Genomic DNA, 57,671 nt, shown 5'->3' on the forward strand with positions numbered 1-57,671 from the left:
GGGCAAGAACAGATCTAGGCGAATTTTTAGATGTATATAAAATGAGTTATTTGATTGAATAGAAGAAATAGGAAAAGAGTGAGAAACTGTCATCCTTTTGAGAAGGCAGAAAAACACACGAAGGGACTATGACAAAATACGTGTCACAGTCCCTTTTTCTGAATAAACGGTGTTCAATCAGCTAACCTTCGGTATTAGCTCAAAAAACAGCAAAATATGAGGAACTATTTTGCCGTTTGTTTCTCTAATACTCAGATCAAAACGCTGATTTCACAACCTCTTGGTAAACGGTGTTCAAAAGCTTGCATCTGCGGTAATAAGTCCAACCAAATGAAAAATATCAGAAGCTATTTTTGTTTGGCTGTTCTTATTACTTGATGCAGAACAGCTTTTTCACAACCTCTTCCTTATACGGTGTTCTCCTGCCAGCTCCTCGGTCATCAGTCACAATATTTAATAAACATGAGGAGCTATTTTTTGAAATTGCTCCTTGTGACTCGGAGCGAAACGGCAGGCTCACGACCTCTTTGTGTGTTTCATAAGTATTCTTTTACTTTATAGTCACAAGTTTTTTCAATGGATCTGTCCCGAATTTTTTTTCTTGATAAAGCAGGATTTCCGCACATGCACGACTATCTTCCAATGCATCATGGTGATGATCTAATTGGATGTTCAAATTTTCGCACACAGTGTTCAATCGATGATTTGGAAATTCAGGAAACAAGCGACGGCTACTTTTCACTGTACATAAAGAAAGATAATTAGGCTGTTCAAGATGATAATAATCTAAGCATCCCGCTAAGACCTTTGTATCAAAAGCAGCATTATGTGCAACGACTAAACGATTTTTTTGAAAATATGGTTGGATAGTTTGCCAGACTTCTGGGAATTTCGGCGCATTGCGTACGTCTTCTTGATGGATTCCGTGAATTTGGACATTTCGCCAGAAAAAAGGAGTCTCAGGCTGTATCAATGTATAGAATTCATCAACGATCTGGCTGTTTTTTACCATGACTAGCGCAAGAGAACAAGCACTATAAGGCTGATGATTGGCAGTTTCAAAATCCATGGCAACAAAATTCATTTCTGTAAAACCTCCTTGGGAAATTACTGTAACATACTTTTGAAAAAAGCAAATAAATTTAACAAAAAACATAGAATTTTTTATGTAATATTTGTTGAAAAAAGCTAGTTTTTGAACTTATTCCTTGTGATTTGGAGTTAGATAGGGATCATGACTTCTCGGTATTAAGTCAAACTTATGCAAAGTTGTGAGGAACCATTTTCAAAAAAATTTCTTACGACTCGAAAGTAGGCGACTTTTTCGCAACCTCTCCACTAAACGGTGTTCAATCAGCTGACTCTCGGTATTAGCTCAAAAAACGGCAAAATATGAGGAACTATTTTTCCATTTGTTTCTCTAATACTCAGGTCAGAACGCTGATTTCACAACCTCTTAATAAAAGGTGTTCAAAAGCTTGCATCTGCGGCAATAAGCCTAACCAAACGAAAAATATGAAGAGCTATTTTTGTTTGGCTGTTCTTATTACTTGATGCAGGACAGCTTTTTCACAACCTCTCGATAAACGGTGTTCAAAAGCCAGTTTCTCGGTATTAAGCCAAATTTATGCAAAAATGTGGAAAGCCATTTTCACAAAATTTTTCTTAATACTCGAAACTAAACGACTTTTTCACAACCTCTTTATTTCACATCTAATTCTACTGGACAATGATCACTGCCCATAATGTCCGTATGGATCTTTGCATCAGCTAGTCTTGGCTCTAAATCTTTGCTCGTCAAAAAGTAATCGATCCGCCAACCAGCATTGTTTTTTCTTGAATTGAATCGGTAATTCCACCAAGAGTAGACACCTTCCTGGGTTGGATAAAAATAACGGAATGTATCGATAAACCCGTTATCCAACAGTCGAGAAAGAGCCGCTCTTTCTTCTGGAGTGAATCCAGCATTTTTTTGATTCGTTTTCCAGTTTTTCAAATCAATCTTTTGATGAGCGACATTTAGATCCCCACACACGATGACTGGTTTTTGTTTTTTTAGATTTTCCAAATAATTATAAAAGGCTTCTTCCCATTCTAATCGGTAATCTAAACGTTTTAATTCGCTTTGAGAATTTGGCGTGTAACAGGTTACAAGAAAGAAATCGGAATATTCCAAAGTAATCAGACGGCCTTCTGTATCATGGATATCGATACCCATTCCGTAAGTGGCATTCAATGCTGGTTTTTTAGCAAAAATCGCTGTGCCGGAATAGCCTTTTCGTTCCGCGTAATTCCAATATTGATAATAACCTGGAAGATCTAAATCAATTTGTCCTGCTTGGAGTTTCGTTTCCTGCAGACAGAAAAAATCGGCGTCTAACTCATGAAAAACTTCTAAAAAATTTTTATTTACGATGGCACGAAGCCCGTTTACGTTCCAAGAGATAAATTTCAATAAAAGCACACTCCTTCGAATTAATTTCCTTACCTTTGCGATACTATTGTACCTCATTTTAGTAAAAAATGGTGTAAGATGAAAGTAACTAAATGATCCAGGAGGAAAGTCGATGAAGATTGGTGTAATCGGTGTAGGGAATATCGCAGAAAAAGCATATTTACCAACTTATGCGAAAAAACAAGGAACACTTGATTTTTATTTTGCAACAAGAAATAAAGAAACAAAAGAAAGAATTCAAAAAGAGTACGGGTTCCAACATCTATATGAAACGATCGATGAGCTTTTAGAAGAAAAAATCGAAGCATGTATGATCCACGCAGCAACAAAAGTACATTATGAATTAGCCAAAAAATGTCTAGAAAATGGTATCCATGTTTATATTGACAAACCACTGAGTGTCCATCTAAATGAAGTTCGTGAATTGCAAGAATTAGCTGATAAGAACCAAAAAATTTTGATGATCGGTTTCAACCGGCGCTTTGCTCCTATGGTAGAAGAATTGAAACGTATCCCAGATAAGCGGTTGATCCACCTGCAAAAAAATCGAATAGCGGCAAAAGAAACGACAGAGTTCGTCCTTTATGATTTGTTTTTACATCTTATTGATACAGCTGTGTATTTATTGGATGAACCCATTTTGAGAACAAAATACCAGATAAGAGAAACAAAGGAATTTTTGGAATATGCCATTTTACAATTAGAAACACAAAATCAAACGGCTATTTTAACGATGGATTTAGTAAGTGGCGCCAATATAGAAAAATATCAAGTAACAAGTAAAAATGGTACTTATGAAGTAAACGATCTGACCCAGCTTGTCATTCAAGATGCTGATGGAAAAAAAGTGAAAGAATTTGGCGACTGGACAAACACGCTAGTCAAACGCGGGTTTGAGCCAATGGTAGAGGCCTTCTTTTCTCAGATCCGTTTAGGTAAATCGGAAACAGAAATGCTTAAACAAAAAGAAGTTGTAAGAAGTCATGAATTATGTGAGGAAGTGCTTAAAGATCACTACCGTCATCAACTTTGAACAAGACTGGCAAGATTGTATTAAGCGTGATAGAATAATGAGGACGTTTGAGAAAAGAAAGGAAAATCCTCAGTGAATAAAGAAGAAATAGTTGAAAGCTTAGCCACGATTACTTTATTGTTTGATGAACCATTGATGAACTATACGTTTACGAAAACAGGCGGACCAGCTGATGTCCTTGCATTCCCGAAAAAGCAAGACGAAGTAAAGCAAATCATCGATTATTGCCGAATCCATGATATACCTTGGATGGTATTAGGAAATGCAAGCAATCTGATCGTTCAAGATGGCGGGATTCGCGGTGTAGTCATCATGCTGACTGAAATGAAACAGATTCATGTCAAAGGAACGATGGTCATTGCGGAAGCAGGTGCCTCACTGATTGATACGACTTATGCAGCTTTGGCAGAATCATTGACTGGATTTGAATTTGCTTGCGGCATCCCGGGAAGTGTCGGTGGAGCGGTTTATATGAATGCAGGTGCGTATGGCGGAGAGATCAAAGATGTTTTTGCTGAAGTGGATCTTTTGCTTGAAGATGGAACATTGAAAACTTTGACAAAAGACGAAATGGTATTTTCTTATCGTCACAGTAAAGTCCAAGAATTACGTGCTATCGTATTGGAAGCTCGATTCAGTTTGCAAACAGGGGATTATGAAGCAATCAAAGCAAGAATGGATGAGTTGACCGAATTGCGTCAATCAAAACAGCCATTAGAATACCCTTCATGCGGAAGTGTCTTTAAGCGCCCAGTAGGACACTATACAGGTCAGCTGATCCAACAAGCAGGATTGCAAGGCCTGAAATGGGGCGGTGCACAAGTCTCTGAAAAACATGCTGGATTCATCGTCAATATCGATCATGCGACAGCGACAGATTATATTGAATTGATTGCGCACATCCAAGAAGTAATCAAAGAAAAATTTGATGTGTCTTTAGAAACAGAAGTGCGGATCATTGGAGAAAAACAAGCAATATCAGAAACAAGCAGAAGTTTAGCCAATTAATAAGTAATGGAACTTAAAATAAGTAAAAGAGCAGGACGGTGGCCGCCCTGCTCTTTTTTGTGGTTGTTTACGCAAATGGCGCAAATCTTGTACATTTTAACACAATAAAACAAAAAATATAGAATATTTCCTCATAAATTTTTCCATTTTTTGCAATATTCTCAAAAAAAAGATAAAAAATGAGAATAACTGATGAAAAAACAAGCATAATCCATCATAAAATCAGTATAGGTGAAAAGATGAACTTTCATCTGCATATCAAGTAATTGGTATGAGGCATTTTTTGAGGTGTAGGATATGAAGTTGGATTACCTTATAGAAGAGGAAGATAGAGAAAAACTGCTGCTAGCTAGATATTTAGAATTTGAGAAAAAGAATTATGTAGTGCTACCTAAGTTATATGAAACATTAGGTTTGTCTAAATTTAAAACAAGAAATTATATCATAGAATTAAATAAAGAATTTACTGAATTCAAAACAAAGCCAGAGATCCAAATTTCAGAAGAAGCAGAGATCCATGTCGAACGTCTGAATTTGACGGATATCAAAAATTTAAGAAGAATCTACTTTCAACGATCAAAAATTGCTCGACTGTTAACGGAGATCGTGGATTCAAAAGTAACGATCGAAAAATTTGCAGAGAATCATTTTTTAAGCATATCAAGAGCCTATGTAAAAAGAAGAGAATTAGTCTCTTTTCTTGAACAGCATCAAATAAAGTTAAAGAAAAACATATTAGTTGGGGAAGAAATAAACATACGGAACGTATTATTTGGGGTATATTTCGGGGTCTTTAATGGTTTTTCTATGCCATTTAGAGAAAGCGTCATGAATGAAGCAAAGAGTATCGTGCAATATTTTGAATATCTGTTCAATTTAAAACTGTCTGCAACAAAACGAATCAAATTCAATTTGCTAACCACTATTAGTTTGTTGAGGGCCTATGGGAATCAACCAATCGGAAAACGTTTCTTTTCAGATGAATACTTTAAGAGCTCAGAAGGAATGAAGATCATCAAGGATTTATCACATATTTCTTTTCTTCATATCCCTAAAGAGCAGATCATTGATGAGATTTCTTATATCATGTTGTTTTTGATCACGGAAGAAGAATTTGAATTAGATGGCGCATTTGGACTTGCGGAAGCTCATTTTCATGATATCCACATGATTAGTCAAAAAATGTCAGTGGAATTGATTGATCAATTACCATTTTCGATTGAAATCTCTGAAGAAGAAAGACTATATATACGAAAAGAACTTCGTATGGGTATGATGCATGTCAATCGAAAAAATTGGATATTCGACTTTGAGATGACTAGCTTTACGTCTAAAAAGCAGCTACAGTTTTTCTTCGAGACGTATCCAATATTCAGTACAGCAATCCAAAAGGTCATACAAGAGAATAAACGCTATTTCTTGGGAAAAGATGAACGTTTCATGATTCGCTTATTTTATGATTATCTCTTTTTATTGGTCGGTATTTGTCCGGTATCATATTTTGAAGCACCGATTCATGTCTGTATTGATTTTTCGCAAGGATCTGCTTATACCGATTACATTATTTCTCAAGTGAAAGGATTTAAAAATTACAATATTGTGATTGAGAGTCGAATCACTTCTCGTACGAATATTTATTTATCTGATTGTTTACTTGAAAAATTTAATAAAGAACAGATAATTTGGAAAAATCCACCGACTCCAGATGACTGGGAATATTTTGGAAATATCATCATCAGAGAAAAAAATAGACATTTAACTGAAAAAATCAGCTAGTATTTATGGATGGCAGCTTTGTCTCACATATTTATTAGCTGATTTATGTTTTTTTCAAAGAAAAGGTAACTAGATATAACTAGCCTGAATAATTCATACTTTTAATTAAAACCATGTGAAACTGCCTCACGGCAGCTTACAATTACTTTTTCATCTTCACCCGTTAAGTGATGAAAAAAGAACCCCTTTCTGCTATGGTTAAAGTGACTAAACCAACCAAAAGAAAGGAGTTCTTTTCATGACTAGCTTACACAAAAACCAAGTAAAATTCAATTCAAATATCACTATTTCTCATACAGGTGGTCAATTATCGAGTGATTCGGGTCTCGTCCTAGTGAAAGAGCTAATGAACATCTTTGGTTTTTCTGAACTAGCTAAGCAACACATTCACATTGAAGACGAACGAGCGTATTTTACTCATGACAACTTATCCATACTTGAGCAGTTCATTATGCAATTAATTGCTGGTTACTCAGCTGATTCTGCAGCTAATCTCCTGAGACAAGATCCTGTGTTTAAAGCTGTTTTAGATAGGAAAGAACTCGCTTCTCAATCTTCACTTTCCCGATTTTTAGATCGACTATCTGAGGAGAATATCCATGAACTTCAAGCTTTGAACCAAGAACTTATCGATAAAGCACGCCTCATCCGTAATGATACGGAGTTAATCATTGATTTAGATTCGACCCATTCAGATACATTTGGTCACCAAGAACAAACGGATTATAATACACACTACCAAACCTATGGTTACCATCCATTGGTAGCTTTTGACGGATTGACTGGTGACTTCTTAAAAGCTGAACTACGTTCAGGAAATCAATATACATCAAAAGGCGTAAAGGAGTTTTTCACACCTTTATTAGAGCACTATAATCACTCTCTACCAAACACTGACATCTTGGTTCGTGGAGACAGCGGGTTCGCTACACCTGGTGTGTATGATTCGTGTGAATCAAAAAAGAGTCATTATGTTATTCGACTGAAGAATAATCGTAGACTAGGTCAAATAGCTGAGAAATCAGTACTTTATGGCGATAATCAAAAGTGGGAAGAACGAGAAGTTCAGTACTTCTCGACCACTTATCAAGCACAATCCTGGTCACAAAGTCGTCGCGTGTGTATACGCTCAACACGTGAAGCGGGCGAACTACTCTTTCGACATGAATTTATCGTGACGAATCTATCAGAAAATGTTTCTCCTGATACCATCTTTTCTATCTATGCCAAACGTGGCACAATGGAGAACTTCATTAAAGAAGCGAAAGCTGGCTTTTACTTTGACAAAACAGACAGTCCTCGCTTTTTGGAGAATCATGTCCGAATGATGCTCAGCTTGATAGCTTACAACTTAGTCAACTTCTTAAGAACGATTGGCTTTGAAGAAGTCCAAAAGGGAATGACCATTCATTCTATTCGATTGAAGTTTCTGAAAGTTGCTGGGAAATTAGTCCAAACGGGTAGACGAGTCTATCTCAAATTATCTAGTTATCATGTGTATCAGAATGAATTCTACAGGGTCTTTGCTCGCCTGAGGCGAGCCAGTCAATGGATCTAATCCAACAATCTAACGATTTTTTTACTGGGAAGTTATCCAGGGAGAAGTATGCTCAAAATGCCTTACACCCAAAATTTATTCCTCAATATTTTTGAACAGTGAATGTTTGAAGTAACTTTTTAGTCAAAATCAGTTGATAGGGATATTAGTGATACATATTTCAATAAAATGTGCCAAAGAATTAAAGCTATGAATTATTCAGGACTAGATATATTACTTAACAAAATTAAAAATTACATAAGTTATTATTCCGATTTTCTTGAAACAATAAAAAATCAAAAAAAATACTCTCCTAATAGTCCATCTTCTTTTGATTTTATTTATATAATGAAATCATCTTATGAAAATTACTACTTCATGTTTAGACAAGAGTAGGGAGGACTAAGAATAAATGTGTTCAAAAAGACGTTCAAAACAACTAAATAAACACGCTTGTCGTTTAGATAAGGAACGGTCGTGTTCTGAAAAACACTACGTTAAGTTTATGATGCGCACGATGCTGATCAGTTTATCTGTAGGTGTCTATATGCATGTACCCGTTCAGGCAACGGCACAAACCATCAAGGTCGTACGTACCTCTGTTTCTGAGACCACTGATTCCCCTATCACTATTACTCATACTTTCACTGATGCAAATGGAAAACAGCTACTTCCTGCATTGACTTCCTATAATAAAGTCAGTTATCCTCCAACGATAAACCACTACTGGTTAATTCCTAACAAAACATTATGGACATCGGAAACCGGAAGCAGTGTGCCGCTTTCTATCTTTTCCGATATGACTGATCCTACAAAAGGTGATCAGTTAAAACAGATCACTGATATTTTGAATCATGCTTTGACAGATATAAAGAACGGTGGAAGCGCACAAGTTTCTTATGTATATGAAAAAGATTATTCACAGTTTGAAGGAAAGAAAATCGATGTTCTGGCAGGGACAAAAGTTTCGATATCTGATCTGGTAGAAAGGCTGAAGAACGCAGATGGAACACAAGGAGATATGTCCAAAGTAATTTCAAACAATGGGAATATCGTGGATACGACTAATACAGGAACATCTACTATTTCCTTGTCCTATTTTGATCCAATTGCTTTAAAAACAATGACTGCATCTGCTGTGATCCATGTTCGTGCTGATCAAACAGCTATCAAAGGAAAAGATCTTCACTTAAGAACAGGAGAGAGTTACGCCCCTAAAGATCTTGTTGAATATGTAACAAAAAGCGATGGAACTTCAGGAAATAAAGAAGAAATCAAAATGAACGGGACAGTAGATACTACAACTCCGGGAGAATATCCCGTTGTATTAACTTATATAGACTCGAAAACATCAAATGTGGCAGAAACAACAGCTGTAGTTTATGTAGAAGCATCTGCTGCTTCATCGACTGTCATCACTCATTTTATAGATAGTCAAACAAATAAAGAACTTCAAGCAGAAACACATATGAGTAGTGTAAATCGTATTCCTGATTTGCGCCTACCTGCTGAATTTTCTGATCGAGTGCCAAATATAGATTTATCGACTTATGAACAAGACGGAAAAGTCACTTCTATTTCTGATTGGATGCAAGCAAACGGATTAGACAGAAAAAGTCACTGGTCGGAGATCCTTGAAGTACTTCACTCAGAACTGATGAATAACAGGAAGCAATCAGGAGGGGAAATTACCTTTACTTATATTTATATACCAGACAATCGTTCATTAGAAGGCCATGATCTTATTGTTCATCCAAACGAAAAAATAAACAAAGAAGAGTTGATCCAATCAGCAACAAATTCCTTAGATAAACCCGTACCGTTAAAGGATGTATCGGTTACAATCAATGAAGTACCATTGGAGGATGGTTATTTGACCAAACAAACAGGTGATTTTACGATTATGTATAGTTATCATGACCCGTATTCACTCCAAGAACTCCATGCTCAGTCGCTTTTACACGTTTTACCATTAAAAAAACAGATAAGACAAAAAGAACAAAAAAAACAAGAAGAAAACTTGTCAGAAAAAAAACAACAAATGGCTCATGCAGTTTCTCCAACAGGGGAAGCAAAGCAAACAAGAAATTTACAGCCAGCAAGAATATCTAGAAAAATCTCAGAATCTAATAAAACGATAAGGCAAGAAGCTCATTTGGCCCCACAAGTTTCTGGATTGGAAAATGAAATTTTAGAGCCTAAAATAAAACAACAATCAGAAAAAGAATTTGTTGCTAAACAGTCGGCAGATCAGAATGAATCAGATGACCAGAAGGAAACGAAGAAAAAACGCTTGTCAACTATTGATTCCACCGATGAGCATCTGCAGCCGCAAGTACCACTTCCTAGTCCGGGAACACCCGCACCTGGTGGAGGTATTCCTTCTTCTGCTTTAGGAGATTTCATGCGAGGTATGGCAGGAACATGGGTATACGCTAATCGAAATGAATTTGGCGCAGATGACTGGTTCTGATTTATATCTCTATCTGCTATAGTCAAATAAGTAGCTGAGTCATATGTTATTTGGCATAATGGAGACGAGGAGGGATAGAAAAATGTTAGATAAAACGTTACCTTACGCAGAAATCTGGATGACAAGACCACTTCAACAAAATGTTCCAATCACGCCTTTAGCGGAAGGTTTTGAATTTCGATTTTATCAAAAAGAAGATGAATCTGCTTGGGCGGAGATTGAGACTTCCGTTGGGGAATTTCAAACGACAGATGAAGCACTTGAGTATTTTCAACAAAACTTTGCTCCTTATCCTGAAGAACTTGAAAGAAGGATGTTTTTTGTAGAGACAAAAAAAGGAGAAAAAGTAGCAACCTGTACCGCTTGGCGAAAAAAATCAAGAGAGCAAGTGTATCCGGTTTTTCATTGGTTAGCAGTGAAACCAGATTACCAAGGAAAAGGGCTCGCAAAAGCATTGACTGCCAGAGTCTTGCAAGAATTTCCTACCCTCCATACGGACGGACCAATCTATCTTCACACACAGACATGGAGCCATCAGGCGATTGCTCTTTATAAAAAAATGGGTTTTACTTTTATTGCTGAAAATCTAGACGGCACACCTAATCCAGATTATGAAAAAGTTATGCAGGTTTTAAGTAAATTAGATAAATAACGAAATGGTGAAATAAGTCCTCAGTATTGGGATAAAAAACGAAATAGTCATTCCTCATATCTTACTTTTTTGAGTTAATACTATCGGATAACTAATGGCATGCCATACATTCAAAAAAGAAGGGGCAGTGACAAAAGTATTGTCACTGCCCCTTCTCTTGTTTTTTAGCATGTTTTATCGTTTGATTTTTTTAGGAATAAAATTCTTGATGAACGTAAATTTTTGGTAATCGTTTCGACTATAGAGGTAACCAAATACACTGAAAACAACTGCTCCAATAAAATTAACAAATAAATCTTTCATAGTATCCATGATTCCCACGTCTAAGTAACCATTTTGGATGATTGTTTTATCTGTTTTACCATCTGCATTTTGACTTTCAATGATTGTCCGAGTGATATCTGGAACATGATAGACAGTGTTTCCGTCTTTACTTAACTCCACACTATTGATTTGCTGGATGATCGTATCTTTTTGCATATCGAATTGCAGTAATTTATCTGCTGAAAATTCCACAAACTCCCACATAACACCAACTGTCATCGAAAAACAGAAGGAAACAACTGCTAGTAATAAAGGAGTCAAGTTCATGGTTTTTGTATTTTTATTGAGCAAATAAACAAGGGAAAAGCCGACACCCCCAGCTAAAAATCCGCTGAATGCATGTAGAAAAGTATCCCACATTGAAAAATAGCCATAAAAATCACTTAACTCTCCTAAAACTGTTGAACTAAAAATAAAAGATAACAAAATGATTTCTAGCATATTTGGAATCTGTATCTTTAATATCTTTTCCAGAAAATAAGGGATTTCAAATAAAATTAGTGTCAGTAATAAAAGCATTGTATTTCCCCAGTGTTGGTTCCAGACCTGATCCACTAGCATAATAACGACGATGATACGTAATAAAATATAGATTCCGTTTGTGATTCTGCCAGCAGTTTTTGTACTGTTCGTAAAAAAGGTTTTCAAATGATTCATAAAATAACTCCTTCATGTATATCCTTAATTATACTAAGAAGCGTGTGTTTACCAAAGCTATATGACTTAAAGAAAAACAGAGTTGATATTGTGAAAAAAATCACTTAATATAGTATAAGGAGAAAAGGGGGATACAAATGAAAAAATTAGTTGCTGGTTTATTAACAGCCGTTGCACTTCTTGCTATGAGCGCATGCGGCGCAGATCAGAAAAATACAGCGCAGACAAGTTCTAGTACGAAGGAATCTGCCGAAGTATCATCAGGCGCTTCTGAACAAGTATATACAGATCCAAAAGAAATGAAAGAATCTTATGATGTCGTGATTATTGGAGCTGGTGGTGCAGGGATGGCAGCAGCTATCGAAGCAAAAGATGCTGGGTTGAATCCAGTAATTTTGGAAAAGATGCCTGTTGCCGGAGGAAACACATCTAAATCATCAAGCGGTATGAATGCTTCAGAAACAAAATTTCAAAAAGAAGAAGGAATCAAAGACTCGAATGATGCCTTCTATGAAGAAACGCTAAAAGGTGGTGGAGGAACGAATGATAAAGAAATGCTTCGATACTTTGTCGATCACTCTGCTGATGCGGTCGATTGGCTAGATCAAAACGGTATCAAACTGGACAACTTAACGATCACTGGAGGGATGAGTGAAAAGAGGACACATCGTCCGTCTGATGGCTCGGCTATTGGTGGATACTTAGTGGAGGGGTTATTGAATAACGTCCATGAGCGGAAAATCCCGATTTTTGTCAACGCAGATGTGACAGACCTTAAGAAAAATGGGGAAACGGTCAATGAAGTGACTGTACATGTTCAAGGAGAAGACCCAAAAGAGGTCACCGGAAAAGCAATCGTAGTTACCACAGGCGGTTTTGGTGCCAGCAAAGAATTTATTGAAAAATATCGTCCCGATTTAGCTGATTATATTACGACAAATCAAGAAGGATCAACTGGAGATGGTATCACCATGATTGAAAAATTAGGTGGACAAACCGTTGATATGGATAAAATACAAATTCATCCAACTGTGCAGCAGGATGAGGGGGTCTTGATTGGTGAGGTTGTTCGCGGAGAAGGAGCAATCTTGGTCGATCAAGAGGGGAAAAGATTTGTCAATGAAATGGATACAAGGGATAAAGTATCTGCAGCAATTACAGCATTGCCTGAAAAATCAGCTTATTTGATTTTTGACCAAGGCGTGCGTGATCGTGCCACAGCTATTGAATTTTATGACCAAAAAGGATATGTCACAACTGGAAAGACAATGGAAGAATTAGCAGAAAAAATCGATTTACCAAAAGAAACACTAGCAAAAACAGTTGATGGATGGAATACGGATGTTGCGGAGAAAAAAGATGCTCAATTCAACCGTGCCACAGCCATGGAACATGACTTATCGTCTCCGAATTATTATGCGATCAAAATCGCACCAGGAATCCATTACACGATGGGCGGTGTGAAAATCAATACGAACACTGAAGTATTAGATAAAGAAAACCAGCCAATTAGGGGGTTATATGCTGCTGGTGAAGTCACAGGTGGCTTACATGGAAACAACCGGATCGGTGGAAATTCAGTTGCGGAGATCATTATTTTTGGGCGACAAGCGGGCATACAAGCAGCTCGATTTGCTTCGGAAAATGAATGAAATAGAACGTAAATAAAAAGAGGTTGTGAAATCAGCGTTTTGACCTGAGTATTAGAGAAACAAACGGCAAAATAGTTCCTCATATTTTGCCGTTTATACGTGTTTAGAGCGTGGGACAAAAGTAAAGAACACTTTTGTCTCACGCTCTAAACACGTATAAACGGCGGAAGCAGAAGCAACTCCTTCGGAAATAAGCTGAAATTCACAAAAATTTGAAAAGCAATTTTCGTGAATTTCTTCTTATTTCTTGGAGTTAAACGCTTCTGTCCCAGCCTCTTTTTTGATCAGCATGATTTTATTCAGTTATCTTCAAAATGATTTTTCCGATGTTTTTGTTTGCTTCCATATATTCATGCGCTTGTTTGACTGCGCTGAATTGGAATGTACGGTCAATGATTGGCCGAATCTTGCCATTTTCTAGAAAAGGCCCAGCTTTTTGCATAAAAGTTTGTGCGAGCTCTGCTTTATACTGATCACTTCTAGGTGTCAATAATGTACCAAGCAGTTGGACACGTTTCCCAATCAATACACCAAGGTCTATCTCAGGCACGATGGTCCCACCTAGCATACCAATCAAGACCCAACGTCCATCAACGGCTATAGAAGCTAAATTCTTTTCCCAGTAAGAAGCGCCGATGAAATCCAAAATAACATCGACTCCCCGACCTTCAGTGATTTTTCGTACCTCTTCTTGAAAGTCTTGTTTTTTATAGTTGATCAATTCATCTGCACCAAGTTCTTTACAAAAGGCGAGTTTTTCTTCTGATCCTGCAGTAACGATGATTTTCGCGTGAGAAAGCTGTCTAGCTAATTGGATCGCTGCTGTTCCCACACCACTTGCTCCTGCATGGATCAAGACAGTTTCGCCTTCTTGTAATTTTCCAAGCCAGTAAAGTGTTTGATAAGCAGTCAAAAAAACTTCTGAGATTCCAGCAGCAGAAACATAGTCTAGCGTATCAGGGAGAAGGATTGCACGATCGGCAGGCATCACAGCATATTCGGCATAACCACCTAGATTGACTAATCCGTATACTTTTGTCCCAGGAGTAAAAGTGGAGATATCACTTTTATTCTCAACTACCTCTCCAGCTACTTCGACTCCCAAAATAGGGTAGGGAGGTTTCAAAGAGACTGATTCTCTTTTCATAATATCTGTTCGATTGACAGCTGCTGTATGGACTTTGATCAGTAATTCGCCTTGTTTTGGTTTAGGAACAGGCACTTCAATTTGTTCTAATACATCTACAGAACCAGGATGCTTGATTGAAATGGCACGCATGGATCTATTCCTCCTTTGCCCATTCTTGGAATGCAGTATTCAACTCTTTGCTACCTTCAGAAAGTACTAGAGTCGTACGAGAAATATCCGTTTCTTCCACTAGAGCGGCAAGTACAGCGGCAACTGTAGAGCGAGTGATCGTTTTTGATGCCTTCTCATTAGGCTTAGTTAATTGAATGGAAGTAACTTCTTCATCGTTAGTCAATGTGACTGGTTGAAGAATGACAAAATCTAAGTTAGTTCGTTTCAGCCATTCATCTGCATAATGTTTAGTAATATAATAATCTGTCATGGACTCAGGCCATTTTGCTGGTTCATCTGCATAAACAGCACTGACCATCAGATAGCGAGAGACATGCGCATTTTCAGCTGCGATCACTGTTTTGATTGCGCCATCCAAGTCTACTTGCAGAAGATTCTTTCCTTGAGAGCCGGCAGCAAAAATCAATACATCGATGCCTTTGAATGCTTCGGTCATTTTTTCCACGGACCAAGTTAAATCAAAAGAGACATACGAAACATTCTCTTTTTTTACTAATGTTTGGGAAGCAACATCTCTCACCCCTGCAAAAATTTCATGGGAACTTGGAGCTAAATCTTTTATCAGGTGTCGGCCAATTTGTCCGTTTGCACCTACAACAAAAATTTTCATTTGGATCATCCTTTCGACGTCAAATCTTTCCATTCAATAGTAACACCAAAAGAGAAAAAAATCAGAGATCGGCTACGATGACTATCAGTTAGTAAGAGAAGGGTGCTTGAAGTATCTTAACAAGACATTGCATACTGCTGCAGTCGCAAGACCTGCGACGATTCCTTCAGGTATACCACTTGTAAAAATAACCGCTAGAATAGCTGAATAAACAGCATTTAAATTTGTTCCGATGACTTTGGCATAATCTTGTTGGAATAAAAAGTAGATCATATTCATCACTAAAATCGTATTGGTCAATGAACCGGAAAGTCCAGCTAAGAATAAAGAAACGGAATCTGCTTTTTGTTTCATTAGTTTGCGCAGACCTTTATAAACGAAATAAGGAACCACCCCAATCAAGATGCGAGGAATAAACGCGATCAGCAAGGCTTTCCAGCTTCCATGTTCTGTTCCGATGACTGGGATAAACGGAGAAAAGACAAAAGACAAAGGTGTTTGGATAACTGTGCTACGGATCATGCTGATCAGTCCAAATGTACCGCCAAGAAAAGCACCTAGTCTTGGTCCTAAAACGATCGAAGCAATGATTACAGGAATATGCATGGTTGTTGCATTGATTGGACCGATAGGGATAAAACCTAAAGGCGTAACAGCTAATAAAATCAAAATAGCTAAAAACATCGCAGTTAATGTAAAGTTTTTTGTATTTTTCATAAGTACTCCTTTTTTCTAAGCATTTCTTTCATTAAGAGTCAGCATGACCTGTTCGATGATCGTCTGAATATCAGCTAAGGCACCTTTTCCAAAATCTCCACAAGCTAAAAGAGATTCTCTTGGTTCAATTTCCTGATAGCCGACAGATCTCAATGTTTCCAGATTACGCTGAGTGATCGGGTTTTGATACATATTCGTGTTCATGGCAGGGGCAATCAATTTTGGTGTTCCCACTGGAAGCGCCATTGCGACTGTTGAAAGAAGATCGTCTGCAATGCCATTTGCTAGCTTGCCGATAATGTTTGCTGTAGCAGGCGCGATGAGAAACAAGTCAGCTTGTTTTGCTAGTTCGATATGATTGATTACCTGCGGATTTGATTCTTGCATGACGTCTGTATGGACTGCGCGCTTCGACAGAGATTGCAAGGTTAATGGCGTGATAAAATGTGTGCTGCTTTTAGACATAATCACATCTACCTGGGCACCTAATTTGACGAATTGACTTGTAAGATCAGCGCTTTTGTAAGCAGAAATACTTCCAGTAACGCCTAGTAAGATCTTTTTCATTTTGATTCCTCCAGTCTAATTTTCTCAGTAATCAATGCAGCAATCTCAGATTTACTTTGAGCTTCTTCCACTGTTCCATCTTTAGATAAGAGATAGCCGTGGTGTGTCTCGCCATGGATTTCCGTCAAATCATTTGCGAAAATAAAATCAGTTTTGTTATTTATCAGACTATTTTTTGCGACTGCCAGAAGAGATTCCTTTGGTACATCTACTAATAGTTTGAAACCAATGATTTTTGCTTTTGGCTGCCATTCACGTAGATAAGAAATGATTTTTGGTGTTTTCTTCAAAACGAGCACAAGATGCTCGGTGTCAGAAGAGATCTTTGAAACAGTGGTATCTGTCTGTTCATTTTCCGCAAACCAATTGTCCAGTTCTTCTTGCGTTGAAGAAGTGGGTAGGTTTTTTGCCAGCTGTTCTTCTGAAAAACTAAAAGCAGGAGTAAAATCACTGACTGCCATACTGTGGATAATCGCATCGTAGTGTTCTTTTTTCGTTAGTGCTTCTAATTGTAAAAATAAGTCCAGTGCAGATTCGATCGTATAAATCGTTATATTGGAGTGTCTTTTCGGTTTCAGTGCTTGTTTCGTAGTCACGTAATCGATTGTGGTATCCGGATTGGCAGCTAAATAATCAGCTAATGCTTGCCCTAATCGTCCTGTCGAATGATTTGTAATAGCACGTACTTGATCGATTTTTTCAGTCGTTCCTCCAGCTGTGATTAGAATCTTCATTTATGGTCACCTACATTTACTAGTGTTCTTCCTTGGTGTGTTCCAGCAAGTAGTTTAGATGCTGTTTCAGGCAATTGATCCAGAGTAATCTCTTGGACGACCAGTTCATCTGCAATCTGCAAATCCGCCATCTGTTGCCATAAAGAAAGACGTTGATCTATTGGTACATTGACAGAATCAATTCCAATCAACTGGATGTTTCTCAGAATAAAAGGCAAGACAGTCGCGTTTAGTTTGATTCCCCCAGCATTGCCACATAAAGCTACTGCACCGTTATAAGAGATTAATGGAAGAAGACTGCTTAGCTGCTCGCCACCTACTGTGTCGATGACATAGTCGATTTGCTGTTTTCCTAAAGCTTTTGTTGTCTCTGGCAGAAATTCATCAGGTCGTACGACTTGAGAAGCACCTAGACTTTTTAGCCATGTGACAGACTCTTCTTTTCTGGAAAAGGCAATGATTGACTGGAATCCTAGTTTATGTAACAGGGCTATCGCTGTACTGCCTACACCGCCAGAAGCACCAGTAACGACAACTTTTTTATCGGAGGTCATACCTTGACGGATTAAAGCGTTCACACACAACATAGCAGTAAACCCTGCTGTACCAAAAATCATCGCTTGACGCAGTGTCATATTTTTCGGTAGAGGGACTAACCAGTCTCCTGGTACTTTTTGATATTGGCTATAACCGCCTGGATGGGTGACGCCAAGCCCAAAACCAGTAGCAAGTACAAGATCTTCTTTTGAAAAACGTGGATTGTTACTTTGGACGACAGTTCCGGATAAATCAATCCCTGGAGTCATCGGATAGGTTCGTATCACCTGACCAGACTCGCTCATTGCCAATGCATCTTTGTAATTGACATCAGAATAGGCAATTTTTACCAAGACTTCATTTTCAGCCAACTCAGTAAATGGCAGATCACTGATTGCTGTATGGAAAACAGGTTCCTTTATTACCTGAAAAGATCGAAAAGCGTTCATTCGTGAGACACTCCTTTTAAAATTTTCTTTTATCATACCATAAAGCCTACTCTTTTATTCTTGTTCTTCCGTAAATTTAGACAAAAATTAGGTGAAAAATAAAGAATCAAACAACTAGAATTTATTCCAAAAGATAAAGAAATATTCAGCAAAAAAAATTTTACAAAGGGTTGCCTTTTTCAATAAATTTCGTATACTAATACGAGTGGTAGTAAACAGGAAGTTTACTATTAGAAAACTTCGATTCGGAGGAAATTATGGAAATTGGTGAGAAGTTAAGAAATTTGCGCATCCAAAAGAATTTGACACAAGAAGAACTAGGCGAACGCACAGATTTGTCAAAAGGGTATATTTCCCAGTTGGAACGAGATTTAAGTTCACCATCAATGGAAACATTCTTTTCTATTCTTGAAGTCTTAGGTGTGACTCCAGAAGAATTTTTTCATCAAGAAGCAGCGAATCTGCAAGTGGTTTATTCAAAAGAAGATCATACGGTTTATTTCGATGAAGAAAACGGGTATGAATTGGAATGGCTCGTGGCTGATTCGAATGAAAAAGAAATGGAGCCTGTCTTGCTGACTTTTGAAGGTGCAGGAGAATATAAGACGTTTGAACCTTCATTATCTGAAACGTTTATTTTTGTATTAGAAGGGGAATTAGAGTTAAGCTTAGGAGAGACGGTCTATGTGGCAAAAGCAGGACAGTCGATCTATTATCAAGCGACAAAACAACATCAATTAAGGAATCATCTCAAAAAACGAACAAAAGTATTGATTGTTGCAACGCAATCATATTTGTAATATAGGGGGTAAAAACGTGGGGAAACCAATCATTTCATTTGATCAAGTAGTGAAACGCTATGATGATGAAACAGTATTAAAAAAAGTAAGTTTTGAGATCGAACAAGGAAAATTTTATACACTGCTTGGTCCTTCCGGCTGTGGTAAAACAACGATCCTACGTATTATAGCTGGATTCACCGAAGCTACAGAAGGGGACATCTATTTTGAAGGGAAACGGTTGAATGATTTGCCAGCTAATAAGCGACAAGTAAATACAGTCTTCCAAGATTATGCACTTTTTCCTCATATGAATGTTTTTGATAACGTTGCTTTTGGATTGAAGATCAAGAAAATGTCCAAATCAGATATCGAAAAGAAGGTAAAAGATGCTTTGCGTATGGTCCAGCTTCCTGGATACGAAAAACGGGAGATTAGTGAAATGTCTGGTGGTCAAAGACAGCGTGTAGCGATTGCACGAGCAATTGTAAATGAACCGAAAGTATTGCTATTAGATGAACCGTTATCGGCGCTTGATTTGAAACTACGTACAGATATGCAGTATGAACTGCGGGATCTGCAACAACGATTAGGAATCACGTTTATTTTTGTTACTCATGACCAAGAAGAAGCGTTGGCAATGAGTGATGAGATTTTTGTCATGAATAAAGGGAAAATCGTCCAAAGTGGTACACCCGTAGATATTTATGATGAGCCAATCAATCATTTCGTTGCTGATTTTGTTGGGGAGAGCAATATCGTGGACGGTGTAATGATCGAAGATAATCTAGTTGAGTTTGTTGGTAAGCAATTTGAATGTGTCGATGGCGGGATGCGTCTAAATGAACCAGTTGAAGTTGTTTTACGCCCAGAGGATTTGACGATCACGACACCAGATAAAGGAAAACTAGTCGTAACGGTCGATACTCAGCTGTTTCGTGGTGTCCATTATGAAATCATCTGTTATGATGAACAGCAAAATGAATGGATGGTCCATTCAACGAAAAAAGCTAAAGAAGGAAGCAAAGTAGGATTGGCCTTTGAGCCAGAAGATATCCATGTCATGCGTTTCAACGAGTCTGAAGAAGAATTCGATGCACGTCTTGACAGCTACGAAGAATAGGGGGGACAAGAATGAAAACAATGCGCAGGATCTATTCCGTCCCTTATATTTTGTGGCTCGGTTTATTCGTGATCGCGCCTGTATTAATGATCATTTATCAATCTTTTTTTGATATGAATGGGCAATTCACGCTGAATAATTATCTATCTTATTTTACGTCGGGGACATCGCTTTCTATGACGATCAATTCTGTATGGTATGCATTTTTGATCACGTTTTTCACGCTGATCATCAGTTACCCGACTGCTTATTTTTTAACAAAACTGAAGCACAAGCAATTATGGCTGATGCTGATTATTTTGCCTACATGGGTGAATCTGCTGCTTAAAGCTTACGCATTTATTGGGATTTTCAGTGTGCACGGCAGCGTGAATCATTTCTTTGATTTTATCGGGATCGGGCCGAAACAGATATTATTCACAGACTTCAGTTTTCTGTTCGTGGCAACGTATATCGAGATTCCATTTATGATTATGCCAATTTTCAATGCATTGGAAGAGATGAATCCTTCTTTGATCAGTGCTAGTAGAGATTTAGGCGCGAATAGCTTTGAGACCTTCCGACGAGTGATTTTTCCGTTATCATTAAATGGTGTGAAAAGTGGTGTCCAAGCAGTATTTATTCCTTCTCTTTCTTTATTCATGCTGACTCGTCTGATTGGCGGAAATCGGGTGATCACTTTAGGAACGGCTATCGAACAGCATTTCTTGGTTACACAAAACTGGGGGATGGGTTCTACAATCGGTGTGATTTTAATCATTGCTATGTTCATCGTGATGCTCCTGACAGGCGAGAAGAAAAAAGGAGGTCGCTCATAAATGAAAAAATTTAAATGGTCGTATCTTTATTTAGGGATCGTCTTTTTATTCTTATATGCACCGATCTTCTATCTGATTTTTTATTCCTTCAATGAAGGAGGAACGATGAACAGCTTTACAGGATTTACTTGGGAAAATTATGAAGCTGTTTTTGAAGATACACGTTTGATCATTATCGTATTGAATACGTTCATGCTGGCTTTCTTATCTGCATTGATCGCCACGATCATCGGGACATTTGGGGCTATGGGAATCTATTACACGAAAAAACGACGTGCACGGACAGCGTTGTTGAGCATGAATAACATCTTATTAGTCTCTCCTGATGTTATTATCGGTGCTAGTTTCTTGATTTTCTTTACACTACTAGGATTCGGATTAGGTTTTCAGAGTGTATTGCTTTCCCATATTGCTTTCAGCATTCCAATCGTCGTCTTGATGGTCTTGCCAAAATTGCAGGAAATGAACGATTCAATGGTCGATGCGGCTAGAGACCTTGGTGCTAATAATTTCCAAGTAGTCAAAAATATCATTTTGCCTTATCTTTCTCCAGGAATCATAGCTGGATATTTTATGGCATTTACCTATTCTCTTGATGATTTTGCGGTTACGTTTTTCGTCACAGGAAATGGCTTTACGACGCTCTCAGTAGAGATCTATTCTCGTGCAAGACAAGGAATCAGTTTAGAAATCAATGCGCTAAGTGCGTTAGTTTTCTTGTTCTCCATGATATTGGTCATTGGATACTACTTTATTAGTAAAGAAAACCGTCCAAAACGGCTGAAGAAAAACAGAAGAGTACGCGAGGGGGTGGCACGGCTGCGATGAAAAAATTACAATCTCTGTTTTTAGGTATTCTCATCATTATTGCGGTGCTGCTGCTTGGTGTTCGTCAACTTGAAAAAACAAGTGGCATGAGTGGAGCAAAGGTACTTACCATCTATAACTGGGGAGATTATATCGATCCTAGTTTGATCACGAAATTTGAAAAAGAATATGGATACAAAGTGAATTATGAAACATTTGATTCTAATGAAGCGATGTTCACAAAAATCCAGCAAGGTGGGACAAACTACGACATCGCTATACCAAGTGAATATATGATCCAAAAAATGATCAAAGAAAAACTAGTACTTCCATTAGATCATTCGAAGATCAAAGGATTAAATAATATTGATCCACGATTTTTAGACTTGGATTTTGATCCAGATAATCAGTATTCGATTCCATATTTTTGGGGAACTTTAGGGATCGTATATAACGATAAATTCTTTGATGCAAATCAAATTAAGCATTGGGATGATTTGTGGAAGCCGGAATTAAAAGACAGTTTGATGCTGATTGACGGTGCACGAGAAGTTATGGGGCTTTCTTTGAATAGTTTAGGCTATTCTTTGAATAGTAAGAATATGGCACAGCTGACAGAAGCAGCAAATAAATTGAATCATTTAACACCAAATGTCAAAGCAATCGTGGCAGATGAGATCAAAATGTATATGATCAATGAAGAAGCCTCCGTGGCAGTGACATTTTCTGGCGAAGCTGCCGATATGATGTGGGAAAATGAACATTTACATTATGTGATCCCACCAGAAGGATCCAATCTTTGGTTTGATAATATCGTTATGCCAAAAACCGTGAAAAATAAAGAAGGTGCCTATGATTTCATCAACTTTATGCTAGAACCGGAAAATGCGGCACAAAATGCAGAGTATATTGGTTATTCTACACCAAATGAAGAAGCAAAAGCGTTATTGCCAAAAGACATTTCGTCGGACGAACAATTCTATCCATCTGATGACACGATCTCCCATCTTGAAGTCTACAAAGATCTAGGATCGAAATACCTAGGCATCTATAATGACCTATTCTTAGAATTCAAGATGTATCGGAAATAGCGAGAAAATAAGCAAATTTGCATAACTATAATAAAAAGGACTTAGTTTTGATGGGAAATTTTTCAAAATTAAGTCCTTTTTTATGTGGTTGAAACGGGTATGATCATTTTAAGGAAGTGATCTAAGATGAAAGGACGACTGAACAATTATCATATTAGAAAAGCTTTATTGTATTCCACAAACAAATTACTAAGAATAACAAATTAGTTTTTGTTTGTTCTTATTCCCTATTGACTTTTCTTTCAAACATGCTATTCTAATTTTATTCTAATAGTATCCGATGAGAAGGAAAGTAGACAGAAAATGGTTCAAGAGAGGCTTTGGTTGGTGTAAAAAGCTAGAAGTTGACTGTCGAAAATGGCCTTAGAGGATTTTTTGTCGAAAGGTAGGCAAAAACGAACAGTCTTTCGTTACCAAGACCACTGATTTTATTGTCAGGCTGAGAGAAAGAATGTTTTTTCTGAAAAAAGGTGGTACCACGAGTATAATCGTCCTTTTACTAGTATTTGCTAGTAAAAGGATTTTTTTTTACAAAAAAACAAAGAAAAGAGTGAGTGAAATGAGCAAAAATAGACCATTTACAGTAGATCATGTCGGAAGTTTCTTACGCCCGCAATCGATCAAAGAAGCAAGAAAAAAAGTTCAAGAAGGCTTACTTTCAAAAGAAGAACTTCGTGCAATCGAAGACCAGGAAATAAAAAAATTAGTGGAAGACCAAAAAGCAGTCGGCATCAAAGGAATTACAGATGGTGAATTTCGGCGTGGATTTTGGCATCTTGATTTTTTAGAAGAACTAAATGGTATCGAAGGCTATGTTCCAGAAACTGGATATAATCAAACATTCCACGGAAAAGCAGCTCCAGCTTATAATATTCGGGTAGTAGATAAATTATCTTTCAATCCAAATCACCCATTTTTAAAAGATTTTGCTTTTCTGAAAGAAGTAGTGGAAACAGATGATACTTTTGTTGCAAAAGCAACGATCCCTAGTCCCACGATGATTTTACGACAAGAGATCCTATCTAATGATGGTTCTTCAAAAATCAAGGAGATTTATCCTGATCTATCTGATTTTTATGAGGACTTGTCCTCTACTTACAAAGCAGCGATTCATGCTTTTTATGAAAAAGGTTGCCGTTACCTGCAATTCGATGATACAAATTGGGCGTTTCTAGCTGATCAAACTAAAAGAGAAGCACTTCTTCAAAAAGGAATTGATCCGAAAGAAATGGCCCATATTTGTACAGAGATTATCAATAACGCACTGGAAGACAAACCAGAAGATTTGACGATCACAACACATATCTGCCGCGGGAATCACGCTTCTTCTTGGCTGTTTTCCGGTGGATATGAACCCATTGCAGAAGAGTTGTTTTCAACAAATTATGATGGTTTCTTTTTGGAATATGATTCTGACCGAGCAGGAGATTTTACTCCTTTAAGACATTGGAGTAACAAAGAAAGTAAAGTTGTTTTAGGATTAGTTACTTCTAAGTTTCCAGATTTGGAAGATACGGAGAAAATAAAAGAACGAATAAAAGAAGCACAACAATTTGTACCATTGGAAAATCTAAGTATCAGTCCTCAATGTGGGTTTGCTTCAACAGAAGAAGGAAACCATTTAACAGAAGAAGAACAATGGAAGAAAATCCAATTATTGCAGCAAGTCGCAAAAGAAGTTTGGCTATAAAAATGTGAGGCTTGGCAAAAAAAAGCGTCCCAAAAAGTCGGCTTTTCATGGAGTGGAGAAATCCACTCTTTTTTATTTACCTTTTATATTATTTATTTGTTAAATAAATAGGAACAAAAAAATTAAATTACTTAATACACACATTAGGGATCATTCATTGAAGGATTAGAAGACAACGAGGATGGCGAAAAATATGATTACAATAGAAAAGTCGTTCTAAACAAATCAGTTCCTAGTATCACACAACGCAAGCCAGTCGATTTGGTGAGATTAGAGGAGTGAAAGCAAACTTTATTATATAAGAAAAAATATTCGAAAGGGATGCTAGTTTAGGTACTAGTGCTGATGAATTAATATTATGCCTCGTAATATTAGGCGTAGTTACTCTAGAGACATCAGTATGGACTATGATTTGTCTCAGAGTCACAACATGTTTTTTTATGAAAAGAAACAGCTAAAATAATTAAATTGCGCAATGTTTAAACTTTCTTAAACTATAACCTAATAAATGTGAAGAAATAATGCACAATTTCTTCACATTTATCTTCTATTCTATATACATACCAACCAACAACCCTATATACTTTTTCATTTTTACTCCTCAAGTAAAAATAACTCCTAGACCGCGGCTACCCACCGCGGTCGTTTTTTTATTCTTCAATCAAAATCGCTTTGATACCCAAACCTGCCAAGATTCGGGCAGAAGTATAAGTATTCAATCCTCTTCTGAAAGTAATGTAAACTTTTTTATCTTTTGGGATTTCATTGATTCGATCTCGTAACTCATTCATTGGAATATTTTTTGTTGCCGAGATACTGCCAGAAGGTGCTTTATTAGGTTCACGTATATCTAAAAAGAACGCTTCTTTCAAATCGTTTTCGGGTATATCACTTGCTTTGATCGTTTCTACGATATTCGTCATTTGATTGATTGCGACATAACCAGCTATATTCAACGGGTCACGGGTAGTAGAATACGGTGGAGAGTAAGGCAACTCCAAATCAGGTAAATCAAAGACTGTCAAGTTTCCGGTGATCGCTACAGAAAGTTCTCCCATCCGTTTATCGACACCTTTTTCTCCAAATGCTTGTCCACCTAAAATACGACCGCTATCTGCATCAAAAATCAGCTTTAGATTTAATCTTGTAGCTTCTGGATAGAAATAGGCATGGTCAAAAGGAGTGATAAAAACAGTTTTATAATTTGTTATGCCTGATGCTTTTAATGCATGTTCTGTCATTCCCGCATAACTTGCTGTATGATCAAAGATTTTTGCGACACCTGCACCAATATATCCGCGATAGCGCATAGGCGTACCATTTAAAATATCTGCCAACATATGTCCTTGACGATTGGCCGCACTGGAAAGCATACTTTGGATCGGCTGACCAGTCACTACACTAGTCGTTTCGATAATATCGCCAATCGCATAGATGTCCGGCAGATTGGTTTGTAACTGGTCATCAACAATGATCTGGCCTGTATCTGATAATTGTATGCCGGTTGCTTTCACCACTTCATTATTCGGAGAAACACCAACAGCAAAGATTAGCATATCAGCAGAAAGGACGGAGCCATCTGATAATACTATTTCTCGACCTTTATCACGGATCTCAGTAACTCTTGTTTCTAAATGAACGGCTAATCCTTCTTTCAGCAATTTGTCATAAACTAAATCAGCAATTTCTGGATCATAAGGGAAAGCGACTTGTGGCAATTGATCGATTAAAGTCACGTCTAAGCCGCGATGCTTGAAATTCTCAGCTAATTCCAGACCCATAACACCTGCACCAAGAATGACGACATGTTGTGGATTTTTTTCTTCAAGGAACGATTTGATTTGATCCGCATCCGTCACACTACGGAGGACAAAGCCGTTTTCTGCTTCAAAAACTCCGGGAATATCCGGATAATCTGGTCTAGCACCAGAAGAGATGATCAACTTATCGTAATCTGTTTTTGTTTCTTCATTTGTGGATAGGTCTTTAACTGTTAATCGCTTAGTAGAAGGATCGATTGCTGTTACTTCGTGTTTAGTAAAGACATCGATGTTGTTTTTTGTTTTCAATATTTCTGGTGTACGTTCGATCAGCGAGTCACGGTCAGTGATCACACCTCCTAAATAATAAGGCAAAGCACAACTTGCATAAGAAATATTTTCTCCGCGTTCATAGATAATGATTTCGTGCGCTTCATTCAATCGACGGAAACGAGTGGCAAATGAAGGACCGCCAGCTACACCGCCAATGACAACAACTTTCATAAAAACATCTCCTTTTCTACGTTGATCGTACTATGTTATGGTAAAAAACAGCAAATAATTGTGCCGGAAAATTATTGTTTATTTTGAATAGACAGAAAATATAGAGAAATAATTTGTGGATAAAACCTAAAAATTTTTTTCTATTTTAAGGATAGATAATACTTTGAAGGGGATAACCCTGTATATTTTTTAAAAGCTGAAGAAAAATGATGGATCGAATGAAATCCTAATATATCTGCAATTTCTGTATAGGTTAATTCATTTTCTAGCACGAGACGTTTTGCTTTTTCCATTTTTAGTTCTTTAAAATAGCTAATAACACTTTTTCCAGTCACTTTTCTAAAATGTTTTTTTAAGCTGGCTGGACTGATAAAAAAAATTTGGGCTAATTGTTCAAGCGAAAAATTTTCTGAAAGATGTTCTTCTAAATATCGTATGATTGGATCAACTAATTCATCTGAATAAAGAATATGCTTTTTTTTAGGAATGACTTTCTCATTTGAAGGTATTGTCAATAAAGCAAGTTCCTGTTGATAATGCCTTGGTAAGGAAGACAATTGAATTTTTTGCAGACAATAAGTAACTAATAAGGAAAGCAAATGAATGCTCATCTGTTGGCATAGTATGAAAAAAGAATTGATTTCCTGATCATAGGAAATAGCTGGCTTACTATGTTTTAGATAATCAATTTTGAACTGTTCATTTTTCAGAAAAGTAATGATAGATGTTATTTCTTGATCTATAGAAAAAGATTGTCCCGTAATATGTGCTAATAATTGCTCATCAAAATAAAACTGGATAATGATAAAAGTTTGTGTTTCCTTTTGAGTAGAAAAGATTTGGACTTCTTGCTGTTTATCAATGAATAAAAGGGAAGGATTATCTAGTTCTATAGATTTATGTGCAAATTCAGCATATAAATTAGCGCTTTCATTTATTAGTAGTCGAAAATAGGGAGCAGCAGATAAATGAAGATGGGTATCTATGGAATAGGTTAGTGTTTTTTTGACAAGATTGGAGGATTGGTTGTTTGTTAACAAAAGAACCACTTTCCTTTCTCTTTTTATATAAAAAGCTTTCTATTTATAATTAATGACTATTATAACAAAAATGAAAAGCCAAAACGACAAGTAAAATATTTTTTTATATAAATATTTGTGTTACTAATTCCGTTAATATACATAAGTGAAAGCGTTTTATATAAGAACTTGAAAAGAAAGAAGGGATAGACATGAAAAAAAGATACAAATTGGTGATAGCTTTGCTAAACATTACCCTATTATTCAGCTTAAGTGCATGTGGAAAAACTAACGAAGAAGTAACAGCAAACATCGCAGATCCAATGATAAAAAAAGCCACTACATTAGAAGTATATGTCGCAAACGGCAAACTGACAAACTATGTTGAAAATGCTGCAAAAATCTATAACCGCAAAACTGGAGCAAATATTGACTTAAAAATTGTGAATGTAGCTTCGGGAACAGCAACAGTACAAATGATCACCCCAAAATTGGTAACACACGAAGATATGCCGGATATTATCTCCATGGCAGACACTTCAGCAGCAGGTGTGCTGGAAAAATTTCAAGATGCTTTTTATAGTGCTGATGAATATGGATTTTATGACAAATATGGCGATCAGTTTTATGATCAAAAATTGAATATTTTGCGTCAACAAACGAGTAATGAAACGATCATTCCTTGGGCTAGTGATTTTACTCCAGCACTTTGTTATTATCAACCAAAAAAATTTGCTGAAATAGGTGTAGATTTTGAAGAAATCAGTTCTTGGGAAGAATATATCCAGGTGGCAAAAGCATTAAAAGAAAAAACTGGTAGTTTTGGAATTGCCTTGCCAGAATCTGGGGACCAAGAATTGTTTATCAACATGTTAGCCCAGCAGAATCAATCTTTGCTTGATGAAGAAGGAAATATCCGTCTGAATACTAAAGAAGCGAAACATGCTGCAAAGTTAATCAAAGAAATGATCGACTCAGGTATTGTACATTTCTACGGTGCACAAGATGCTGAGAAAGCATTTCAAGAATCTGCAATGTTTGTTGCTGGCGGCTGGTATGCTACGAATATGTCTTTGAATTTTCCTGATGCATCTGACAAATGGCGCATGGCTCCACTGATTCCTTTTTCAAAAGAAAATCCAGGAAAAGGTGCAGTATCAGGAGGATCAAGTTTTTATGTCCCTAAAGATGCCAAAAATCCACAAGTGGCACAACAATTTCTTACATTTATGCTGACAGATGAAGAATGCTTAGCCAACGCACTGGAGCTGGGCGTGGCTACATCTAACTCATTGGCCTATCAAACAGAAGCAGCTGAGAAAAAGTTTGACTACTACGGAGGACAAAAATACTATGAACTATTGAATAAAATCAATGAAAATACATCAAATACTGTTTTACCAGCCACTTATTCAGATGCTACGTCTTATTTGACTACCGCTGCATATAACTATTGGCAAACAGGTGATTTTGAAAATTCATATCTAAAAGAAGCAGAAAATTTTGCTCATAAGTACGGCGTAAAATTAACTGGTGATTAAAAAATATTAGGAGGACTTAACGATGATGCAATCTTCGTTACCAAGCAAGACAATAAAGAACAGCAAGAAAAAAGCAACAGATACGTCTCATAAAAAAAGTGCTTATGGATTGGTCACACCTTTTGTTATTTTCTTTATTGTGACGATTTTGATTCCCATCATTATCTCGTTTGCTTTTAGTTTTATGAAAATTGGCTACTCATTTGAATTTGTTGGATTTGACAATTATCTAGCTATCTTCCGAGATCCATTGTTTATTAAATCTTACACGAATGTTTTGATTATCATGGCAGGATCAATTCCAATAACGATGCTATTAGCTATTTACTTTGCTGTTTTATTGAATTCAGCACAGTTAAAAGGAAAAGGATTTTTTAGAACTGTCTATTATATTCCAACCATTACATCAACGGTGGCTGTAGCTTCCGTATTCATGACTTTTTTCAATCCGACTGGGTTATTCAATGGATTTTTGAATGCGCTAGGAATTAACGGTATACAGTGGTTAACAAATCCTTTTTGGATACGAATATCAATGATCATCACGATGATTTGGCTTAGTGTAGGATATAACACTATTTTATTTTTAGCTGGTCTTCAAGGGATTTCTAAAGAGATATACGAAAGTGCTGAAATAGATGGAGCATCGAAATTTCGGCAATTCTTTTTATTAACGATCCCCATGCTAAAGCCAATCATTTTAATGGCCACAGTTTTAGCCACTATCAATGGCTTGGGTAATTTCAATATCCCAAATATATTCTTTGGGACTTCCAATGGACCAGAAAATTCAGCTTTGGTCGTAGGAGTCAATTTATATAAAACAAGTTTTGAAATGGTTGATTTTGGAAAAGCCTCTGCTATTGCCTGGACGATGGTGTTTGTATCTGTTATATTATCGGCTATTCAATTTAAATTCGGAGGTGATAAAAATGACTAAACAAAAGATACAAAACAGAATTTTTACGTACGTCATTATTGTGTTTGGTGCCTTAATATTTTTGATGCCATATTTATATATGATTGTAGCTTCAACGCAAAGTAATCAAGAAATTTTAAGTGGCGGAATCAATTTCAAGTTTGGGGATATGCTATTAAAAAACTGGCAAGCCATCATGGCGAGATATAATTATCCCTTGATTATTTGGAATTCGATTGTTATTGCTGTAATCAGTACAGTTTTAGCTACAGCCAGTTCTACAATGGCGGGTTATGCATTAGCAAAGTATCGTTTTAAGGGGAATAAACTGTTGTTCAATACAGTTATGCTATCTAGGATGGTGCCATTTTTTACCACATTGATTCCTTTATTTTACATTATGAGTCGTTTAGGATTATCGAATACTTATGCAGGTGTGATCATCCCTTCGATTGCCAGTACAACTTCAGTGTTTATGATGCGACAATATAGCAGTCAATTTCCTACAGCACTGATGGAGGCTGCCAGAATCGATGGTGCCAATGAGTGGGTGATTTTTACGAAAATCGCTGTACCGATTTTATCACCTACGATTATTACTAGTGGTTTACTTATCTTTATGGGAAGTTGGAATCAATATCTATTTCCATTAGTCATGCTTTCAGATAAAGATAAATATACGGTTCCCTTAATTATCAAAAATATGACGGTTTCTAGTACAGGTGAGCCAATTAATTATGGCGCAATTATGCTAATTTTAGCAACTTCAGTGATCCCAATGGTCTTGATTTATGTGTGGGCGCAGTCTAAATTTAAGGAGAATGACATTGGAGCTGCAAATAAGTAAAAAAAATAACGAATGTTAACCATCTAGTTCGTTCTAGGAGCAACTCCACATTCATAAAAATTAAAAGAATGGCGGGATATCCATGAATGAACAGACGAAGGAATGGTCAAGAAAAATTTTGAATGTAGCTTCTGAAAAGATAGATGCGGAATTAGACAGAATGGGGAATAAAATTCCATATATTTCTTACAACGGAAAATATACAGACGTAATAAAGGACAGAGGAATCGACTGGTGGACCAATGGTTTTTGGAGTGGTATTTTATGGCAGCTCTTTCACAAGACAAAACGAGAAAAGTTCAAAGAGGCAGCAATACAGCAAGAACAATTATTAGAATCTGCCCTGTACCATTTTTCAGACGTTCATCATGATGTAGGTTTTTTATTCTTACCATCGGCTATTGCACATTATCAACAGTCTCAAAACAAACATAGTCGACGACTAGGGTTACATGCAGCTACGGTACTTGCTGGACGCTATAATATTTCAGGGAACTATTTAGTAGCATGGAATGACCATAAACCTGGTTGGATGATTATTGATAGTATGATGAATTTACCATTACTGTATTGGGCTTCGAGGGAAACTGGTGATCCGAGGTTCTCTAAAATTGCTCGGCAGCATGCAGATACAACAGCTAAGTATCTAGTGAGGAAAGATGGGTCAACCGGGCATATCGCAGAGTTTGATGCAGAATCAGGGAAATATATTCGGTTACTTGGCGGGCAAGGATACAATGAGAATTCTTGTTGGAGCAGAGGAAATGCATGGGCTTTATATGGATTCGCGTTAAGTTATCGTTACACAAAAGATCCGTACTATCTAGCTATAGCAGAAAAGATAGCAGTAAATTTTATTCAGAAAATCGAAAAAACTGGTTATATTCCTCTTATTGATTTTGCTGTAAAAGATTCGAATATTGATACCAGTGCTGGAGTATGCGCTGCATGCGGTCTTCTGGAATTAGCAGGATATGTTTCCTCTGTACGATCAAAAATGTATCATGAAGCTGCTATCAATATACTCCAAAAGACAGAAAAGCACTATGCAAATTGGAATATGGATGAAGATGGGATCATTGGAGGCGGAGCAGAAGCATACCATAGAGAACTGACTTATAATGTGCCACTGATCTATTCTGATTATTTTTTTATTGAAGGCTTACTTCGATTAGAACAGTCGGAATTAGCTATTTGGTAGTAAAAAGAGGAGAAAATACAATGAAATATCCAGTACCACTATTAAGGACCAGACAGAATTACTTTGACTTATTTAAAAAGATAAATCAACCACTCCAGCCGTTTTATCGAGCAAGTGGCGCACAAATTGATTATATACATCAAGGGGTAGGATATGGAAATAAAATTGCAGGAATGGAAGGATTCTCTCGGGTTTTATGGGGAGCGGGGCCCGCAATTGACCAATTAGATGAACGATGGTTGAAATTAATTCTATCAGGAATAAAAGCTGGAACAGATCCTTCCCATCCCGATTATTGGGGAGAAATACATGAAAGAGACCAGCGTATGGTAGAAATGCCCGCAATGTTATTAGCGTTATATCATCATGAACAATTATTATGGAAAAAATTAGATACAGGAGAAAAAAGCCAGATTATTCATTGGTTCTCGCAAATTTTTGAATATGAATGTGCAGATGGTAATTGGCAATTTTTTAAGATAATTGTCGGAACAATTATCCAAAAATTTGGTTATCCAGTTAAAGAATCAGCACTGAAAGAAGCATTTGATAATATAGAAAATTGTTATCTTCAAAATGGCTGGTATCGAGACAGTTCAAGAGGTCGCCAAGATTATTATAATCCTTTTGCATTTCATTATTATGGTTTGATTTATAGCGTACTAGAACCAGAAAAGCCCATTAGCCAGATATATAAGAACCGAGCTATTGATTTTTCTAGAGACTATATTCATTTTTTTGCGGAAGATGGTGCAAATGTGCCTTTTGGTCGAAGCATGATTTATCGTTTTGCAGTTTCAAGCTTTTGGTCAGCTATGTTGTGGGCCGATCTTTTGCCTTTTAAATTAGGTGAAATCAAGGGGTTAGTCAATCGGAATATAAGATGGTGGATGCAAAAAGAAATATTTGATGAAAAAGGTATCCTGAATATTGGTTATACCTACCCTCAATTGACATTGACTGAACCCTATAATAGTACGTTATCTCCATTATGGCTGAATAAGATTTTTTTATTGTTGGCGCTACCTGAAGACCATGAGTATTGGACGGCTAAAGAAATGCCTATGCCTATTCGTGAAGGAACTAAACTTCTTTCAGAAGCCAATTTGCTCATACAACATGATAATGGACATACATTTTTTTTGAATGCGGGACAATTAGGGCCAAATTTCCATACATTGACCAATGAAAAATATTTAAAATTTGCTTATTCTAGTCAATTTGGTTTTTCGATACCGCGAGCGAATCAATTGAAAGCAGAAATGGCAATGGATTCAATGCTAGGGATTCAGCGAGTGGACACATATATCACGACCAGTTTTAAGAATGAGAGCATCAAAACCTATGGACAGTTCATCGTTCGAAATAATGTACGAGACATTGTATGTAAGAAAGAGGTACTTGCCTCTACATGGGAACCTACTTTACAGGCAAAAATCAGAACTTGGCTTATTCCTTTTGAAGGCTGGCAGATTCGCGTACACAAAGTAGAATTAGATACAGAATATGTTCTATATGAGACAGGGTTTGCTATTGAATGTTCTCCTGAGAAAGAAGGAATAATCATAGAAGAAGACAAGGAAAACTATAGGGTGAGTGAAGCTGGCTTTTCAGGTATTATCTGTTTAAGTGACGATACTATTAAACGAAAATCCACAGCTATTATGGGTTTGCCCAATACAAACTTGATGACATGGGAAAACACTTTTATTCCTGGATTAGAGGGTACATTTGGAAAAGGAACCCATTGGCTCGGAACAGGAGTGGTTGCTCATCAAGATCGGGATTATAGTTTAGAAGTATGGAACAATCGTCCCAAAATTGATTTTGATGGGACAACCGGGCTAACTATCCAAAATAAAAACAATAAAAAAAGACTAAAATTATGCTAAAGGCTGGTGGGGAAATGCTTGATAAAGTGATGTTTGAAGAGATAATACATCCAGAAAAATGGATAAATGAATGTTATAAAGAATCAATGGAAAAAGAATGGAATAATGAGATCGAGCGTTGTCGCAGACACACGGAGAGGTTAATCAAACGTATCAGTAACAGTCAGTATCAATTCCCAAGCGAGTGTCCTATAAAAGGACGTTATCCATTAAGAGACAATATTGGTTGGACAGAAGGATTTTGGACAGGAATTAATTGGTTGTTATTTGAGAAGACGGGTGATCCTTTATTTCAACAAACAGCTGAAAAAGCAGATATAGATTTTATCCACAGGATTGACTGTCAAATTATCACTAATCATCACGATCTTGGTTTTTTGTATTCTTTATCAACCGTAGCAGATTATAAAATAACGGGAAATCGAAAAATGAAGGAAGCTTCAATTGATGCGGCAGAAACATTACTTCAGCGTTTTTGGGAGAAGGCAGGAGTTATACAAGCTTGGGGAGATCCTAGTGATCCTTCACAACAAGGTAGAATGATCATGGATTGTTGCATGAATCTTCCATTATTGTATTGGGCGAGTGAAGAAACTGGAAATCAAAAATATAAAAAAGCTGCTCAGGCTCATATTCAAAATGCAGCAGATTATTTAGTAAGAGAAGATGGTTCAACTTATCATACATTTTATATGGATGTCAAAGATGGAAAACCAAGATATGGAAGTACGCATCAAGGTTATAGTGATAATTCCTGTTGGGCTAGAGGCCAAGCATGGGGGATTTACGGTTTTGCATTAAGTTATCGTTATTTGAAAGAACAAAAATATTTTGATTTAAGCAAAATATTAGCCAATTATTTTATGAATCGGTTGCCAGAAGATACCATTTGTTATTGGGATTTGATCTTTGATGATTCTAGCAGAGAAGAAAAAGATACATCTAGTATGGTGATCATGGTTTGTGGATTATTAGAATTAATAGAATCAGGTCTATTAGACAAAACAGAAAAGAACTTATACCAGTCTGCTGTTTGGAAAATTATGCGACAATTGAAAGAAAGATATGCTACAACGGAAGAAGAAGATGGCTTTTTAACACAGTCTGTTTATAATAAGCCCAAAAATAATGGGGTAAATACACCTTGTATTTGGGGTGATTACTATTATTTAGAAGCTTTAGTGAGAATGACTAGTAATTGGTCTTCTTATTGGTGAAAAAGGTAAATATGGAATTTTTGTTTGATAAAATAAAAAAAGAAAAACCAAAACAGCATGAATGGTTTCTGTTTTGGTTTTTTCGTTAATTTTCATATTCTTCTAATTCCAAGCTTAGTTCTTCCCATTCCGTCAATTTTGTTTCTTGATCTTGTCTAGCAGCTTCTAAATCTTGGTTCAGCTCATTGAGTTTTACGTGATCTTCCAGGTTTTCTGGCGCGACCATTTCTTGTTCCAACTGATCGATCCATTCATCGATCCGCGCCATTTCTTCTTCAACCTGAGTAATTTTTCGTTGAAGGCTACGGATAAGCTTTTGCTGTTCTTTGCTTTGGTAATAATCAGATTTGTTCGTGGGAGCAGGAGCAGATTCTGGCTCATCTTGTGCCAACAATTCGGCGATTTCTTCTTCTTCCTGCTTTTTCTCTAAATAATAATCATAGTCTCCTAGATAGACTTTGCTGCCATTTTCAGAGAGTTCGACGACTTTTGTCGCGATCCGATTGATGAAATATCGGTCATGGGAAACAAAAAGCAGTGTGCCGTCATAATCGATCAATGCATTTTCTAATACTTCTTTGTTGTCAATATCTAAATGGTTTGTTGGTTCATCCAAAATCAAAAAATTTTCTTTGTTCATCGCTAACTTGGCTAAAGCAACCCGTGCTTTTTCACCGCCACTTAGCAGAGGGATTGGTTTTTCTACATCTTCGCCAGAAAATAAGAAAGCACCTAAAGCACTTCGAATCTCTTTTTCTGGAGTGGTAGGATGCTCATCCCACAATTCTGCTAGGATCGTCTTGTTTGTATGCAGATCAGCTTGACCTTGATCGTAATAGCCGATGGTGACATTTGTCCCTAGCGTTTCTTTTCCACGGATAAAAGGGATCTGGTGAATGATTGATTTCAGCAATGTCGATTTCCCGATACCATTCGGACCTACTAGAGCAATCGCTTCTTGACGACGGATATCTAGATTGATTGGTTCAGATAAGGCGACATTATCATATCCGATAGCGGCATCTTCGATTTGCAAGACTACATTTCCAGAAGGCTTTTCTATACTGAATAGAAAGTTTGCTTGTTTTTCATCCCCTTGAGGACGATCCAGCCGGTCCATTTTTTCTAATGTCTTTCTGCGGCTTTGCGCTCGTTTTGTGGTAGAGGCGCGAACAAGGTTCCGAGCAACGAAGTCTTCTAATTTATGGATTTCTGTTTGCTGCTTTTCATAAGCCTTCCATTCACTTGCTAGCTGTTCTGCTTTCAAATCTAGATATTTCGAATAGTTACCTTTGTAATGGCGCATTTTTCTTCTGCTTAATTCATAGACTTCATTGACTACTTTATCTAAAAAATAACGGTCATGGGAAACAATCAATAATGCACCAGTATAGCTTTGCAGATAATTCTCAAGCCAGGAAAGCGTCTCGATATCTAAATGGTTCGTTGGTTCATCTAGAATCAAAATGTCAGGGTGTTGCAAAAGCATGCGAGCTAAAGCTAAACGTGTGCGCTGTCCGCCTGATAAAGTATCGATTTTCTGATCATAAAATGAAGAATCGAATTTAAACCCATGCAATACGGAACGAATTTCATTTTCATAACCATAGCCGTTTCGATCTGAAAAATCGTGTTGCAGCCGGTCGTATTCTTTTAAATAAGAAGTATATGCAGGTGTGTCTGGCGTACCTTCGCTAATGAAAATCTCTAGCTCGCGCATCCGCTCTTCCATTTGTCTAACTTGTTCAAAAGCTTTCAGCATCTCGTTCCAAACTGTTTCATTGGAATCAAGTCCTGTGTCCTGAGCGAGGTATCCGAGAGTCGCTGTTTTATTTTTAGCGATCTTTCCTTCATCAGGTGCTTCAATTCCAGCAATGATCTTTAATAAAGTCGATTTTCCAGCGCCATTTCTGCCAACTAAAGCGACACGAGCGCCTGTACTGATTTCTAAATGTATGTTTTCAAATAAGACTTCTGCACCAAAATGGCGAGCAATCTGATTGGCTTGTAATAATATCATGGAATCCTCTTTTCTACTTTGTGAATTCTCCTCAAATAAAAAACTATTTTTCAATTAGTAGTCTACCATAAATTCCATTATACTGCGAGATTTGCAGAAATGATAAATAAATGAATAAAGAATAAAATTTCACAATATCTGAGCAATGGAATTGATTTTTTCCTATAAATACTGCTATGATGGAGAAATCAAAGATGTAATTAGACAATACGTGGAGGTCATTTCGTGAAAGATCATATTATTCCAAAGGCGACAGCTAAAAGACTGCCTTTGTATTATCGCTATTTAAGGATTTTAAATAATGCTGGAAAGAAAAAAGTGTCTTCAACTGAATTAAGTGAAGCCGTTCAAGTAGATAGTGCAACGATCCGTCGAGATTTTTCTTATTTTGGCGAATTAGGAAAACGTGGGTATGGTTATGATGTAGAAGATCTTATGCACTTTTTTGCAAAGACATTAAACGACGATCAATTGACAAATGTTGCGCTGATCGGTGTAGGGAACTTGGGAAGTGCTTTACTAAAATACAAATTCCATCAAAGTAATAGCATACGTATCAGTTGTGCTTTTGATGTGAATGAGGAAATCGTTGGGCGCATCGTAGACGGTATCCCCGTTTATCCAATGGAAGATATGTCAGAACAAATCAAGATCCAACAAATCGAAGTAGCAATTTTAACGATACCCGCTGAAAGAGCACAAGAAGTAGTCAATCAGTTAACGGAAGCAGGAATCAAAGGAATCTTGAACTTTACCGCTGCTCGATTGAATGCTCCGTCAGATGTATTGATCCAAAATGTTGATTTGACAAATGAATTGCAAACCTTGATCTATTTCTTGCATTCTGACGCAAATGCGCATTCCGAAAATACAGCAGAATAAAAATAAAAAGCGATTGAACAAATGAAGGCAAAACTTTCACTTGTTCAATTGCTTTTTTCTGTTTGGACAACGATTATTTTGTTCGGAAGATTTCTTCATAAGAAAGGGAATCATCTTCTGCTGTCAGTTCATCTAGTAGATAACGGATTTTTTTAAAGTCGATGAACCGTGCTTGCCGAAAGACTTCTTTTCCTTGATGAAAAATCAGGACAACTGGCGCAGTCAGCACTTCAAATTTACTAGCTACTTCTGGTGTTTCAAATGCATCCAAATGAAGTGCCGGAATATCATAATGTGTGAGAAGTTCCTCTAGTCGTGGACGAACAGCGTGACAAACACTGCAATTAGGCATCGAAAGATAAATGACGGCAACGGATGACTGTTGCAGTATGTCTTGAACTTCAGTCAAGTTAGTGGTTTGTTTCATTTTTATTCTCCCTTTTATGATAGAAGTGATATGTATGAGACCTTAATTTAATGGGAATAACAGAAAAAGTCAATTGAAGTGCTTTGGTAAAAAATAAGAGTTGTGTAAAAATTTACAGAGCAACTTGTTTTTTTTTGAATAAAAGCGTATATTTGCAAAGCGAATGAACTAGAAATAAAAAGGAGGAAACTCATGTTTTCTTTTATTCCAAATTCGGTTTTGCAGATGAGTACGATTTTCTTATCGATCGTTATTGAAGCATTACCTTTCGTATTATTAGGCTGTCTTATCTCAGGCGCCTTACAAGTATTTTTGACCCCAGAACGTGTGAAGAGATGGCTTCCTGAAAATCGTATCTTCTCTATTTTTACTGGTTCGATCTTAGGATTTTTCTTTCCTTCATGCGAATGCGGCATCGTACCGATTGTTCATCAATTTGTTAAAAAAGGCGTACCAGTTCACACAGCGTTTGCTTTTATGCTGACTGCTCCGATCATCAATCCAATCGTGATTTTTTCCACTTTTATCGCATTTGGCAATTCTTGGCAGATGGCAAGCTGGCGGGTGATAGGCAGCTTTTTTGTTGCCCTTGTGATTGGTGTCTGGCTTGCCTATTTTCAAAAAGACGCTGTATTGAAAGAAAAAATCACGTCTAAAGTAGCAGAAAATCACCATCATCATGTCCATGAAGAAGAACAAAGTGAGAAGAATGAACCAAAAAATCAGCTGATCCATCAAACTGGGCATGTGTTGACACATTCAATCGACGAATTTTTTGATACAGGTCGTTATTTGATCATTGGCGGATTAATCGCAGCTGCGATGCAGACTTATTTACCAACTAGAATTATGCTAACGCTCGGCTCAACAAAGATTTTAGCCATTATCATCATGCTGTTATTGGCCTTTACGATGTCTCTTTGCTCAGAAGCAGATGCGTTTATAGGATCTTCTTTGTTAAGTCTGTTCGGCACAGCACCTGTAGCTGCCTTTTTGGTCTTTGGCCCAATGGTCGATATCAAAAATCTACTGATGATGAAACGATATTTTACAGGACGCTTTATTTTATCGCTGATCGGACTGATTGCCCTTAGCGTTATTGGATTCACATTATTTATTTAGGAGGGAAAATATGCTGCGGTTTTTGATTTTATCTGGGTATTTCGAATTGATGATGTACTTGCAAGTTTCTGGCAAACTCGATCAATATATCAATGTCCATTATCGCTACTTAGCTATTCTTTCAATGATTTTATCTGCTCTTTTGGCTTTAGTTCAGCTGTATTTGTGGGTCAAAAACGGAAAAGCAGAGGAAAAGGCACACGAGCACGATCATGACCATGGGTTGTCAAAACCTTATCAACGTGGAATCGCTTATGTACTGCTAGCTTTGCCAGTAATCGTGGGGGCGTTGTTTCCAACAGTTAGTCTCGACACTACGATCGTAGAAGCCAAAGGATTTAATTTCCCAGTAAGTAAAGAATCAGTAGGGGATCCGGAGATGCAGACACAATACTTAAAGCCGGATACCAGTATTTATTTCAACAAATCAGACTACTTAGACCAAATGAATGAGTTGAAAGAAAAGTATGGGGATAAGCAAACTATCAAGATCACAGATGAAAACTATTTAGAAGTTATGGAGCTAATTTATAATTACCCTAGCGAATTCATTGGCAAAAAAATCAGCTATGAAGGATTTGTTTACCACACACCGAACGATAGCAATACAGATATTTTCTTGTTCCGATTCGGCATTATCCATTGTGTGGCAGATTCAGGAGTCTTTGGTTTGTTGACGCATATGCCGGAAGGAGTAACGGTTAAAAATGATGAATGGTATAAAATAGAAGGAACCATCCAATCAGACTATTATCAACCATTCAAGCGTGAAATCCCATCTGTAGTTGTTACAAACGCTGAGAAAGTCTCTGCTCCGAAAAATCAGTATGTGTATCGTTCTTTTTAAAAGAACAAAATAAATAAACGTAGCTCAGACAGCTGACACGCAAGGACGTCGGTTGTCTGGCTTTTTTTGCATGATGTATTCATTTGTTTGATATTTATTTTAGAAGCAGCATCCTGAAAGTATTTGATATCGGTTTCAAAGGTGTTGGAAAAGATTGTGAAGAGAATTACAATTTATTCCTAACATGTATGTTGAAAAGTTGTATGAAATGATTTTGATAGTAAAATATCGAGTGGAGGTACTTTTTATGGTAACGCGTATATTTATTTTGGATGATAGTTTGGTTTTTGAAAAAATGCTAATAGAAATTTTGGAAGAATCCAGAATTTTATTAAGTCCTTGGAAATTTGAGATCGTTCAGGGATTGAACGTTATACAATTTGTTGAATTCATTAAAAATAATGAAATCTATTCCTCAGATATTTTTTTCCTAGACATCGATTTGAACGCCTATTATAGCGGTATCGAACTAGGCGAAATGCTTAGAGAAAAGAATGAAAAGTGTAAAATTGTTTATCTAACGTCTCATCCGAATAAAGCAATAACTGTTATTAATCGAAAGATTACGCCTAGTGGTTATTTGATAAAAGAATTCACTTATGAAAAAAATAAAAAAAGCATCCAAAGTTACTTATTGAAAGAAAAAGAAAACTATCCTGTTCAATATGCTACGAAAAAAAGGTGGACAACTGTCCGTTATGGTAATAGCGATCACTATATCCATTACGATGAAATCCTTTATCTAATGAGCATGCCAGGTTATAAAAATAAAATAGGCCTAGTATTGAAAGATGAAGAGATTCTCGTAAACGGCACAATTAAAAAATATAAAAAATCACTCGAATATGAGTATTTATGTAAAGATTTAAAAGCTTATATCATTAATACTGAAAACATTACATCTATTAGCAGAGTAAACGAAATAGTAACATTTGCAAATGGAGAACAACTAGAGATGGGAAAGAGAAGTATTGATAAACTAAAGAATTTTATGCAAGAAAAGATAGAAAATGAATCATTTTAAAGAAAACAAAGACTCATATCTTACCTGTTAGAAGAGTGTTTTCCTGTAGAAGAGAACAACCCAAGTAGCAGCCTAGTCGTTTCTATCCTTTTTTGTTATGCACTCTTTTTGACATTTACTCCACCAATAACGAAGGGTACAATAAAAAGTAATAACAAACAAAAGGAGTACAGAAATGATTGAATTCATCAATGTAAGTAAAAGTTACGGGAAAAAACAAGCATTAAAAGACTTGTCTCTCTCGATAAGACAAGGGGAAATTTTTGGATTTTTAGGACATAATGGTGCCGGAAAATCAACTACGATTAAAAGTTTAGTTAGTATTATTGAACCATCATCGGGAACGATTTTAGTAGATGGAATGAAATTGACGGAAAATCGCTTGAGTATCAAACAAAAAATCGGTTATGTGCCTGATTCCCCAGATATTTTTTTACAATTGACGGCTGGAGAATATTGGGACTTGATTTCAGCTGCCTATGAATTAGACACACAAAAAAAAGAAAAGCGTTTAGCAGAATTGACAGCGCTTTTTGATATGTATAGTCATCAAAATGAAACAATCGCAAGTTTTTCACATGGAATGCGTCAAAAAACGATTTTGATCGGCACGTTGCTGCCAGATCCAGATATTTGGGTATTGGATGAACCTTTGCAAGGACTTGATCCTCAAGCAGCATTTGATTTGAAAGAAATGATGAAGGCTCATGCCGCAAAAGGAAAAACAGTCATTTTTTCTACACATGTATTGGATACCGCACAACAGTTATGCGATAAACTGGCTATTTTGAAGAAAGGTGAATTGATTTATCAGGGGGCAGTTAGTGAATTATTGAATGGCTCACCTGATGAAACGCTAGAAAAGATTTATTTGAAAATGGCTGGAAGGCAAGCGACAGGAGATGGACCGTATGTATAAGCGACAATTATTAGAATTAATTCGAGTTAATCTTTTATATGTTAATCCACAGCTCACGAATAAAGCAAGAGAGAAAGGAAAAAAGGGAAAGCGATTAACTATCTATCTTTTGTCTCAAAATCTTTTTTCAGGGCTGATTTTTTTACTGATTTACGGATTTGCTATGTTTGCTATGAACTTTGTTAAATTGCCAGGTTTCTTTACTTATTACGTGGCACTTTTTGGTATGTTAGGTTTAACTCAAAGTATATCAGTCATTTATAATATCTTTTTTGAAGGAAATGACCTGCAAGTATTTTTGCCTCTGCCTTTTGGACAAGGACAGGTTTTTTCAGCAAAGATTTTGGTAGTTGCTTTGACCATCATCCCTTTTGTTTTTCCGCTTCTAGTCATGTTTATTTTAACCGGATGGCGAGCTGATCTAGGGATTTTGCTTACTATCATTATCTCGATCCTTTTGTTTTCTCTATTTTTGATTATTCTTTTTTGTCTGGCTAGTTTGATTGTTTTTGGTTTGGCTCGAACAGCAGTGTTTAAAAAACATAGAAAAACAGTTTCTAGTATCTTGCTTGGCAGCTCGATGCTGATCGCATTTGCTGGAATCATGTGGATGAATCATCAAACGGGGACTATTGAAAATGAGTTAACAGATCGGCATCCGATTTCGATATTATTGCCATTCTATGATGCTGCCAGTCAGCCACTTTCTCAACAAGGTTTATTGGGTTGGGGAATACTAGCTATCACGGCTCTGGGATTTTTCCTTGCTGTAAAACAGCTGATAGTACCAAAGCTTACAGAGCAACTGACTGATTCAAACAGTGAGTTCAAAATAAAAAGAACCCATAAAAAGAACCAAAATGTGCATCAGCTTTTATTTAGTTACAATGCTCAATTAGTAAAAGAACCTAATTTGATTATGCAAGTTCTTTCTTCTTCCTTGTTAACTCCAATCATTTTTATTCTTGCTTTTGCCCTAGGAGGCGAAATAAAATTAACTGATTTAGATAATAAGTTAATCGGTGTTGTTTTCCTGGTAGGGATCGCATTGGCTTTCTTAACAGTTAATCAGACTTCTTTTATCAGCAATCTTATTTCTTTGGATCAAGAAAATTTTCTGTTTATCCGTTCTTTGCCAATCTCTATGAACCAATATTTAAAAGAAAAGTTCAGATTCGGATGGATATTGCAGAGTTTTTTAACTGGTGGGATCGCATTATTAAGCGGACTGTCTTTTCAGCTGCCTTTGTTTTTTATCCCTAGCTTGCTATTTGGTTCTTTATTCGGCTGCTACTTATTGTCACTACGTTATTTCGCTAGAGATTATCGGTTGCTGCTGCTGAACTGGACCAATATTAACCAATTATTTAACAGAGGTTCAGGAAGTTTGGGTTTAGTCGCAACTATGATGGGTTCATTGATCATCAGTATTATTCTTATCGTCTTATACGGAATGTTGGCTTTGTTTTATCCATTTTGGTTAGTGAATATTCCTGTGATCGGTTTAGTTCTAATACTTTCCGCTCTATGGGTCGTTTATTATCAACGAACGTTTTGGAAAAAATTTGAATAAAGAAGAGGGGCCGTGACAAAAATCATGTCGCAGCCCCTTTTTTACAGATAGAGGGTGTTCAAAAGTCAGTTTCTCAGTATTAAGTCAATTTTATGTAAAAATGTGAGAAGCTATTTTTACAAAACTTTTTTTAATACTCATAATTACTTCTTATTGCTCCTGCGGTTACTTGTCGCAATGTTTGTGAGATATTTTGTCATCGCTCAAGGCTGAACGTCTCTTTCACAACCTTTTCTTTGTTACACTTCGTTTATTTAAAAAGCCGTTTTTTTCGTTTCATCATGATTGCGTCACGCTTTACTTTGAAATTACGGATGTTATGGTTAAAGACTTCTGATAATACAAGACCTAAAGCGATTGCTCCAGCAATCATAATGGCTTGGACCGCATAATGAGCCGCTTCTCGATAGGATTCAGTAACGAGATTCCGAACCGCTTGATAAGCTAAACCACCAGGGACTAGAGGAACCATCCCGGGAATATTGAAAATCGTTACGGGCATTTTCAAACGTTTAGAGAAAAGATCGCTGATGAATGCTACTCCTAAAGAACCAAGCAATGAACCAAAAGCAGCAGATCCGCCTATTTGAACACAGATCCAGTAGATCATCCAGCCAAAAGCACCAGAAAGACCACAACAAATCAATGAACGCCTAGGTACATTTGTAATAACGGCAAATGCCGCAGTCGCTAAAAAACTAAAAGAAAACTGAATAAATATCGTCCCCATACTTGTGTTCCTTTCCTAATAAAAAAGCTGGAAAATAAAAGCAATCGCAAAACCGATCATCGTAGCAGTCATCATCGCTTCTGTTCCGCGAGAAACTCCTGAGACATAATGGCCAGCTAGCAAATCACGGATAGCGTTCGTAATTTGAACTCCAGGAACTAAAGGCATCACACATCCGATAATGATTAGATCCTGATTGCTTCCTAAGCCAAAACGTACGCTGTAGATAGCGGCTATGCCAATCAATAAAGAAGATAAAAATTCCGATAAAAATTTGATTCTAAAAAATTTCAAACTATATAGATAAGCTGCGTATCCCAATCCTCCAATGACTAAAGTCACAGGTAAATCGGTCATCTTTCCGCCAAATAACACCATAATTGTTCCACTGATCACTGCCGCGCTAACGATTTGCAACCAGACAGGAAAGAAAGAACGGTCTCGGTCGATTGCTTGCAGTTCGCAGTAAAGTTCTTCTAATGTTAGCTCTGAAGCAACATATTTACGTGAAAGATCATTTACTTTTACTACTTTTTCTAAATTAATCGAACGGTTGGTAATTTGTTCCATTCGGATGGTCGAGGTACGATCAAGACCAATAAAGAGACCGGTTTGAGTGACATAGCTGACCAAACGGAAATTTCCAGAAGCTAAAGCAATTCGACTCATCGTATCTTCTACCCGATACATCTCCGCATTGCTTTCCATCATGATTTTCCCAGCGAGTAAACAAGTGTCCAGCAACAGATCTAATTCTTTTCCCGTCATAGTATCTTCTCCAATAATTGATTGATTAGTTTTATTTTACTACAAAACATACCAGAAGCGTAAAGAATAAAAAAACTTGAGGAAGGAATAAAAGAGGCGTATACTGTTTTTGTATTGCGGGTGTAGTTTAGTGGTAAAATCCCAGCTTCCCAAGCTGATGTCGCGGGTTCGATTCCCGTCACCCGCTTAAAATAGGTTGTGAAAAAGCTGCTCTGCAACAAGTAATAAGAACAGCCAAGCAAAAACAACTTCTTATGTTTTTAACTTGGATGGACTTATTACCGCAGATGCAAGCTTTTGCGCACCGTTTACCAAGCGGTTGTGAAATCAGTGTATTGTCTTGAGTATGAAGAAAATTTTTGAATAATAATAAATACCTTACAGATAGAGTGGTGACTGATTAGAGACGAGGAATCCGTCTCTTTTTTGTATTTTTAAGCCATCTTAAAACAGGTTTTATTTTTTGCTGTTTCTATTTCTTTCTAGTATTTATTTATAGGGGAACATATGTTAAGATTTAGGGAGCTGTTAGTAAAGGAGTAAAGAAATGAGCAAAAAAACAACCAAGGCGATCGTGGGGATCGTCGCTGCTGTGATTGCAGGGGCATTCGGTGTTTCCACCACACAAAAAGATTCAGATATCTTTCAGCAGATTACAACTATTTTTGTTTCCACACCACAAGCTTCTCAAGTAGCGGATGTGCCAGAATATGATGGAAAACATCAAGAAATAGAAATCAATGGGAATCAGCCGGAATTTACAAAAGAGGATCTTAGCCTTTCCAAAGGGACATGGGAAAGCTATTCAAATATTGATAAATTGAACAGAGTAGGACAAGCCAATGCTATGCTTGGAAAAGATTTGTTCCCTACTGAAAAGAGAGAGCCTTTGTATATTGACCCGACAGGTTGGAAACAAAAGAAATTAAGTGACGGGCAATGGTTATATAATCGCAGCCATTTAATTGGTTTCCAGCTGACTGGTCAAAATAACAACATTAAAAACTTGATGACAGGGACACGTTCGTTGAATGCTCCATACATGCTTGCTCACGAAAATGATATTGCGGCATATATCAAAGAAACAAATCATCATGTACGCTACCGTGTCACTCCTCATTTTGAGGGGGATGAACTGGTAGCCAGGGGAGTGCAATTGGAAGCAGAAAGCATTGAAGACAAAAAAATTGAATTCAATGTCTTTATCTACAATGTTCAAGATGGCTACACGATCAATTATGAGACAGGACAAGCAACAAAAACAAAAAATTAGTAGCAGCTATTCGAATTTTTTATGAATATTATGAAAAAATTGTGTAAAAACATACATTCAAAGAAATATAGCGTATACTTTATGAAAAGAGTACTTTTGATAAAGCTACAGAAAAAAGGAAAAAAACATACAAATAGTGTTTCTTAATTTATTCGGAAGTTTGGAATATTTGTTTGTAGTTTTCCCTTTCTTCGAGTAAAATAAGGTTGTAGAAGGTAAGCTGGAATTACCTTGCGGGAAAGAGGTGTAGAATCATGGGTTTTACAGATGAAACCGTACGTTTTGGTTTTGACGATAGTCGCAAAAAAGAAGTAAGCGAAACATTAGCGATTGTTTATCGGGCTTTGGAAGAAAAAGGCTACAATCCAATCAATCAGATTGTCGGCTACTTGCTTTCTGGAGACCCGGCCTACATTCCTCGTTATCGTGATGCTCGAAATTTGATTCGCCGTCACGAACGCGATGAGATCATGGAAGTAATTGTCAAGGACTACCTCTCAAATCATGGAGTGAATTTATGAGAGTAATGGGCTTGGATGTCGGTTCTAAGACAGTAGGTGTTGCTATCAGTGACCCCTTTGGCTGGACAGCTCAAGGAGTAGAGATTATTCGGATCAATGAAGCAGAAGAAGAGTTTGGCTTTGATCGGTTGAAGGAATTAGTAGCACAATATGAAGTAGACCGGTTTGTAGTTGGATTACCTAAAAATATGAACAATTCCATCGGACCAAGGGCAGAGGCTTCCATGTCATACGGAGAAAAGATCAAAGAACTATTCTCCTTGCCAGTTGATTATCAAGATGAACGATTAACCACTGTTCAGGCAGAACGTATGCTAGTAGAGCAGGCAAATACTTCAAGAGCCAAACGAAAAAAAGTCATCGATAAATTAGCAGCTGTGATGATCTTACAAAATTATTTAGACGGCTCAGGTAAGCAATTATTTTAATAATAAAAGAAAAGAGGTAATCTTATGACAGAACATAACCATTCCCACGACCATGAAGGACACGAACACATCACATTGGTGGATGACCAAGGAAATGAAACATTATATGAAATCCTACTAACAGTTGACGGACAAGAAGAATTTGGACGTAACTATGTTCTTTTATATCCTGCTGGTGTTTCAGAAGATGAAGATGTAGAATTACAAGCTTATGCATACATCGAAAACGAAGATGGAACAGAAGGCGAGTTAGAACAAATCGAAACAGACGCAGAATGGGACATGATTGAAGAAGTATTCAATACATTCATGGCGGAAGAAGAAGAATAGAACAAAAGAATGAATTAATAAGATATAAAAAAAGGGATTGTGACAAACGTCTTGTCACAATCCCTTTTTCCAAATAAACGATGTTCAATCAGCTGCCCCTCGGCATTCGCTCGAAAAACGGCGAAATATGAAGAACTATTTTGCCATTTGTTTCTCTAATAATCAGGTCAAAACGTTGACTTCACAGTCTCTTCCTTAAACGGTGTTCTCCTGCCAACTCCTCGGTCACAAGTCACAATATTCAACAAACATGAGAAGCTGTTTTTTGAAATTGTTCCTTGTGACTCAAAGCTGAACGGCAGGCTCACGACCTCTTTCTTAAACGGTGTTCAAAAGCTTGCATCTGCGGTAATAAGTTCAACCAAACGAAAAATATGAGGAGCTATTTTTGTTTGGCTGTTCTTATTACTTGATGCAGGACAGCTTTTTCACAACCTCTTTTCGTTTAGTACTACATTTCCTTAAAAAGTAGAAAAGCTTTCGAAGCCTCGTTCGTTTCTTTTACTGTATAATATAAGCAAAGAGTAAAAATCGCTAAAAGATATAAATAAGAGAAAGGATATACAAGATGATATGATTGGTCTGATTTATTTTGTGGTGATCGTTCTGGCAAATACAGTTGGCGCTATTTCCGGCATGGGCGGAGGCGTGTTGATCAAACCGATTCTTGATCTTATCGGTGCCCATTCTATTGCAGGTATTTCTTTTTACTCAACGGTTGCGGTATTCACGATGTCTATTGTTTCGACAGTGCGACAAGTATCAAGTGGGAAATCGCTGAATTGGCAGATTGTCGGTTGGGTATCTGGTGGAGCTGTAGTTGGAGGAATAGCCGGTAACATTGTATTCGAAGTTTTTTTACGGTTGTTTGAAAATGAAAAGCATGTGCAGCTGATCCAAATTTTCTTGACGGTATTGACCTTGGTTTTTGCGTTCTTCTACACCAAGCATCATCAGCCAAAATTTCATCTAACGTCATGGATTTGGTATCTTATATGTGGGGGGATCTTGGGCTTTTTAGCTAGCTTTTTAGGTATCGGTGGTGGACCCATCAATGTTTCATTACTGATGCTGATGTTTGCTTTGCCAATAAAAGAAGCAACGCTGTATTCTCTATCTACGATTTTCTTTTCTCAACTGGCTAAATTGGTAACGATTGCTTTAACAAGTGGCTTTATGCGCTTTGATTTATCTATGTTGTTTTATATTATCCCCGCTGCTGTTATTGGAGGTTTGTGGGGAGCAAAATTTAGCAGGATTTTGTCTCCAAAAAAAGTGACCTTTATTTTTCAAGTAATTGTCCTCGTGGTTCTTTTGGTCAATTGTTACAATGCCTTTGTCATCTTACAAACATTAGGAGAATCTAGACTAACGCAAGTCAAAATCACTGAAACATATTGTTCTAAATGAAAAAAAGAGTATACTATGATAAAAAAATTCATTTTAAAAAATCAGAAATTGGCTGGTGATTTGGATGTTGCGGGAAATGCGTTTAGAAGATGCAGAAGCACTACGTGAAATCAATGCGGATCAATTAGGGTATGATATACCATTAACCGTTACGGTGAGACAAATGAAGAAACTGCTTAAGGAGCCAGAGAAAAATTTTTTCTTGGTTTATGAAGATCCTACTTCTAAAAAAGCAGCTGGCTATGTACAAGCGGAGTCCTATGAATCGATTTTTAGCGATCCAATGTTCAATATTATGGCACTTGCTGTGTCTAAATATGCTGAAAAAAGAGGCATCGGAAAGGCTTTGATGACTGGCGTAGAAGAAGCGAAAAAACGAGGAATAACGGCAATAAGGCTTAATTCTGCAGAATACAGAGTAGAAGCACACCAATTTTATGAACACATCGGTTATCATTCCGATAAAATGCAAAAAAGATTTTTGAAAATCCTGTAAATCTTTATCACAAAAATACCCGATCATCAAGCCGATACTTGATGATCAGGTATTTTTGTTTTTTTGACTAAGAAAGTAATTGCATCAAGAAACCAGAGATGATCAAAACGATGGCACCACCAAGTCGATTGCCCATTTGAGCAAAAGCAATAAGTTCCATCCGATTAGCTGCAGATAAGACGGCTACATTTCCTGTTCCGCCCATCGAGTTGTTGCATAAGCCAGCAGTAATAGTTGATTCAATTGGATATAAACCAAACAAACGACCGACAAATCCTGAAACAACTGAAATCGCGATAACACTTGTCAGACATAAGACAACAAATTGCCATGTCAAAGCAGAAGCTAATACATTCAGATTCAGCAACGCAATACCGATACCGGCAAGAACAGCTGCTGTCAAGTTTTTGACAATCAAGTTATTGAACATGATAGCTGCATCTTCATAATATTCTGGTAATAGGTTGGCGATTTTACAGATGACAACGATAATAATCATAAATGCGTATGCATGGACTTTAGGAACAAAATAGTTACCAATTTGTCCTAAGATGAAGAAAGTCAATGATACCATCAAACCAACACCTAACTGTGGAATGGAAGGTTTCACAGTTCGAGGTTTTCCATCGCCAAGATCGCCTTTTTCCATTAATTTACCATTGCCGTTGAATTTTGGCATTGATTGTCCAGCACGAGCAACTAATGCTGCACCGATGATAGCTAAGACATTTGTCATTGCTGTAGCAGGAATCAGGCGGGAAATGATAGAAGAAGCATCCGTACCTAAAACATTTGCATAAATCGTTGATAAAGGAACGGCTCCGGCTCCAACACCACCAGCCATCGCAGGTAATGAGATGTATAAAACGGAATTTGCAAAACCATTTCCGATAAGCATGCCCACGAGTCCTACGGCAAAAAAGGAGACGACCATTGAAATAAGTGCAACGGGAATAAAACGAACAGAAGCTTTCATCAATAGATTACGGTTCATACCAAGGATGCTACCAGTAATCAAGGCAGCAATATAAAAGTCCAAAAAGCCCATATTGCTGACAAAGTTTTCTGTGGATTTCACTACATATTCAGGTAAGATCCCAAATGTAGCAATCGCAGCAGAAGCGAAGATCGCAAAAACGGAACCACCACCCAAATAACTTTTGACGATAGGGATTTTTGTCCCGATAAAATGAAATAAATTACCGAAAATAACCAAAACTGCGATTGGTCCAATCATATTCGTCGGTAATTTCCCTAAAGCCATTGCAATGATCAGGACAAGGACCATGATCAAATAAAGTGGCAAACTTACGCCGGTGATTTTTGTGGACCAAAAACCTTCTTTTTTCTTTTCCTCAACTGCAGTTGCAGTTGTTGTTTTTTGTGCCATTTTTACAGATCCTTTCTTATTCTGTATCATATGAAAAAAGCCAAAGAAAAGCGGCAAAAGAGCAGGAGTTGGCTGGCCGCTGTTTTGCCGCAGTCGCTTTTTTCTTTTTAGACGTCATACAAAGTTTCTGTATGTTCTTTTACTATAACGATCTTAATCTTCTAAAGATTTATATTCAGGAACCCATTTAGCAGATTCAACTGCTTCTTTGATATCCGTGATTTCTTCACGATTCAAGTTTTGTGCGACAACTGATTTTGCGACAGTTTCAGCAATCGTCTGAGAAAATTCAGTGATTTTTGCTACTGGAGGCAAGATAGCTGCTCCTGGTTTTGTTACATCAACGATTCCGCCTAATGCTCGACTAGCTTGAGAAATGATTTCAGCATTTACTCGTGTAGCTGTTGAAGCAATCAAACCAAGTCCTAAACCTGGGTACATCAAAGCATTATTTGCTTGACCGATTTGGTAAGTTACACCGTTATATTCAACATCAGCAGCAGGGATACCTGTTCCAACTAATGCTTTTCCGTCCGTCCATTCTATTAAATCTTTTGCTTTTGCTTCTGCCAATTTTGTTGGATTAGACAAAGGCATGATGATCGGACGTGGTGTATGAGCAGCCATTTCTTTCACGATTTCTTCAGTAAATGCTCCAGGTTGGGTAGAAGTACCAATCATGATTGTCGGATGGATCGCTTTTACAACTGCTTCTAAGTTTGTCAATTCATCAGCATTAGTGAATTCTGAGCGTTTGCGAGCGAATGGGATTTGACCAGGAGTCAATCCTTCTGTATCTTCAAACAATAAACCTTGTTTATCTACTTGATAGAAATGTTGGCGTGCTTCTTCTTCAGGTACACCTTGACGGATCATCTCATCTAAAAGGATGTTTGCGATACCCACACCAGCAGTACCAGCACCAAATGTCAAAATTATTTGATCTTTCAATTGTTCACCGGATATATTCAATCCGCCTAATACACCTGCTAGGACAACAATTCCTGTACCTTGGATATCGTCGTTGAAAGTAGTGATTTGATCTTCGTATTTTTCTAAGATCGCTGCAGCATTTCCTCGTCCAAAATCTTCCCAATGCAATAACAATTCTGGGAATAATTCGGTAGCTGATTGAACGAATTGATCGATGAATTCATAGTAAGTTTCGCCTTCTACACGAGCATGACGATTGCCTAAGTATAAGGGATTATTCAATAATTCTTCATTATTAGTACCAGCGTCGATCGATACAGGCAAAACTTGTGCTGGATTAATACCAGCAGCAGCAGTATAGACCATCAATTTGCCGATAGCGATGTCAACACCGTTCACACCCCAGTCGCCCATACCTAAGATTCCTTCTGCATCAGTCACAACAATCAAACGAATGTCTCGTCCATCTGCCGCGTTCTTCAAACTTGCTTTGATGTTTTCTGGTTCGTCGATTGAAAGAAATGCAGCATCTTGCGGTTTCAAGAAAATTTCGTTGTATTGTTCGATTGAATCCGCAACGACAGGATCATAAACGACAGGCATGAATTCAACTAAATGTTCGCCCATCAATTTATAAAACAATGTCCGATTCGTATTGAATAGATTCATTAAGAAGATACGTTTTTCCAAATCTGTTTGTTTGCTTAAGTATTGACCATAAGCTTGAACAGATTGTTGTTCCAGTGTTTGGACAGTACTTGGAAGCATACCAGTGATTCCATATTTTGCCCGTTCTTCTTTTGTAAAAGCTGTTCCTTTATTTAGAAAAGGATTATTTAATAAGTTTAACCCTGTAAGCATGAATGATTCCTCCTAAGTTTTAATACAAACGAAGTATAGAAGTCAGATGATGATATAGTCAAAAAGAGCAGGTATGATAAATTTTATTTATATGTAATATAGCCAAAAGAAATCAAAATAGCAGTATTTGTTCTTTTTATATCGACAATCCTTGCTTGAATACTATGCGTATCTCTTATATGCTAGAGAAAGAAAAGTAGAAGAATAAGGGATAGATGGAATGGATAAATAGGATTTCTGAGGAAAAAAGCACATGATAGCGTTGATAGGAGTCACCTATGTCAGGTGATAAAAATACATAAGTAGAAAATTAAGAGGAGGAAGAGAAAATGAAAGAAGTTCAATTGATTAGAAAAAGCGAACTATCAGAAGGCGGTTGCAATGCATGTGGCGTAGTAGAAGCGACAAGCTATACATTAAAATTAGATTCCAATCAAGCAATAATCTCTGAACTGACAGTAGGCGGTCTTGTGGACAGTCTGGCGCTTGCTGAAGGTTTTACTGGAGAAGATATTTATGAGATGTTTTCAGAAGTCCGTCAGTTAAAAAAAGGAGAAAAATGCATAGAGGTTCATCATGAGAGCCCGAATGTGAGGTTCAAACGTGGTGATAATGAGATGATCTTCAAGAATCATGTGTCTGATCACACTGAACTATATGAAATCGTGAATCAAATACTGTCTGGGCTTTTTGAATTAGGACCTTATGAGTTCAAGGAAGAAAACGGTAATCCAAAATTAAATGAAGAATGGCAAGAAACGATTGAAACACAAAGAAACAATCCACACTTATTTCAATAGTCTTCCACAGTATTTCGTAAAAATGTTGATGAAAAAGAAACACCGTGAATCAGAGGTCGTGAAAAAGCTGCCCTGCATCAAGTAATAAGAACAGCCAAACAAAAATAGCTCCTCCTATTTTTCGTTTGGTTGGGCTTAATACCGAGAAAATGGCTTTTGAACACCGTTTATTCAAAAAAAGGGACTTTGACACGAATTTTGTCAAAGTCCCATCGGTTTTTTATCTATTTTTATTACAATCATTTCTTCCAGAGTAGTGACATCTGGAATGGCTGAAATGTAAACAGATTATTTGCCTGTATCAATGTCGAAGAGTAATATAAAAAGTGTAAACGCTATCATATTGTTCGTCATTCAATTTTTATAGAAAGAAGGCATTTAGATGGAAAAAACATATCAAGCAGGTACAAATGAAGGAATAGTAGATTTTATCAATATGGAAGATTTAGAAATCGCGGCTTCACAAGTGATTCCAGCTGGTGGTTATGGTTACATCAGCAGTGGTGCTGGCGACTTATTTACTTATCAAGAAAATGAACGGGCATTCAATCATCGTTTGATTATTCCTCATGTATTAAGAGATGTAGAATTACCCGATACAACTACACATTTTGACGAAGAAATGCTGACTGCACCAATCATCATGGCACCAGTTGCTGCTCATGGCTTAGCTCATGTGAAGGCGGAGAAAGCTTCTGCAAAAGGTGTAGCAGATTTTGGGACGATCTATACAGCAAGTTCTTATGCTTCTTGTACTTTAGAAGAGATAAGAGAAGCAGGCGGGGAGAAAGCACCGCAATGGTTTCAATTTTATATGAGCAAAGATAATGGAATCAATTTGGATATTCTTGAAGTGGCCAAACGTAATGGAGCAAAAGCAATCGTATTGACAGCGGATGCAACAGTTGGAGGAAACCGTGAAACAGACCGCAGAAATGGGTTTACCTTCCCACTGCCAATGCCAATCGTTCAGGCTTATCAATCAGGAGTAGGCCAAACGATGGATGCTGTATATAAATCTTCCAAACAAAAACTTAGTCCAAAAGATGTAGAATTTATCGCTGCTCATTCTGATTTGCCAGTCTACGTGAAAGGTGTTCAATCAGAAGAAGATGTCTATCGATCATTAGAATCTGGTGCTGGTGGAATTTGGGTATCTAACCATGGTGGCCGTCAATTAGATGGGGGGCCTGCTGCGTTTGATTCGTTGCAATATGTGGCAGAAGCAGTAGATAAACGTGTACCAATCGTGTTTGACAGCGGTGTACGACGTGGACAACATGTTTTCAAAGCAATCGCATCAGGTGCCGATCTTGTTGCTATTGGCAGACCCGTTATTTATGGATTGTCTTTAGGAGGAAGTACAGGAGTCCATCAAGTGTTTGATTTCTTTAAAACAGAATTGGAAATGGTCATGCAATTAGCTGGAACACAAACAGTAGAAGATATCAAAAAAATAAAATTGCGTGAGAATCATTTTATTTAAGAAATAAATGACAAAAAAAATAGGAGTGCGGCAGATGATGCCGTACTCCTATTTTTATAGTTCAAGGATGTCACTAATAGAATAATTTGAAACGAAAAAATAAAATTGAAATATTTTTTCATACTTAATAAAAAAGGAAGAATATTCATGTAAACGATTTTATTGTTTTTTTCTCTTTTATACAAAAAGGGTCATAATTTCAAGTAAGCGGATGAATTCATGAGGATTTTTTGCATACTGTCTCTACTATACTTAGGTCACTAAGAAAAAGGAGTGATTTATTATGAAAAAGAACATGATTGGGACATTATTACTTTCAACACTTCTTCTAGGCGGCTTGGCAACACCAGCTTTTGCTGAGGGTCAAGCGACTTCAAAAGGAGATATTACCTTTACTGAACCAACAAATACCGTTGAGCCTCTTAACCCTACTGATCCTTCAAAATCAGTAGAGCCAGCAGATCCGGAAAATCCAGCAACTGGCCAGACAGGTCCTTTAACACTGGATGTAGTTCCTGAATTGCCATTTGGTACACACGAGATTGAAAGCGGAACAAAAACGTATCAAGTAGACGCTTCAAAAAACGATACACCTTATCTCCAAGTATCAGATCGTCGAGGTGTAGGTGCAGATGGCCAAGCACAAGGGTGGAACGTGACAGTTTCGGTTTCAGATTTTGTAAACGGTTCACAAGTTTTGCAAGGCGCTGAATTAGATTTTGGAACATCCACTGTTAAAAGTACGTCAGATAACGAATCCACTGGACCAACTAGTCAAACTGTAACTGGGTTGAGTAAAGCAAGTGCAGCGACACCAATATTTACAGCAGCAAAAGATCAAGGTCTGGGAACATGGCTTTCTGTTTATGATCCAGCAAATATCACACTGAAAGTGCCGAAAGCAGTAGCTGGAACATTCACGGCTGATTTGACTTGGAACCTCGTGGCTGGCCCAGTAGCATAGAGTATGAAATAAATTCAACAAACTGCGGTGAAAATACTATAGGTGAAGGATTTTTTACCGCAGTTGTTGTTGAAAGGATGTGGTGGACAATGAATCAAAGTAAACGACTGTTTGTTTCGTTTTTTTCTATTTTAAGTCTATTTTTCATTTTTCCGTCAATCAGCCAAGCAAAGGATTCAGCAGGAGACTTTGGAATCAAACCGGTATTTCCAGAGAACCAAATAGATAAAGCAATCGGTTATTTTGATTTATTAGTGGCACCGGAACAAAATCAGACACTAGAAGTAATTATCAGCAATTCTTCAGATGAAGAACGAACATTTGAGGTCTCTGTCAATCCGGCGATAACGAGTGATGGTGGAACGATCGATTATAGTCAAAAAAACCCAACGTTAGATGAGACATTGCCGTTTGATGTCCGTGACGTTTTGCTCATTGCGAAAAAGGAAATCAATGTATCAGCACATGCAGAAACAACTGTACCTATAGAAGTGAAAATCCCAGCAAAAATCTTTAAGGGACGTGTATTAGCGGGTATTCATGTTTCACCTAAAGAAGAAGCTAAAACAGAAAATGCTACAGAAGGAGCACAAATCAAAAATCGTATTGCTTATAATCTCGCAGTCGTTTTACAAGAAAGTCAAGAGACGATAGAACCGGATCTGAAACTTTTATCAGGAGATTTGGACGAGGTCAACGCAAAGCCAACTGTTCAGCTTCGTTTCCAAAATCCTCAGCCTAGGATTATCAGCAATTT

52 protein-coding genes, 1 tRNA gene, 1 pseudogene and 1 other annotated feature (2 of these 55 only partly in view) are annotated in these 57,671 nt (G+C 37.1%); of the genes and pseudogenes, 37 read left to right on the forward strand and 17 right to left on the reverse strand.

Going from position 1 to position 57,671, the window contains the following annotated elements:
• Window positions 1-62, forward strand: partial view of a GNAT family N-acetyltransferase gene (locus IGL70_RS03135; protein ID WP_002287063.1) — the end only. It extends 463 nt beyond the left edge of the window; only the last 62 of its 525 coding nucleotides appear in the window; its start codon lies beyond the left edge, outside the window; its stop codon occupies window positions 60-62.
• Between the two features lie 488 nt (window positions 63-550).
• On the opposite strand, the gene IGL70_RS03140 is transcribed toward IGL70_RS03135, so the two are convergent.
• Together IGL70_RS03140 and IGL70_RS03145 are read right to left on the reverse strand one after the other, a co-directional pair.
• Window positions 551-1,084, reverse strand: coding sequence for a 3'-5' exonuclease (locus IGL70_RS03140; protein WP_002291442.1), 534 nt, complete (start codon window positions 1,082-1,084; stop codon window positions 551-553).
• Window positions 1,085-1,702: 618 nt separating this feature from the next.
• Window positions 1,703-2,455 (reverse strand): exodeoxyribonuclease III, encoded by a 753-nt coding sequence (locus tag IGL70_RS03145; protein WP_104873812.1) that lies wholly within the window; start codon window positions 2,453-2,455, stop codon window positions 1,703-1,705.
• A gap of 112 nt (window positions 2,456-2,567) precedes the next feature.
• Here IGL70_RS03145 and IGL70_RS03150 point away from each other — a divergent pair, with 112 nt between their 5' ends.
• From IGL70_RS03150 to IGL70_RS03175, 6 genes are all read left to right on the forward strand, one after another.
• On the forward strand, window positions 2,568-3,488 hold the full coding sequence (locus IGL70_RS03150; RefSeq protein WP_104873811.1) for a Gfo/Idh/MocA family protein: 921 nt from the start codon (window positions 2,568-2,570) through the stop codon (window positions 3,486-3,488).
• A 72-nt stretch (window positions 3,489-3,560) separates the two neighbouring features.
• Window positions 3,561-4,496 carry a UDP-N-acetylmuramate dehydrogenase gene (gene murB / locus IGL70_RS03155; RefSeq protein WP_002291437.1) on the forward strand — a complete coding sequence of 312 codons (936 nt, stop codon included), beginning with the start codon at window positions 3,561-3,563 and terminating at the stop codon, window positions 4,494-4,496.
• Window positions 4,497-4,793: 297 nt separating this feature from the next.
• A complete protein-coding gene (locus tag IGL70_RS03160; protein WP_002317943.1) occupies window positions 4,794-6,272 on the forward strand; it encodes a helix-turn-helix domain-containing protein in 1,479 nt (492 codons plus the stop codon).
• Window positions 6,273-6,510: 238 nt separating this feature from the next.
• Window positions 6,511-7,830, forward strand: coding sequence for an IS1380-like element IS1678 family transposase (locus tag IGL70_RS03165; RefSeq protein ID WP_104873965.1), 1,320 nt, complete (start codon window positions 6,511-6,513; stop codon window positions 7,828-7,830).
• 391 nt (window positions 7,831-8,221) lie between these two features.
• Entirely contained in the window at window positions 8,222-10,282 is a 2,061-nt protein-coding gene (locus IGL70_RS03170) for a bacterial Ig-like domain-containing protein (RefSeq protein ID WP_104873810.1), read from the forward strand.
• An 82-nt stretch (window positions 10,283-10,364) separates the two neighbouring features.
• Complete coding sequence (locus IGL70_RS03175) at window positions 10,365-10,934, forward strand: GNAT family N-acetyltransferase (RefSeq protein WP_002287055.1); 570 nt, start codon at window positions 10,365-10,367, stop codon at window positions 10,932-10,934.
• A 174-nt stretch (window positions 10,935-11,108) separates the two neighbouring features.
• Here IGL70_RS03175 and IGL70_RS03180 read toward each other — a convergent pair whose 3' ends face one another.
• A complete protein-coding gene (locus IGL70_RS03180) occupies window positions 11,109-11,915 on the reverse strand; it encodes a hypothetical protein (RefSeq protein WP_002287053.1) in 807 nt (268 codons plus the stop codon).
• 137 nt (window positions 11,916-12,052) lie between these two features.
• Between IGL70_RS03180 and IGL70_RS03185 the strand changes: the two genes are divergently transcribed.
• Window positions 12,053-13,567, forward strand: coding sequence for a flavocytochrome c (locus IGL70_RS03185; protein ID WP_104873809.1), 1,515 nt, complete (start codon window positions 12,053-12,055; stop codon window positions 13,565-13,567).
• A 295-nt stretch (window positions 13,568-13,862) separates the two neighbouring features.
• On the opposite strand, the gene IGL70_RS03190 is transcribed toward IGL70_RS03185, so the two are convergent.
• The 6 genes from IGL70_RS03190 to IGL70_RS03215 form a co-directional block, all read right to left on the reverse strand.
• Entirely contained in the window at window positions 13,863-14,846 is a 984-nt protein-coding gene (locus IGL70_RS03190; protein ID WP_002287048.1) for an NAD(P)H-quinone oxidoreductase, read from the reverse strand.
• A 4-nt stretch (window positions 14,847-14,850) separates the two neighbouring features.
• Window positions 14,851-15,498 (reverse strand): NAD(P)-binding oxidoreductase, encoded by a 648-nt coding sequence (locus IGL70_RS03195; protein WP_002296930.1) that lies wholly within the window; start codon window positions 15,496-15,498, stop codon window positions 14,851-14,853.
• A gap of 84 nt (window positions 15,499-15,582) precedes the next feature.
• On the reverse strand, window positions 15,583-16,215 hold the full coding sequence (locus tag IGL70_RS03200) for an ECF transporter S component (protein ID WP_002287046.1): 633 nt from the start codon (window positions 16,213-16,215) through the stop codon (window positions 15,583-15,585).
• A gap of 15 nt (window positions 16,216-16,230) precedes the next feature.
• Window positions 16,231-16,782 (reverse strand): phosphopantothenoylcysteine decarboxylase, encoded by a 552-nt coding sequence (gene coaC / locus IGL70_RS03205; RefSeq protein ID WP_002287045.1) that lies wholly within the window; start codon window positions 16,780-16,782, stop codon window positions 16,231-16,233.
• Entirely contained in the window at window positions 16,779-17,516 is a 738-nt protein-coding gene (locus IGL70_RS03210; RefSeq protein WP_002293460.1) for a phosphopantothenate--cysteine ligase, read from the reverse strand. The genes coaC and IGL70_RS03210 overlap by 4 nt, the downstream gene beginning before the upstream one ends.
• Window positions 17,513-18,502 carry an oxidoreductase gene (locus tag IGL70_RS03215; RefSeq protein WP_010728165.1) on the reverse strand — a complete coding sequence of 330 codons (990 nt, stop codon included), beginning with the start codon at window positions 18,500-18,502 and terminating at the stop codon, window positions 17,513-17,515. Before IGL70_RS03215 ends, IGL70_RS03210 begins: the two co-directional genes overlap by 4 nt.
• 257 nt (window positions 18,503-18,759) lie before the next feature.
• Here IGL70_RS03215 and IGL70_RS03220 point away from each other — a divergent pair, with 257 nt between their 5' ends.
• The 6 genes from IGL70_RS03220 to IGL70_RS03245 all read left to right on the forward strand — a co-directional run bounded on the left by IGL70_RS03220 (window position 18,760) and on the right by IGL70_RS03245 (window position 24,810).
• The gene (locus tag IGL70_RS03220) at window positions 18,760-19,302 is read left to right on the forward strand and encodes a helix-turn-helix domain-containing protein (RefSeq protein WP_002287040.1); all 543 of its coding nucleotides are present in this window, start codon (window positions 18,760-18,762) and stop codon (window positions 19,300-19,302) included.
• Window positions 19,303-19,318: 16 nt separating this feature from the next.
• Entirely contained in the window at window positions 19,319-20,404 is a 1,086-nt protein-coding gene (locus tag IGL70_RS03225; RefSeq protein WP_002287039.1) for an ABC transporter ATP-binding protein, read from the forward strand.
• 11 nt (window positions 20,405-20,415) lie between these two features.
• Window positions 20,416-21,222 (forward strand): ABC transporter permease, encoded by an 807-nt coding sequence (locus IGL70_RS03230; protein ID WP_002287038.1) that lies wholly within the window; start codon window positions 20,416-20,418, stop codon window positions 21,220-21,222.
• Window positions 21,223-22,050: an ABC transporter permease gene (locus IGL70_RS03235; RefSeq protein WP_002287036.1), complete on the forward strand. Its 828-nt coding sequence runs from the start codon at window positions 21,223-21,225 to the stop codon at window positions 22,048-22,050.
• The gene (locus IGL70_RS03240) at window positions 22,047-23,120 is read left to right on the forward strand and encodes an ABC transporter substrate-binding protein (protein ID WP_002341667.1); all 1,074 of its coding nucleotides are present in this window, start codon (window positions 22,047-22,049) and stop codon (window positions 23,118-23,120) included. Before IGL70_RS03235 ends, IGL70_RS03240 begins: the two co-directional genes overlap by 4 nt.
• Window positions 23,121-23,391: 271 nt before the next feature.
• Window positions 23,392-23,619: a binding site (T-box leader), on the forward strand.
• A gap of 60 nt (window positions 23,620-23,679) precedes the next feature.
• Complete coding sequence (locus IGL70_RS03245) at window positions 23,680-24,810, forward strand: 5-methyltetrahydropteroyltriglutamate--homocysteine S-methyltransferase (protein WP_002287014.1); 1,131 nt, start codon at window positions 23,680-23,682, stop codon at window positions 24,808-24,810.
• 650 nt (window positions 24,811-25,460) lie between these two features.
• Here IGL70_RS03245 and IGL70_RS03250 read toward each other — a convergent pair.
• Window positions 25,461-27,074 carry an FAD-dependent oxidoreductase gene (locus IGL70_RS03250; RefSeq protein ID WP_104873706.1) on the reverse strand — a complete coding sequence of 538 codons (1,614 nt, stop codon included), beginning with the start codon at window positions 27,072-27,074 and terminating at the stop codon, window positions 25,461-25,463.
• Window positions 27,075-27,214: 140 nt separating this feature from the next.
• On the reverse strand, window positions 27,215-28,123 hold the full coding sequence (locus IGL70_RS03255) for a helix-turn-helix transcriptional regulator (RefSeq protein WP_010727476.1): 909 nt from the start codon (window positions 28,121-28,123) through the stop codon (window positions 27,215-27,217).
• A gap of 182 nt (window positions 28,124-28,305) precedes the next feature.
• On the opposite strand from IGL70_RS03255, the pseudogene IGL70_RS03260 reads away from it, so the two are divergent.
• The 6 genes and pseudogenes from IGL70_RS03260 to IGL70_RS03285 all read left to right on the forward strand — a co-directional run.
• A pseudogene (locus IGL70_RS03260) lies at window positions 28,306-29,427 on the forward strand (ABC transporter substrate-binding protein); the annotation flags it as partial.
• Window positions 29,428-29,656: 229 nt separating this feature from the next.
• Entirely contained in the window at window positions 29,657-30,574 is a 918-nt protein-coding gene (locus IGL70_RS03265; protein ID WP_086318924.1) for a carbohydrate ABC transporter permease, read from the forward strand.
• The gene (locus IGL70_RS03270; RefSeq protein ID WP_010727479.1) at window positions 30,567-31,400 is read left to right on the forward strand and encodes a carbohydrate ABC transporter permease; all 834 of its coding nucleotides are present in this window, start codon (window positions 30,567-30,569) and stop codon (window positions 31,398-31,400) included. The genes IGL70_RS03265 and IGL70_RS03270 overlap by 8 nt, the downstream gene beginning before the upstream one ends.
• A gap of 82 nt (window positions 31,401-31,482) precedes the next feature.
• Window positions 31,483-32,601: a glycoside hydrolase family 88 protein gene (locus tag IGL70_RS03275; RefSeq protein WP_104873705.1), complete on the forward strand. Its 1,119-nt coding sequence runs from the start codon at window positions 31,483-31,485 to the stop codon at window positions 32,599-32,601.
• 20 nt (window positions 32,602-32,621) lie between these two features.
• The gene (locus IGL70_RS03280; protein WP_240186778.1) at window positions 32,622-34,493 is read left to right on the forward strand and encodes a DUF2264 domain-containing protein; all 1,872 of its coding nucleotides are present in this window, start codon (window positions 32,622-32,624) and stop codon (window positions 34,491-34,493) included.
• Window positions 34,487-35,710 (forward strand): glycoside hydrolase family 88 protein, encoded by a 1,224-nt coding sequence (locus IGL70_RS03285; RefSeq protein ID WP_104858906.1) that lies wholly within the window; start codon window positions 34,487-34,489, stop codon window positions 35,708-35,710. The genes IGL70_RS03280 and IGL70_RS03285 overlap by 7 nt, the downstream gene beginning before the upstream one ends.
• A gap of 85 nt (window positions 35,711-35,795) precedes the next feature.
• Here the strand turns inward: IGL70_RS03285 and IGL70_RS03290 are convergent, their stop codons facing one another.
• On the reverse strand, window positions 35,796-37,730 hold the full coding sequence (locus IGL70_RS03290) for an ABC-F family ATP-binding cassette domain-containing protein (protein WP_104873703.1): 1,935 nt from the start codon (window positions 37,728-37,730) through the stop codon (window positions 35,796-35,798).
• A gap of 225 nt (window positions 37,731-37,955) precedes the next feature.
• Here IGL70_RS03290 and IGL70_RS03295 point away from each other — a divergent pair, with 225 nt between their 5' ends.
• On the forward strand, window positions 37,956-38,612 hold the full coding sequence (locus IGL70_RS03295) for a redox-sensing transcriptional repressor Rex (protein ID WP_002287746.1): 657 nt from the start codon (window positions 37,956-37,958) through the stop codon (window positions 38,610-38,612).
• A gap of 73 nt (window positions 38,613-38,685) precedes the next feature.
• On the opposite strand, the gene IGL70_RS03300 is transcribed toward IGL70_RS03295, so the two are convergent.
• Window positions 38,686-39,039, reverse strand: a complete 354-nt coding sequence (locus tag IGL70_RS03300; protein ID WP_002287745.1) for a thioredoxin family protein — start codon at window positions 39,037-39,039, stop codon at window positions 38,686-38,688.
• A 192-nt stretch (window positions 39,040-39,231) separates the two neighbouring features.
• On the opposite strand from IGL70_RS03300, the gene IGL70_RS03305 reads away from it, so the two are divergent.
• From IGL70_RS03305 to IGL70_RS03325, 5 genes are all read left to right on the forward strand, one after another.
• The gene (locus IGL70_RS03305; protein ID WP_002287744.1) at window positions 39,232-40,161 is read left to right on the forward strand and encodes a permease; all 930 of its coding nucleotides are present in this window, start codon (window positions 39,232-39,234) and stop codon (window positions 40,159-40,161) included.
• A 10-nt stretch (window positions 40,162-40,171) separates the two neighbouring features.
• Window positions 40,172-41,008, forward strand: a complete 837-nt coding sequence (locus IGL70_RS03310; protein ID WP_010727483.1) for a TIGR03943 family putative permease subunit — start codon at window positions 40,172-40,174, stop codon at window positions 41,006-41,008.
• 247 nt (window positions 41,009-41,255) lie between these two features.
• Window positions 41,256-42,032: a LytR/AlgR family response regulator transcription factor gene (locus IGL70_RS03315; RefSeq protein ID WP_104873702.1), complete on the forward strand. Its 777-nt coding sequence runs from the start codon at window positions 41,256-41,258 to the stop codon at window positions 42,030-42,032.
• Between the two features lie 175 nt (window positions 42,033-42,207).
• Window positions 42,208-42,951 carry an ABC transporter ATP-binding protein gene (locus IGL70_RS03320; protein ID WP_002287741.1) on the forward strand — a complete coding sequence of 248 codons (744 nt, stop codon included), beginning with the start codon at window positions 42,208-42,210 and terminating at the stop codon, window positions 42,949-42,951.
• Window positions 42,944-44,524: an ABC transporter gene (locus tag IGL70_RS03325; protein WP_104873701.1), complete on the forward strand. Its 1,581-nt coding sequence runs from the start codon at window positions 42,944-42,946 to the stop codon at window positions 44,522-44,524. Before IGL70_RS03320 ends, IGL70_RS03325 begins: the two co-directional genes overlap by 8 nt.
• Before the next feature lie 250 nt (window positions 44,525-44,774).
• On the opposite strand, the gene IGL70_RS03330 is transcribed toward IGL70_RS03325, so the two are convergent.
• Together IGL70_RS03330 and IGL70_RS03335 are read right to left on the reverse strand one after the other, a co-directional pair.
• Window positions 44,775-45,254, reverse strand: coding sequence for a threonine/serine exporter family protein (locus IGL70_RS03330; RefSeq protein WP_002289868.1), 480 nt, complete (start codon window positions 45,252-45,254; stop codon window positions 44,775-44,777).
• Between the two features lie 15 nt (window positions 45,255-45,269).
• Window positions 45,270-46,022, reverse strand: a complete 753-nt coding sequence (locus tag IGL70_RS03335; protein ID WP_002289867.1) for a threonine/serine exporter family protein — start codon at window positions 46,020-46,022, stop codon at window positions 45,270-45,272.
• 116 nt (window positions 46,023-46,138) lie between these two features.
• On the opposite strand from IGL70_RS03335, the gene IGL70_RS03340 reads away from it, so the two are divergent.
• From IGL70_RS03340 to IGL70_RS03370, 7 genes are all read left to right on the forward strand, one after another.
• Window positions 46,139-46,209 (forward strand) — tRNA-Gly (locus IGL70_RS03340).
• 360 nt (window positions 46,210-46,569) lie between these two features.
• Entirely contained in the window at window positions 46,570-47,295 is a 726-nt protein-coding gene (locus IGL70_RS03345) for a DNA/RNA non-specific endonuclease (RefSeq protein ID WP_104873700.1), read from the forward strand.
• Window positions 47,296-47,549: 254 nt separating this feature from the next.
• Window positions 47,550-47,816 (forward strand): IreB family regulatory phosphoprotein, encoded by a 267-nt coding sequence (locus tag IGL70_RS03350; RefSeq protein WP_002290885.1) that lies wholly within the window; start codon window positions 47,550-47,552, stop codon window positions 47,814-47,816.
• Window positions 47,813-48,244 (forward strand): Holliday junction resolvase RuvX, encoded by a 432-nt coding sequence (ruvX, locus tag IGL70_RS03355; protein WP_002296503.1) that lies wholly within the window; start codon window positions 47,813-47,815, stop codon window positions 48,242-48,244. The genes IGL70_RS03350 and ruvX overlap by 4 nt, the downstream gene beginning before the upstream one ends.
• Window positions 48,245-48,268: 24 nt before the next feature.
• Complete coding sequence (locus IGL70_RS03360) at window positions 48,269-48,574, forward strand: DUF1292 domain-containing protein (RefSeq protein ID WP_002290887.1); 306 nt, start codon at window positions 48,269-48,271, stop codon at window positions 48,572-48,574.
• A gap of 573 nt (window positions 48,575-49,147) precedes the next feature.
• Window positions 49,148-49,984: a sulfite exporter TauE/SafE family protein gene (locus IGL70_RS03365; RefSeq protein WP_002325086.1), complete on the forward strand. Its 837-nt coding sequence runs from the start codon at window positions 49,148-49,150 to the stop codon at window positions 49,982-49,984.
• Between the two features lie 64 nt (window positions 49,985-50,048).
• Window positions 50,049-50,480, forward strand: coding sequence for a GNAT family N-acetyltransferase (locus tag IGL70_RS03370; protein ID WP_025480023.1), 432 nt, complete (start codon window positions 50,049-50,051; stop codon window positions 50,478-50,480).
• Window positions 50,481-50,547: 67 nt separating this feature from the next.
• Here the strand turns inward: IGL70_RS03370 and IGL70_RS03375 are convergent, their stop codons facing one another.
• Both IGL70_RS03375 and IGL70_RS03380 read right to left on the reverse strand, forming a co-directional pair.
• On the reverse strand, window positions 50,548-51,870 hold the full coding sequence (locus tag IGL70_RS03375; RefSeq protein ID WP_002301062.1) for a 2-hydroxycarboxylate transporter family protein: 1,323 nt from the start codon (window positions 51,868-51,870) through the stop codon (window positions 50,548-50,550).
• Between the two features lie 153 nt (window positions 51,871-52,023).
• The gene (locus tag IGL70_RS03380; RefSeq protein ID WP_002306156.1) at window positions 52,024-53,664 is read right to left on the reverse strand and encodes a malolactic enzyme; all 1,641 of its coding nucleotides are present in this window, start codon (window positions 53,662-53,664) and stop codon (window positions 52,024-52,026) included.
• 329 nt (window positions 53,665-53,993) lie between these two features.
• Here IGL70_RS03380 and IGL70_RS03385 point away from each other — a divergent pair, with 329 nt between their 5' ends.
• The 4 genes from IGL70_RS03385 to IGL70_RS03400 all read left to right on the forward strand — a co-directional run.
• Window positions 53,994-54,464 (forward strand): DUF4809 family protein, encoded by a 471-nt coding sequence (locus IGL70_RS03385; protein ID WP_002306157.1) that lies wholly within the window; start codon window positions 53,994-53,996, stop codon window positions 54,462-54,464.
• 382 nt (window positions 54,465-54,846) lie between these two features.
• Window positions 54,847-55,950: an alpha-hydroxy-acid oxidizing protein gene (locus tag IGL70_RS03390; protein WP_104873699.1), complete on the forward strand. Its 1,104-nt coding sequence runs from the start codon at window positions 54,847-54,849 to the stop codon at window positions 55,948-55,950.
• A gap of 283 nt (window positions 55,951-56,233) precedes the next feature.
• Window positions 56,234-56,914, forward strand: a complete 681-nt coding sequence (locus IGL70_RS03395) for a WxL domain-containing protein (RefSeq protein WP_104873697.1) — start codon at window positions 56,234-56,236, stop codon at window positions 56,912-56,914.
• 89 nt (window positions 56,915-57,003) lie between these two features.
• A protein-coding gene (locus IGL70_RS03400) for a DUF916 and DUF3324 domain-containing protein (RefSeq protein ID WP_104873696.1) crosses the window boundary here: on the forward strand, window positions 57,004-57,671 show its 5' portion. It continues 367 nt past the right edge of the window; only the first 668 of its 1,035 coding nucleotides appear in the window; it begins with the start codon at window positions 57,004-57,006; its stop codon lies beyond the right edge, outside the window.

This window comes from Enterococcus sp. DIV0901a (assembly GCF_051711525.1).
Lineage (GTDB): Bacteria > Bacillota > Bacilli > Lactobacillales > Enterococcaceae > Enterococcus_B > Enterococcus_B faecium.

Bases quoted from the DNA above. Each gene is read 5' to 3' on its own strand.
- IGL70_RS03140 (WP_002291442.1), bottom strand. From the start codon at position 1,084: ATGAATTTTGTTGCCATGGATTTTGAAACTGCCAATCATCAGCCTTAT.
- IGL70_RS03150 (WP_104873811.1), top strand. From the start codon at position 2,568: ATGAAGATTGGTGTAATCGGTGTAGGGAATATCGCAGAAAAAGCATAT.
- IGL70_RS03160 (WP_002317943.1), top strand. From the start codon at position 4,794: ATGAAGTTGGATTACCTTATAGAAGAGGAAGATAGAGAAAAACTGCTG.
- IGL70_RS03165 (WP_104873965.1), top strand. From the start codon at position 6,511: ATGACTAGCTTACACAAAAACCAAGTAAAATTCAATTCAAATATCACT.
- IGL70_RS03170 (WP_104873810.1), top strand. From the start codon at position 8,222: ATGTGTTCAAAAAGACGTTCAAAACAACTAAATAAACACGCTTGTCGT.
- IGL70_RS03175 (WP_002287055.1), top strand. From the start codon at position 10,365: ATGTTAGATAAAACGTTACCTTACGCAGAAATCTGGATGACAAGACCA.
- IGL70_RS03180 (WP_002287053.1), bottom strand. From the start codon at position 11,915: ATGAATCATTTGAAAACCTTTTTTACGAACAGTACAAAAACTGCTGGC.
- IGL70_RS03185 (WP_104873809.1), top strand. From the start codon at position 12,053: ATGAAAAAATTAGTTGCTGGTTTATTAACAGCCGTTGCACTTCTTGCT.
- IGL70_RS03190 (WP_002287048.1), bottom strand. From the start codon at position 14,846: ATGCGTGCCATTTCAATCAAGCATCCTGGTTCTGTAGATGTATTAGAA.
- IGL70_RS03195 (WP_002296930.1), bottom strand. From the start codon at position 15,498: ATGAAAATTTTTGTTGTAGGTGCAAACGGACAAATTGGCCGACACCTG.
- IGL70_RS03200 (WP_002287046.1), bottom strand. From the start codon at position 16,215: ATGAAAAATACAAAAAACTTTACATTAACTGCGATGTTTTTAGCTATT.
- coaC (WP_002287045.1), bottom strand. From the start codon at position 16,782: ATGAAAAAGATCTTACTAGGCGTTACTGGAAGTATTTCTGCTTACAAA.
- IGL70_RS03210 (WP_002293460.1), bottom strand. From the start codon at position 17,516: ATGAAGATTCTAATCACAGCTGGAGGAACGACTGAAAAAATCGATCAA.
- IGL70_RS03215 (WP_010728165.1), bottom strand. From the start codon at position 18,502: ATGAACGCTTTTCGATCTTTTCAGGTAATAAAGGAACCTGTTTTCCAT.
- IGL70_RS03220 (WP_002287040.1), top strand. From the start codon at position 18,760: ATGGAAATTGGTGAGAAGTTAAGAAATTTGCGCATCCAAAAGAATTTG.
- IGL70_RS03230 (WP_002287038.1), top strand. From the start codon at position 20,416: ATGAAAACAATGCGCAGGATCTATTCCGTCCCTTATATTTTGTGGCTC.
- IGL70_RS03235 (WP_002287036.1), top strand. From the start codon at position 21,223: ATGAAAAAATTTAAATGGTCGTATCTTTATTTAGGGATCGTCTTTTTA.
- IGL70_RS03240 (WP_002341667.1), top strand. From the start codon at position 22,047: ATGAAAAAATTACAATCTCTGTTTTTAGGTATTCTCATCATTATTGCG.
- IGL70_RS03245 (WP_002287014.1), top strand. From the start codon at position 23,680: ATGAGCAAAAATAGACCATTTACAGTAGATCATGTCGGAAGTTTCTTA.
- IGL70_RS03250 (WP_104873706.1), bottom strand. From the start codon at position 27,074: ATGAAAGTTGTTGTCATTGGCGGTGTAGCTGGCGGTCCTTCATTTGCC.
- IGL70_RS03265 (WP_086318924.1), top strand. From the start codon at position 29,657: ATGATGCAATCTTCGTTACCAAGCAAGACAATAAAGAACAGCAAGAAA.
- IGL70_RS03270 (WP_010727479.1), top strand. From the start codon at position 30,567: ATGACTAAACAAAAGATACAAAACAGAATTTTTACGTACGTCATTATT.
- IGL70_RS03275 (WP_104873705.1), top strand. From the start codon at position 31,483: ATGAATGAACAGACGAAGGAATGGTCAAGAAAAATTTTGAATGTAGCT.
- IGL70_RS03280 (WP_240186778.1), top strand. From the start codon at position 32,622: ATGAAATATCCAGTACCACTATTAAGGACCAGACAGAATTACTTTGAC.
- IGL70_RS03285 (WP_104858906.1), top strand. From the start codon at position 34,487: ATGCTAAAGGCTGGTGGGGAAATGCTTGATAAAGTGATGTTTGAAGAG.
- IGL70_RS03290 (WP_104873703.1), bottom strand. From the start codon at position 37,730: ATGATATTATTACAAGCCAATCAGATTGCTCGCCATTTTGGTGCAGAA.
- IGL70_RS03300 (WP_002287745.1), bottom strand. From the start codon at position 39,039: ATGAAACAAACCACTAACTTGACTGAAGTTCAAGACATACTGCAACAG.
- IGL70_RS03305 (WP_002287744.1), top strand. From the start codon at position 39,232: ATGTTTTCTTTTATTCCAAATTCGGTTTTGCAGATGAGTACGATTTTC.
- IGL70_RS03310 (WP_010727483.1), top strand. From the start codon at position 40,172: ATGCTGCGGTTTTTGATTTTATCTGGGTATTTCGAATTGATGATGTAC.
- IGL70_RS03315 (WP_104873702.1), top strand. From the start codon at position 41,256: ATGGTAACGCGTATATTTATTTTGGATGATAGTTTGGTTTTTGAAAAA.
- IGL70_RS03320 (WP_002287741.1), top strand. From the start codon at position 42,208: ATGATTGAATTCATCAATGTAAGTAAAAGTTACGGGAAAAAACAAGCA.
- IGL70_RS03325 (WP_104873701.1), top strand. From the start codon at position 42,944: ATGTATAAGCGACAATTATTAGAATTAATTCGAGTTAATCTTTTATAT.
- IGL70_RS03330 (WP_002289868.1), bottom strand. From the start codon at position 45,254: ATGGGGACGATATTTATTCAGTTTTCTTTTAGTTTTTTAGCGACTGCG.
- IGL70_RS03335 (WP_002289867.1), bottom strand. From the start codon at position 46,022: ATGACGGGAAAAGAATTAGATCTGTTGCTGGACACTTGTTTACTCGCT.
- IGL70_RS03345 (WP_104873700.1), top strand. From the start codon at position 46,570: ATGAGCAAAAAAACAACCAAGGCGATCGTGGGGATCGTCGCTGCTGTG.
- IGL70_RS03350 (WP_002290885.1), top strand. From the start codon at position 47,550: ATGGGTTTTACAGATGAAACCGTACGTTTTGGTTTTGACGATAGTCGC.
- ruvX (WP_002296503.1), top strand. From the start codon at position 47,813: ATGAGAGTAATGGGCTTGGATGTCGGTTCTAAGACAGTAGGTGTTGCT.
- IGL70_RS03360 (WP_002290887.1), top strand. From the start codon at position 48,269: ATGACAGAACATAACCATTCCCACGACCATGAAGGACACGAACACATC.
- IGL70_RS03365 (WP_002325086.1), top strand. From the start codon at position 49,148: ATGATTGGTCTGATTTATTTTGTGGTGATCGTTCTGGCAAATACAGTT.
- IGL70_RS03370 (WP_025480023.1), top strand. From the start codon at position 50,049: ATGTTGCGGGAAATGCGTTTAGAAGATGCAGAAGCACTACGTGAAATC.
- IGL70_RS03375 (WP_002301062.1), bottom strand. From the start codon at position 51,870: ATGGCACAAAAAACAACAACTGCAACTGCAGTTGAGGAAAAGAAAAAA.
- IGL70_RS03380 (WP_002306156.1), bottom strand. From the start codon at position 53,664: ATGCTTACAGGGTTAAACTTATTAAATAATCCTTTTCTAAATAAAGGA.
- IGL70_RS03385 (WP_002306157.1), top strand. From the start codon at position 53,994: ATGAAAGAAGTTCAATTGATTAGAAAAAGCGAACTATCAGAAGGCGGT.
- IGL70_RS03390 (WP_104873699.1), top strand. From the start codon at position 54,847: ATGGAAAAAACATATCAAGCAGGTACAAATGAAGGAATAGTAGATTTT.
- IGL70_RS03395 (WP_104873697.1), top strand. From the start codon at position 56,234: ATGAAAAAGAACATGATTGGGACATTATTACTTTCAACACTTCTTCTA.